Origin of the sequence: Prauserella rugosa (assembly GCF_000719975.1) — a bacterium.
GTDB lineage: Bacteria > Actinomycetota > Actinomycetes > Mycobacteriales > Pseudonocardiaceae > Prauserella > Prauserella rugosa.
The window spans coordinates 1-57,671 of record NZ_JOIJ01000011.1 but is presented as its reverse complement, the minus strand read 5'-3'; the positions used below and the strand labels follow the sequence as shown (position 1 = coordinate 57,671).

General features: G+C 68.1%; 44 protein-coding genes (1 of these 44 running past the window's edge). 24 read left to right on the top strand and 20 right to left on the bottom strand.

Annotated elements, in window-relative coordinates; translation table 11 throughout:
• A protein-coding gene (locus IF64_RS0116350) for an FAD-dependent oxidoreductase (RefSeq protein ID WP_030532992.1) crosses the window boundary here: on the top strand, positions 1 to 1,350 show its 3' portion. Its footprint begins 153 nt before the window's first position; 1,350 of the gene's 1,503 nt are visible here — the last part of the coding sequence; its start codon lies off the left edge, out of view; its stop codon occupies positions 1,348 to 1,350.
• Between the two features lie 129 nt (positions 1,351 to 1,479).
• The gene (locus tag IF64_RS0116345) at positions 1,480 to 2,415 is read left to right on the top strand and encodes a mechanosensitive ion channel family protein (RefSeq protein ID WP_036876886.1); all 936 of its coding nucleotides are present in this window, start codon (positions 1,480 to 1,482) and stop codon (positions 2,413 to 2,415) included.
• Positions 2,416 to 2,650: 235 nt separating this feature from the next.
• Here the strand turns inward: IF64_RS0116345 and IF64_RS0116340 are convergent, their stop codons facing one another.
• The 3 genes from IF64_RS0116340 to IF64_RS0116330 all read right to left on the bottom strand — a co-directional run bounded on the left by IF64_RS0116340 (position 2,651) and on the right by IF64_RS0116330 (position 6,049).
• Entirely contained in the window at positions 2,651 to 3,838 is a 1,188-nt protein-coding gene (locus IF64_RS0116340; protein WP_030532990.1) for a hypothetical protein, read from the bottom strand.
• Between the two features lie 6 nt (positions 3,839 to 3,844).
• The gene (locus IF64_RS0116335; RefSeq protein WP_030532989.1) at positions 3,845 to 4,732 is read right to left on the bottom strand and encodes a nitrilase family protein; all 888 of its coding nucleotides are present in this window, start codon (positions 4,730 to 4,732) and stop codon (positions 3,845 to 3,847) included.
• Positions 4,733 to 4,804: 72 nt separating this feature from the next.
• Complete coding sequence (locus tag IF64_RS0116330; RefSeq protein WP_051757915.1) at positions 4,805 to 6,049, bottom strand: amidase; 1,245 nt, start codon at positions 6,047 to 6,049, stop codon at positions 4,805 to 4,807.
• A gap of 152 nt (positions 6,050 to 6,201) precedes the next feature.
• Between IF64_RS0116330 and IF64_RS0116325 the strand changes: the two genes are divergently transcribed.
• Complete coding sequence (locus IF64_RS0116325) at positions 6,202 to 7,215, top strand: LacI family DNA-binding transcriptional regulator (RefSeq protein WP_030532987.1); 1,014 nt, start codon at positions 6,202 to 6,204, stop codon at positions 7,213 to 7,215.
• A gap of 24 nt (positions 7,216 to 7,239) precedes the next feature.
• On the opposite strand, the gene IF64_RS26665 is transcribed toward IF64_RS0116325, so the two are convergent.
• Complete coding sequence (locus IF64_RS26665) at positions 7,240 to 8,463, bottom strand: helix-turn-helix domain-containing protein (protein WP_084705906.1); 1,224 nt, start codon at positions 8,461 to 8,463, stop codon at positions 7,240 to 7,242.
• A gap of 39 nt (positions 8,464 to 8,502) precedes the next feature.
• Complete coding sequence (locus IF64_RS0116315) at positions 8,503 to 8,991, bottom strand: NUDIX domain-containing protein (protein WP_030532985.1); 489 nt, start codon at positions 8,989 to 8,991, stop codon at positions 8,503 to 8,505.
• 749 nt (positions 8,992 to 9,740) lie between these two features.
• Between IF64_RS0116315 and IF64_RS27535 the strand changes: the two genes are divergently transcribed.
• The 8 genes from IF64_RS27535 to IF64_RS0116270 all read left to right on the top strand — a co-directional run bounded on the left by IF64_RS27535 (position 9,741) and on the right by IF64_RS0116270 (position 21,601).
• Entirely contained in the window at positions 9,741 to 10,001 is a 261-nt protein-coding gene (locus IF64_RS27535; RefSeq protein WP_030532983.1) for a hypothetical protein, read from the top strand.
• Between the two features lie 214 nt (positions 10,002 to 10,215).
• Positions 10,216 to 10,503 (top strand): DddA-like double-stranded DNA deaminase toxin, encoded by a 288-nt coding sequence (locus tag IF64_RS27530; RefSeq protein WP_169741953.1) that lies wholly within the window; start codon positions 10,216 to 10,218, stop codon positions 10,501 to 10,503.
• Positions 10,500 to 10,907: an Imm1 family immunity protein gene (locus tag IF64_RS0116295; protein ID WP_030532981.1), complete on the top strand. Its 408-nt coding sequence runs from the start codon at positions 10,500 to 10,502 to the stop codon at positions 10,905 to 10,907. The genes IF64_RS27530 and IF64_RS0116295 overlap by 4 nt, the downstream gene beginning before the upstream one ends.
• Before the next feature lie 382 nt (positions 10,908 to 11,289).
• Positions 11,290 to 13,374, top strand: coding sequence for an N-6 DNA methylase (locus tag IF64_RS0116290; RefSeq protein WP_030532980.1), 2,085 nt, complete (start codon positions 11,290 to 11,292; stop codon positions 13,372 to 13,374).
• Between the two features lie 72 nt (positions 13,375 to 13,446).
• Positions 13,447 to 15,429, top strand: a complete 1,983-nt coding sequence (locus IF64_RS0116285; RefSeq protein WP_030532979.1) for a type I restriction-modification system subunit M — start codon at positions 13,447 to 13,449, stop codon at positions 15,427 to 15,429.
• Positions 15,426 to 16,697, top strand: a complete 1,272-nt coding sequence (locus IF64_RS0116280; RefSeq protein ID WP_030532978.1) for a restriction endonuclease subunit S — start codon at positions 15,426 to 15,428, stop codon at positions 16,695 to 16,697. Before IF64_RS0116285 ends, IF64_RS0116280 begins: the two co-directional genes overlap by 4 nt.
• A gap of 3 nt (positions 16,698 to 16,700) precedes the next feature.
• Positions 16,701 to 19,901, top strand: coding sequence for a type I restriction endonuclease subunit R (locus IF64_RS0116275; protein ID WP_030532977.1), 3,201 nt, complete (start codon positions 16,701 to 16,703; stop codon positions 19,899 to 19,901).
• A gap of 125 nt (positions 19,902 to 20,026) precedes the next feature.
• The gene (locus IF64_RS0116270) at positions 20,027 to 21,601 is read left to right on the top strand and encodes a serine/threonine-protein kinase (protein ID WP_030532976.1); all 1,575 of its coding nucleotides are present in this window, start codon (positions 20,027 to 20,029) and stop codon (positions 21,599 to 21,601) included.
• Between the two features lie 45 nt (positions 21,602 to 21,646).
• Here the strand turns inward: IF64_RS0116270 and IF64_RS0116265 are convergent, their stop codons facing one another.
• Entirely contained in the window at positions 21,647 to 23,245 is a 1,599-nt protein-coding gene (locus IF64_RS0116265; RefSeq protein ID WP_030532975.1) for a restriction system modified-DNA reader domain-containing protein, read from the bottom strand.
• Positions 23,246 to 23,491: 246 nt separating this feature from the next.
• Positions 23,492 to 25,393, bottom strand: coding sequence for an N-6 DNA methylase (locus IF64_RS0116260; protein WP_030532974.1), 1,902 nt, complete (start codon positions 25,391 to 25,393; stop codon positions 23,492 to 23,494).
• A 138-nt stretch (positions 25,394 to 25,531) separates the two neighbouring features.
• Here IF64_RS0116260 and shbA point away from each other — a divergent pair, with 138 nt between their 5' ends.
• The 3 genes from shbA to IF64_RS0116240 all read left to right on the top strand — a co-directional run bounded on the left by shbA (position 25,532) and on the right by IF64_RS0116240 (position 27,801).
• On the top strand, positions 25,532 to 26,104 hold the full coding sequence (gene shbA / locus IF64_RS0116255; protein WP_030532973.1) for an RNA polymerase sigma factor ShbA: 573 nt from the start codon (positions 25,532 to 25,534) through the stop codon (positions 26,102 to 26,104).
• A gap of 62 nt (positions 26,105 to 26,166) precedes the next feature.
• Complete coding sequence (locus IF64_RS26140) at positions 26,167 to 27,018, top strand: hypothetical protein (RefSeq protein WP_051757914.1); 852 nt, start codon at positions 26,167 to 26,169, stop codon at positions 27,016 to 27,018.
• A gap of 165 nt (positions 27,019 to 27,183) precedes the next feature.
• On the top strand, positions 27,184 to 27,801 hold the full coding sequence (locus IF64_RS0116240; RefSeq protein WP_036876881.1) for an MmpS family transport accessory protein: 618 nt from the start codon (positions 27,184 to 27,186) through the stop codon (positions 27,799 to 27,801).
• Positions 27,802 to 27,962: 161 nt separating this feature from the next.
• Here the strand turns inward: IF64_RS0116240 and IF64_RS0116235 are convergent, their stop codons facing one another.
• The 3 genes from IF64_RS0116235 to IF64_RS0116225 all read right to left on the bottom strand — a co-directional run bounded on the left by IF64_RS0116235 (position 27,963) and on the right by IF64_RS0116225 (position 33,040).
• Entirely contained in the window at positions 27,963 to 30,212 is a 2,250-nt protein-coding gene (locus tag IF64_RS0116235; RefSeq protein WP_030532970.1) for a DEAD/DEAH box helicase, read from the bottom strand.
• 151 nt (positions 30,213 to 30,363) lie between these two features.
• Entirely contained in the window at positions 30,364 to 31,536 is a 1,173-nt protein-coding gene (locus tag IF64_RS0116230) for an AAA family ATPase (protein WP_030532969.1), read from the bottom strand.
• A gap of 247 nt (positions 31,537 to 31,783) precedes the next feature.
• Positions 31,784 to 33,040, bottom strand: a complete 1,257-nt coding sequence (locus IF64_RS0116225; protein ID WP_030532968.1) for a helix-turn-helix transcriptional regulator — start codon at positions 33,038 to 33,040, stop codon at positions 31,784 to 31,786.
• Positions 33,041 to 33,185: 145 nt separating this feature from the next.
• Here IF64_RS0116225 and IF64_RS0116220 point away from each other — a divergent pair, with 145 nt between their 5' ends.
• From IF64_RS0116220 to IF64_RS0116200, 5 genes are all read left to right on the top strand, one after another.
• A complete protein-coding gene (locus tag IF64_RS0116220) occupies positions 33,186 to 34,271 on the top strand; it encodes an S-(hydroxymethyl)mycothiol dehydrogenase (RefSeq protein WP_030532967.1) in 1,086 nt (361 codons plus the stop codon).
• Complete coding sequence (locus IF64_RS0116215) at positions 34,268 to 34,894, top strand: MBL fold metallo-hydrolase (RefSeq protein WP_030532966.1); 627 nt, start codon at positions 34,268 to 34,270, stop codon at positions 34,892 to 34,894. The genes IF64_RS0116220 and IF64_RS0116215 overlap by 4 nt, the downstream gene beginning before the upstream one ends.
• A 260-nt stretch (positions 34,895 to 35,154) precedes the next feature.
• Complete coding sequence (locus tag IF64_RS0116210; protein ID WP_030532965.1) at positions 35,155 to 37,623, top strand: molybdopterin oxidoreductase family protein; 2,469 nt, start codon at positions 35,155 to 35,157, stop codon at positions 37,621 to 37,623.
• Positions 37,620 to 38,102: a hypothetical protein gene (locus IF64_RS0116205; protein WP_030532964.1), complete on the top strand. Its 483-nt coding sequence runs from the start codon at positions 37,620 to 37,622 to the stop codon at positions 38,100 to 38,102. Before IF64_RS0116210 ends, IF64_RS0116205 begins: the two co-directional genes overlap by 4 nt.
• Before the next feature lie 156 nt (positions 38,103 to 38,258).
• Entirely contained in the window at positions 38,259 to 38,486 is a 228-nt protein-coding gene (locus IF64_RS0116200) for a DUF6480 family protein (protein WP_030532963.1), read from the top strand.
• A gap of 6 nt (positions 38,487 to 38,492) precedes the next feature.
• Here the strand turns inward: IF64_RS0116200 and IF64_RS0116195 are convergent, their stop codons facing one another.
• A complete protein-coding gene (locus IF64_RS0116195) occupies positions 38,493 to 38,888 on the bottom strand; it encodes a DUF5997 family protein (protein WP_030532962.1) in 396 nt (131 codons plus the stop codon).
• A gap of 57 nt (positions 38,889 to 38,945) precedes the next feature.
• On the opposite strand from IF64_RS0116195, the gene IF64_RS0116190 reads away from it, so the two are divergent.
• Positions 38,946 to 39,743: a LysR family substrate-binding domain-containing protein gene (locus tag IF64_RS0116190; protein WP_030532961.1), complete on the top strand. Its 798-nt coding sequence runs from the start codon at positions 38,946 to 38,948 to the stop codon at positions 39,741 to 39,743.
• Between the two features lie 16 nt (positions 39,744 to 39,759).
• Here the strand turns inward: IF64_RS0116190 and IF64_RS0116185 are convergent, their stop codons facing one another.
• From IF64_RS0116185 to IF64_RS0116150, 8 genes are all read right to left on the bottom strand, one after another.
• Positions 39,760 to 40,440, bottom strand: a complete 681-nt coding sequence (locus tag IF64_RS0116185; RefSeq protein WP_211252597.1) for a CPBP family intramembrane glutamic endopeptidase — start codon at positions 40,438 to 40,440, stop codon at positions 39,760 to 39,762.
• A 48-nt stretch (positions 40,441 to 40,488) separates the two neighbouring features.
• A complete protein-coding gene (eda, locus tag IF64_RS0116180; protein WP_030532959.1) occupies positions 40,489 to 41,115 on the bottom strand; it encodes a bifunctional 4-hydroxy-2-oxoglutarate aldolase/2-dehydro-3-deoxy-phosphogluconate aldolase in 627 nt (208 codons plus the stop codon).
• A complete protein-coding gene (gene edd / locus IF64_RS0116175) occupies positions 41,112 to 43,016 on the bottom strand; it encodes a phosphogluconate dehydratase (RefSeq protein WP_036876878.1) in 1,905 nt (634 codons plus the stop codon). Before edd ends, eda begins: the two co-directional genes overlap by 4 nt.
• Before the next feature lie 146 nt (positions 43,017 to 43,162).
• Positions 43,163 to 44,083 (bottom strand): SMP-30/gluconolactonase/LRE family protein, encoded by a 921-nt coding sequence (locus IF64_RS0116170; RefSeq protein ID WP_030532957.1) that lies wholly within the window; start codon positions 44,081 to 44,083, stop codon positions 43,163 to 43,165.
• Positions 44,080 to 44,703, bottom strand: a complete 624-nt coding sequence (locus tag IF64_RS25510) for a bifunctional 4-hydroxy-2-oxoglutarate aldolase/2-dehydro-3-deoxy-phosphogluconate aldolase (RefSeq protein ID WP_036876877.1) — start codon at positions 44,701 to 44,703, stop codon at positions 44,080 to 44,082. Before IF64_RS25510 ends, IF64_RS0116170 begins: the two co-directional genes overlap by 4 nt.
• Positions 44,700 to 45,506, bottom strand: a complete 807-nt coding sequence (locus IF64_RS0116160; protein WP_051757913.1) for an SDR family NAD(P)-dependent oxidoreductase — start codon at positions 45,504 to 45,506, stop codon at positions 44,700 to 44,702. Before IF64_RS0116160 ends, IF64_RS25510 begins: the two co-directional genes overlap by 4 nt.
• Before the next feature lie 88 nt (positions 45,507 to 45,594).
• Positions 45,595 to 47,361: an IlvD/Edd family dehydratase gene (locus IF64_RS0116155; protein ID WP_051757912.1), complete on the bottom strand. Its 1,767-nt coding sequence runs from the start codon at positions 47,359 to 47,361 to the stop codon at positions 45,595 to 45,597.
• Positions 47,358 to 49,694: a glycoside hydrolase family 31 protein gene (locus IF64_RS0116150; protein WP_051757911.1), complete on the bottom strand. Its 2,337-nt coding sequence runs from the start codon at positions 49,692 to 49,694 to the stop codon at positions 47,358 to 47,360. The genes IF64_RS0116155 and IF64_RS0116150 overlap by 4 nt, the downstream gene beginning before the upstream one ends.
• A 109-nt stretch (positions 49,695 to 49,803) precedes the next feature.
• Here IF64_RS0116150 and IF64_RS0116145 point away from each other — a divergent pair, with 109 nt between their 5' ends.
• Both IF64_RS0116145 and IF64_RS0116140 read left to right on the top strand, forming a co-directional pair.
• A complete protein-coding gene (locus IF64_RS0116145) occupies positions 49,804 to 51,330 on the top strand; it encodes an MFS transporter (protein WP_030532952.1) in 1,527 nt (508 codons plus the stop codon).
• Positions 51,331 to 51,441: 111 nt separating this feature from the next.
• Positions 51,442 to 52,197 (top strand): IclR family transcriptional regulator domain-containing protein, encoded by a 756-nt coding sequence (locus IF64_RS0116140; protein ID WP_030532951.1) that lies wholly within the window; start codon positions 51,442 to 51,444, stop codon positions 52,195 to 52,197.
• A gap of 25 nt (positions 52,198 to 52,222) precedes the next feature.
• Here the strand turns inward: IF64_RS0116140 and IF64_RS0116135 are convergent, their stop codons facing one another.
• On the bottom strand, positions 52,223 to 53,074 hold the full coding sequence (locus IF64_RS0116135) for a glycine/sarcosine N-methyltransferase (protein WP_030532950.1): 852 nt from the start codon (positions 53,072 to 53,074) through the stop codon (positions 52,223 to 52,225).
• Between the two features lie 559 nt (positions 53,075 to 53,633).
• Here IF64_RS0116135 and scpC point away from each other — a divergent pair.
• Together scpC and IF64_RS26655 are read left to right on the top strand one after the other, a co-directional pair.
• Entirely contained in the window at positions 53,634 to 55,145 is a 1,512-nt protein-coding gene (scpC, locus tag IF64_RS0116130; protein ID WP_030532949.1) for a succinyl-CoA:acetate CoA-transferase ScpC, read from the top strand.
• A 722-nt stretch (positions 55,146 to 55,867) separates the two neighbouring features.
• Positions 55,868 to 56,368, top strand: coding sequence for a DUF4383 domain-containing protein (locus tag IF64_RS26655; protein ID WP_048807256.1), 501 nt, complete (start codon positions 55,868 to 55,870; stop codon positions 56,366 to 56,368).
• Positions 56,369 to 57,671: the final 1,303 nt, after the last annotated feature.

The following is a 57,671-nucleotide window of genomic DNA, read 5'->3' as shown; positions in this document are numbered from 1 at the left end:
TGTGCCGATGCGTGCCCGGTGGACGCGATCTTCCCGGTGGACCGGCTGAGCGAGTCGCTCAAGCCGTACGCCGAGGTGAACGCGCGGTTCTACGAGGAGCGGCCCGTGTCCGGCGATGTGCTGGGCTCGTCGCCGAACTTCCACAACTGGGGCCCGCCGACGTTCGACCGGACCATCTCGAGCGACTTCCCCGCGCTGGACGTCGCCGTCGTGGGCAGCGGGCCGGCCGGGATGTACGCGGTGGAGGACCTGTTGCTGCACACGAGTGCGCGGGTCACGTTGATCGACAGGTTGGACGTCGCGGGCGGGCTGATCCGCTTCGGCGTGGCGCCCGACCACCCGTCGACCAAGCGGATCGACGAGACGTTCGCGCGCTACCGCGAGCACCCGCGGCTCACGCTGCGGCTGGGCGTCGAGGTCGGCAGGGACGTCACGGTGGAGGAGCTGGCGGCGCGGCACGACGCGGTGATCTACGCGGTGGGTGCCTCGTCGGCGCGTTCGCTGGGCATCGCGGGGGAGCGGCTGCCGGGCAGTCTGGCCGCCACGGACGTCGTGGCCTGGTACAACGGCCACCCGGACGCGACGCTGACGCCGGAGCTGTCGGCGCAGCGTGCGGTGCTGGTCGGCACCGGCAACGTCGCGCTGGACGTGGCGCGCATCCTGTCGAGCGAGCCGTCCGGGCTGGAGAGCACGTCGATCTCGCGGGAGGCGCTGACGCGGCTGCGGTCCAGTTCGGTGCGGGAGGTCGTGCTGCTGGCTCGCCGGGGACCCGAGCACGCGGCCTACACCGAGCCCGAGTTGCTGGCGTTGACGCGTCATCCGGATTTCGACGTGGTGGTCGACGCCCACGACGAACGGGTCGGCAAGGCGATCGACGCGGCCGAGCCGGGCGACAAGGCGCATCTGCTGCGTGGTGTGCGGCAGGAGCGGATCGACTGGTCGGCACCGCCGCAGGGCACGCGCAGGCGCATCGTGTTGCGTTTCCACTCCTCGCCGTTGGAGATCCTCGGCGAGCAGCGGGTGTCCGGGTTGCGCACGAGCGGCGTGGAGTCCGATGTGGACATCGCGGCCGGCATGGTCGTGCGCGCCGTGGGGTACCGGGGTGCTCCCGTGCGTGGCCTGCCGTTCGACGAGGACACCGGCACGATCCCGAACGTGGCGGGCCGGGTGCAGGGCCGCGCGGGCACGTACGTCGTGGGCTGGATCAAGCGAGGCCCGTCGGGCGGAATCGGTGCGAACAAGACGTGCGCGCAGGAAACGGTCGCCGCGCTGCTGGACGACGTCCGCGGTGGTGCGGTCCGCGTCCGTGGAGGTGGCCGCAAGCGAGCAGGCCTGCTCCGCCGGTCCTGAACCCTGGTCAGGGGTGATGTCGCCGACCGGTGACGCACCCGCGTGCACGGTGTGGGTCGGCGCGTTCTTACCCTGCCAGGCGACGCCCAGTAGTGCCGGCCGCCGGCGGAAGAGGGGAGAGGTGTGCCCATGCCTCGTGTCCAGGCGAATGCGTTCGTCGACTGGTTCAACGAGAACTCGACGGAGTTCGTGTCCGGTCTGATCAACATCGTGATCATCGTGGTGATCGCGTTGGTGTTGCGTGCGGTCGTCGGGCGGGTGATCGACCAGCTGACGAAGCGGATGGTCAACTCGCGCGAGAAGATCGACAAGGCGAAGGCCAAGGCCGCGGCACGGATCATCAAGCAGAGCGAGGAGAGCCGCGGCGAGCGGCAGCGGCAGCGGGCGAACACGATCGCGTCGGTGCTCAAGAGCGTGGCGTCGTTCGTGATCTTCGGGATCGCGTTCGTGACGATCCTCGGCCAGGTCGGCATCAACATCGGCCCGATCATCGCGAGCGCGGGTGTGATCGGTCTGGCGATCGGTTTCGGTGCGCAGAGCCTGGTGCAGGACTTCCTGTCGGGCATCTTCATGATGGTCGAGGACCAGTACGGCGTGGGTGACGTCGTCGACGTGGGCGACGCGGTCGGCACCGTCGAGGCCGTGACGTTGCGCGTGACCAAGATCCGCGACCTCAACGGCGGCCTGTGGCACGTGCGCAACGGCGAGATCATGCGCGTCTGCAACATGAACCAGGACTGGGCGAACGCCGTCGTCGAACTGCCCCTCGACTACTCCGTCGACCTGGAGGACGCGAAGCCGGTCATCCAGCGCAGCATCGACGAGTTCGCCGACAACCCCGAGTTCGCGCCGAAGATCATCGAGCGGCCGAGCATCAACGGTGTGGTCGGCATCGGCAACGGTGCCGTCACGGTGCGGGTCATCGTCACCACGCAGCCGGGCGACCAGTGGGCCATGGGCCGCGAACTCCGCGCCCACCTCAAGCGCGGCCTCGACGAGGCAGGCGTGAAGGTCGCCTACCCGGTCCTGCCCGCCGCGGGCCCAGGAGCAGCCCAGTCCGGCTGACCCGTGTTGCGCCCCCAGGGGCCCGTGTTGCGGATTCCGGGCCGCGTGTTGCGCCCAGCGGGACGCGTGTCGCGTCCCCAGGGAGCGAGCGTGCGGCCCCGAGGACCCTGCGATCCGCAGAAGGTGCATTCCGTACGTCGAGCCGCTCGCCGGTACGAATCCGGCGAGCGGCTCGACACACGTGTGGGACGGCCGGCGGCGGTATCGCGGGCCCGCCGGTGTCAGTCGTGTGAGCTCAGCCGAAGCCCGGCAGCAGTCCGAGCACCGGGACGGCCACGAGCGTGCCCACCGCCATGGACACGACGTTGCCGATGAACGGGTGGAAGTCCGACGGCAGCCGCTCGGAGATCCACGCCGCGACGGGTGGGCCGATGAGGGCTCCGACGACGGCACCCGCGACGACGGTGTGCACGCCCGCTCCGTAGGTGAGCACCGTCGCGGGCGCCACCGACACGACGGGCACGAACGTCGGGTACCAGCCGCGGGCGATCCACCGGGAGCGATAGAGCAGCACTCCGAGGGTGGAGGTCGCCACCTGGGCGGTGAGCATGGCGGGCAGGACGCCGTCGCCGTACACCGGGTTGGCCGGGTTGAGCAGGAAGGCCAGCACCGTCCCGAGCAGCAGGCCGATCGAGGCGATCTCGTTGCCGTAGAAGGGCGCCTCGGTGAAGTCGGCCAGTACGCGCCGCACCATCCACACCGGACCGTGCCGTTCGGGTGCCGGTTGCGGACCGTCGGCAGGCGGGTCTGCGGGTGCGGGCCGCCGCAGCCATGGAAGCCTGCGGCACAGCAGGAACGCCAGCAGCGCGCCACCCCACATGCCGGTGACGTTGCCGATCACGGTCGGCAGGTCGAGCGGCAGGCAGAAGTAGTTGACGACGACGAGCGCCACGGGCGTGTTCAACACGGCGCCGAGTACCGCGCCGGTGACGGCGACCCGCCAGCCCGCGCCGTACACCAGCACCACGGCGGCCGGTACCGCGACGAACGCCACGAACGTGGGCTGCCACCCGCCCGATGCGGGCACGGTCCAGCCCCACAACAGGTTCGACAGCACCAGTCCGAGTGCCGCGGCCGCGAACATCGACGGGAACAGTCCGGTGCCCGCGGCGAGGGGGAAGCCGAGTCGCCGACCGCGTCGCCACGCCAGGTGCGCGATCCACGCACCGGCGATCATCCCGATTCCGCCGAGCGCGCTCTTGAAGAACACGGCCTCGGTGGTGTCGCCGAGGACCCAACGGAGGAAGCCGATCACGTCGGCGAACGCGTGGCCCTGGACCTCGGTGTAGTCCGGCAGCAGACGGCCGACTCGAGGTGCGGCGGCGTCCAGTCCGGCGGCGAACGCGGCGGTGACGGCGACGATCGCCGCTCCGGTCACCCAGTGCGTGACCCGCGACCGTGCGGGTGCGCTAGTGGTGGTCACGGCAGGTCACCGTGGCCACGCGGAGCCGCCGCGGTAGCCGAGCAGCTCGTCGTAGAGGTCGGTGCGGCGGTCGCGCGGCAGGTCGTTGTGCTGGTTCCACACGAGCGCGGACCGGGAGGCGACGGCGTCCAGGTCGGCGTAGACGATCGTCTCCTCCTCGGCGCCTGCGATGTCGCCGACTGGCCAGCCGTTGGTGCCCGTGATCAGTGAGCAGCCGAGGTACTTGCCACCGCGTTCCTCGCCGATTCGGTTGCTGGCGACGATGGGCACGTTGTTGACGTGCGAGGCGGCCATCGTCAGGTAGGCCGCCATGCACTTGCCCGACTCGTCGAACAGCGGCGGCGGGGTCCACACCCACGCGTTGGTGCTGCAGATGACGTCTGCGCCCTGCACGGCGAGCAACCGCGGGACCTCGGGGAACCAGATGTCCCAGCACACCAGCAGGCCGATCCGGCCGATGCGGGTCTCGAACACCGGGAACCCCGTGTCGCCGGGGGTGAACAGGAGTTTCTCGCGGTCCCACAGGTGTGCCTTGCGGTACTTGCCGATGTAGCCCTCGGGTCCGATGAGGACGGCGGTGTCGTAGAGGCGGACGCCGTCGACCTCGGTGATCCCGGCGACGATGTAGACACCCCGCTTGCGGGCGAGGGCGGTCCAGGCCTGAGTGGACGGTCCGGTCTCGATCTCCTCGGCGTGCGCGTAGGCCTCCTCGCGGGTGCGGAAGGCGTAGCCGGTGTTGGCGAGCTCGGGAAGAACGATCAGGTTGGCGCCGCGGTCGGCGGCCTGTGCGATCAACTCGAGTGTGCGTGCGAGGTTGGCGTCCTTGTTGTCCACTCCGACCTGCGGGTCGAACTGGACCGCGGCCGCGGTGATCGGGCTGGTGGATTCGGACATGGGGACCTCCTTTGGTCACGGGGAAGGGAGAAGCCGGTGGGATACGGCCGTCCGGCAGGCGAGTCCGCTGGGCTAGGGGCCGCCGAGTTCGTTGGTGGCGGTGAGCCGTTCGGCGAGAGTGAACAGCAGGTCGTCGGAGCCGGGTTTGCCGACGAGCTGGAGTCCGACGGGCAGGCCGTCGACGGTCCCCGCGGGCACGCTCAGTGCGGGGAATCCGGAGACCGACCACGGCGAGGTGTACGACAGCAGCGCGTCGCGAACGTCGACGGTGGCACCTCCGATGTGGACGGTGCGGACGTCGATCTCCGGGGCGACGATCGGCACGGTGGGCAGGGCGAGGACGTCCCAGTCGTCGAACAGTGTGCGTACGGAGGCGGTGGTGGTGCGACGGGATTCGAGGGCGCGCTCGTAGTCGGCCTCGGTGACCCGTTGTGCGGCGCGCAGACGCGTGAGCACCTCGTCGCCGTACAGCTCGGGTTCGGCATCGAGTCGTCGCGAGTGGACGGTGGAGATCTCCCGGCCCTGCAGGATCGGGTAGAGGCGACGCAGTTCGGCCATCTCGGGGATGTCGATCTCGCCGGCGACGTCGGAACGGCTGCGCAGGGTGCGGAACGCGTCGTGGGCGGTCTGCCGTACCGCGTCGTCGACGGGGGCTCCGGAGTCCGGATGGACCCAGGCGATGCGGTACGTGTCGGGTGCGGCCGCCGGGCTCGTGCCGGCCAGAACGTGCCACAGCAGGCGGCATTCCCGCACCGTGCGAGCCATGGGGCCGACCGTGTCGAGCGTGGGTGCGACGCTGAACACGCCGTCGGCAGGCAGGCTGCCGAGTGTGGGGCGCAGTCCGACGATGCCGCAGCATGCGGCGGGGATGCGCACCGAGCCGCCGGTGTCCGTGCCGAGGGCGTAGCGCGTGATGCCGGCGGCGACGGCGACGGCCGAGCCCGCGCTGGAACCGCCCGACATTCTGCTCGGATGGTGTGGGTTTCTCGCCGGTCCGTTGGCCGATCGGTCGCCGGTGGGGCCGTAGGCGTACTCGTGCGTGGTCGTCTTGCCGATGACGATGCCGCCCGCGTCGCGGACCGCGCGGACCGCGGCGGCGTCGTGGTCGGGGACGTGGTCGGCGAAGTGGCGGGACCCCATCGTGGTCCGCAGGCCTGCGGTGTCGATGACGTCCTTGACCGCGACCGGAGCGCCTGCCAGGGGGCCTTCGGGAGGGGCGGCCGCGCGGGCTCCGTCGGTGTCGATCGTGACGAACGCGTTGAGCTCGGCGTTCCGGCGCGTAGCCGCGGCCAGCGCGCGCTCCAGATCCTCGGTCACCGCTCACTCCTACCCATACGAACCCAAACGATTGGCCCTAACGTTTGGGTAGAGTGAACGCGGTGCCGGGGCGTGGTGTCAAGGGTGTTGCCGCCGGTTCGCGGGTGCGCGGGCCATACTCGGATGCAGTCGAGAAGGAGGTGGGCGCACGCATGGCCGCACGGGGTCGCGCGACGCTGCGGAGTGTCGCGGAGCGGGCGGGCGTGGACGTGTCCACGGTGTCGCGGGTGTTGAACGGGTCGCCGGAGGAGGCCCAGCGTGCGGCGTCGACGGCGAGGGCCGAGCACATCCGGCGGGTGGCGGCGGAGTTGAACTATCGGCCGAATCCGCATGCGACGAGCCTGCGGACGCAGCGGAGCAATCTGGTCGGTGTGCTCGTGCCGCAGCTGTCCGATCTGGTGTTGGCGACGATCTACGAGGGCATCGAGGCGGCCGCCGCGGAGCACGGGCTCGCGACGTTCGTGATGAACAGCCACGACGACCCGGACCAGCAGCGTGCGCGCACGGATCTGGCGTTGTCGCGGCACGTCGACGGGTTGATCTTCGGGGACGCCCGCGCGGACGGTGACGTGTTGGCGACCGTCGCCGATCGGGAGGTGCCGTTCGTGTTGGTGAGCAGGCGGGTGGGCGACTATCCGTCGGTGACGTGCGACGACTACGCGGGTGGGCGGCTCGTCGCGGAGCATTTCCTGGAATCGGGGCATAATCGGGTCGGTGTGATCGCGGGGGAGTCGTTCGCGAGCACGGGTTCGGACCGCACGGCGGGTTTCGTCGACCACTGCCGGAAGCGCGGCCTCGAACTGCCGGAGTCACACGTGGTGCACTCGCCGTTCGACGTGGACGGTGGGCGGCAGGCGGCGGATCGGCTGCTGAACCTCGACCCCCGGCCGACGGCGATCTTCGCGGTCAACGACTTCGCGGCGATCGGCGCGATGGGTGCGGTGCGGGATCACGGCCTGACGCCGGGCGTCGACGTCGCCGTGGCGGGCTTCAACGACACCCCGTTGGCGAGGGAACTGCCGATCCCCCTGACGAGCGTCCGCTCCCCGATGCACGAAATGGGTGTCGGCGCCCTCGAACTGCTCGTGACATTGCTGAACGGCCAACCAGGCGAATCCCGCGCCCTGGCCCCAAAACTGCAGATCCGGGAGTCATCGAAGGGTTAGTCGGCTCGGACGACTACCCGGCAGTTACGGTGTGAGCTCGTCGCCGACGCCGTAATGGACAGCGAGATCTGCGAACACGGGTCCCCGGCGTCGTGTAGTGCGCTCGGTCAGCTCGCGCATGGTGGCGTGGCCGAGTGGTTGCCTGCGGGCCCAGTCGGATGCCATCTCGCGCGCGTTTGCGAGATGGGCGAGCGCTTGACTGTCGTTCCGCAATCTGGCGTGGGTTGATGCCATCCGTAGGTGATATCCAGCTTCCCAGAATGCAGGCACGACGCCGTGTGGTCGGGGCACAGTGGCTGCCAGATGTAGTGCGAACTCGGGGTCGTCGGCGCGAGCTGTGTGGTCGATGAGCTGGAACGCAGCAACTCGCGGGCCGAACACGGCTGCTTCGGTTGCAGTATCACGGCGTGAGCGTGCGGCTGCTGCTTGAGCCTCGGCGAGGAGGTCGTCGGCTCGACGCACGTGACCTCTGTTGAGTGCTGCGGTCGCAGCGTTGAAGAGCAGGTTCCCGAAGATCCCTGCGCGGGCTGGGTCGCGGTCAAGCATCATGGGCTGGATCTGTTCAGCAGCCCGAGTAGCGACGTTCTCTGCCTGAGCGAAACGTTCCTGACGCACGAGCACCCAGGTCAGGTAACGGAGCGAAATTGCCGTCTCGATGCGTGAGTTGTCGGACGCGTGGGCAGCGTGGAGGGCACGTTCGGCAGCGGACCATGCCAGATCAGTGAGACCGAGCCGGCCGCATACGCCGGCGCCCAATCGATACGCCGTGGAAAGTACGCGGTGGGCGGCTGCTTGTTCGTCATCGCTAGTCGCGTGTATGAGGCGACGGGCGTCGACGAATACGGCTGGGAGCGCGGTGATCAGCTCAGCGTGTTGGCCGTTGACGTACGCGCGCCAGGCAAGGTGCGCACTATGGTGCAGGTCGTCGAGTGTGGGCAGCTCGTCCGGTTCGACAAAGTCTGCGAGCCCAGGTATCTCGCTGCTGGTTGTGATTGCGCGGCGGAGGTCGTGTATATCGAGATCGGACGAGGCTGTGGGTCTGCGGGCGCTGACCAATGCGTCAACTGTGACGGATAGGGCGGCAGCAAGTTTGCGGAGTGTCGCGGGTCTACTGATGGTCCGGCGGCCTTGTTCGATCCGCGCAACGGTGTCGACGCCGACGCCTGCGGCGTGTGCGAGTTGCTCCTGCGAGAGGTCGCGTGTTTTCCGAATTCGTGCGAGGTTCTCGGTGAGGTATTCGTTCGCCACTCCAGCCCCCTCTGCGCTGCGGCGCGTCCACTTGCGAGATTAGCCGTTGATGCTCTTGCCGTCTTCGCACAACGTCAGTTCTCCGGTTTGGCTGGCGTGGAGGGCGGCGTCGATTCGTGCGGCCAGGGACGGTGTCACTTTGCCGATCGTTTGCTGCATCGTGTGCAGCCCGACGGACGTGATCTCCGGGTCGGTGAGGGTGAGAGCCGCGACGTCTGCATCGGTGATCAGACCCCCGTCCCACACGAAGGCCAGCCCTTCGGGCATGCGTCCGTCATCGGAGATGTTGTCGATCACCAGCAGTTGCCCGAGCCGCCGGTCCAGGCCGATTTCTTCGCGCACTTCGCGCCGGGCTGTGGTCCACGGTGCCTCGCCCGCATCGACTACGCCGCCCGGTATATCCCAGTGCTGCTTGTAACTCGGCTCGACCAGCAGGACCCGGCCGGAGCTGTCATGAAACAGCACGCCAGCGGCCATGCGGCGGCGAGGCAGTGAGCGCACGTACTCGTCGAACGGCAGCAGATCCACGTTTCGGAGGCTACCCGGTGCAGAAGTGGTGCTTACTTCTAGGCGCGGGAGGCATAGACCGGGTGGGAGGCACGGTGAACTGAGGGATTGGGGCGCTGTTTATGCAGGTCCAACACCTGCATCGTCGAGCTATGCCTCATCCACTTGCTTTGCCACAGCGGCGGCCCGCCTGGGCTCAGCGGGGCCGCGGGTCTGTGTCACCACCCGCAGCGCAGCCAAGGATCTACACCACGTGGTTCCGGTGCGCGGCCGATTGCCGCGATCACGCGGTGGAGGACGAAGCGTTCGCGATAGGGCGTGCCAACGGTGGGAGGTGCGTGGCGGTCTGTGGGCACGTGGTCGAGATGTCGGCGGCGATCGTGCCGAACGGACCCGTGTGCCGTGCGTGTGCGGCGGTGTTGGCGCCTGTTGTTCCGGCACCGCGTCGTGCGCACGGTGTGCGGCGCGGTGTCGTGCGCCGACTGGTGGGCCGCCGAGACGGGGAGGCCAGCGCGTGAGCGATGGGATGTTGTTGGCCAGGCCGCTGCCGGGAGTGGTGGGCCTGCGGCAGCGGGTGAGCCATGTGTTCCGGCTGCCGGACACGACGGTGCCGCCAGAGCGGGTCACGGCCTTGTGCGGTGCGTCGTTCGCGCCGGCGCAGTTGCAGCGGGTGGACAACCCGACGGGAATGCCCTGCGAGCTGTGCCTGGCGCGCACGCCGCGACAGACCGGCCCGCTAGTCGCTGATCAGCGTCGGGCGAGGGGAAGCGATGGCCTCGCATGAGGAAACGTTGGCGGCGTTGCACATGGCGTCGGGGCGGTGTCACGAGATCCAGGGCGGCATCCTCGCGCAGGCGCACGAGGTGGACAGCATCATGCAGCAGCTGGTGGCGGCGCTCGGCAACACCGAGGTGGGCAGCATGCTGCACGGGCAGGCATCCCAAGCCACGGACGCGCTGGGCACCGCGGTGGCAGCGATGGCGCAGCTCAAGGAGGGCGTCGACACCACGCTGCAGCGATTTCAAGGCTGAACGTGCCCGCCCACCGGCAGCGCCGCAGGCACGGCAGGAGCCGCGCGAGGTCCGTAACGAGCACGGCGACCGGTATCCGGCCGATGCCGCCCCGACGCCGGATCGTCTGCCGCCGCGTCCGCGTCGAGGCGAACGTGCGCCGCGGGTGGTTGCGTATCCCGAGATCGGAGGTCGGAAGCTCGGTCACATCACGCCGAACCGCGACGACCCGTGGGTGGCGGAGGCGAAAACCGAGATGCTCAAGCGCGGCATCCCAAGTGCCGCGGCACGCCGTCTGGCGAACCATGTGGAGATCAAGACAGCGACGATGATGATCAGACGCGGGGAGCGCGAGGGCAGGCTCGTCCTGAACCACGCGCCGTGTGGCTCCGAGCCGGGCGCGACGGGCGGATGCCACGACTATCTGCCGGATATGCTCCCCGCGGGGTTCACGCTGACGGTGCTCGGCACCGACATCCACGGCAACGCATTCCGACACACCTACAGGGGGACCGCATCGTGACCGACCTGCTGGACTTGATCGGTTTCCATGTCGACGACGTCCCCGACGTCGCCGAGTTCCTGGCTGGTGTTCGTGACTTTGCGGGCCAGGGAGTCAACGTGCCGCATTTCTGGGTCGTCGCCGCCGGTCCGAAGGACATCCGACACAGTGACCACGTCGAGTTGGAGTTCGGTGTCAGCACCACGCCGGGCGTCGGAGCGCTGGCGTTCGGGCACGGCGACGGCCATTACGTTCCCGCGCACGGCACGAACAATGAGGACGTCGAGTACTGGCAGGCCGGTCTCCATCCGTCGTATCTCCCGCCCAGGGCCGAGGTTCCTCTGGAGGACGTGCTTGCGGGGGTAGGCGAGTTCATCCGAACGGGACGACGGCCGACCGGGATCCAGTGGGCCGAAGCCGACTGAACCCGTCGGCACCATCGCCACGGTGACCCATCGCCGACCAGGCAGCGGCAGTCCTGACCGTCGCCGGCCCTCGGTGCCGTCGCCCGTAGCCACCGGCCTTGGACCCTCATGGCAGCTCTCACCGCGCATATCGCCCCGATGCCGAGATCGGTAACGCTCGAGTATCACCTCGGTGCCTCCGGTAACGACCACCTGTCTTCCTGACGACGGTCCCGACGACAAGGGAGACAGGTGCCGACGTATGGCACCTGAGGTAACAACGACACATCGGCGAGCGGCTGAAAACTCTGTCAAAACGGAATCGGCGTGTGAACTTGTGTCACACACGTGCGCGGTCTACGGTGTGTTTATCCAGCCGGGACGTTGACGATAGGACGCCGTGATGACCGATTCGATCACGCAGATCACCGCAGCCGAGATCTCTCGGCTGGCCGGGGTCACGCGCGCGACGGTGAGCAACTGGCGACGTCGTCACTCGGACTTCCCGGCGGCCGTCGGGGGCACGGACACGAGCCCGACCTACGACCTCGACACGGTTCGCGCGTGGCTCGCGGAGCGTGGGCAGCTGCCGGAGTCGACCCCTGAGGCGGAACTGCGACTCGCGCTACAAGGAGCGAACGACAGTCGGGTAATGGCACGGCAGTTGCTGCCACTGGTGCCGCCGCTGGCGCAGCTTCCCCCGGACAGGCTCGGGAAACTGGCGGACCTGCCGGAGGCCGGGTTCGCCGCGGAACTGGCCACGGCAGTGGGCGAGCACCACGCATCCGACTCGGCGGCGCGTGCGCTGGTTCGGTGCTGCGCAGCACGCGGCCACGAGGCAGAGGGCTCAGGAGAAGGCGCCGCTGACACGGCGTTGCAGATCCTCGCGGAACTCCTGACGGACACGACTGCCACAGGGACGTATTCGACCCCGCAGGGCCTGGCCGCCCTCATGGTCGCCTTGCCCGGCCGCCTCGACCGGACGCTGGACCCGGCCTGCGGTGGCGGCGGCTTCCTCTCCGCCGCGGCGCGAGCCGGTGCCGCGGAGGTGCTCGGTCAGGAGATCGTGAACGATCAGGCGGCGTTGGCGCGGGTGCGCGCCGAGCTTGCCGCGCCGGACGCTCGGGTGTGTCACGGCAACAGCCTCGTTGCGGACGCCTTTCCCGACGAGCGGGTCGACGCGGTGGTGTGCAATCCGCCGTTCGGCCTGCGCGACTGGGGACACGACGACCTCGCCTACGACCCGCGCTGGGTGTACGGACTCCCGCCGCGTTCGGAGTCCGAACTGGCCTGGGTGCAGCACTGCCTCGCGCACCTGAGCGAGCACGGCACGGCCGTGGTCCTCATGCCACCCGGCGCGGCGGAACGCTCCGGCGGCCGCCGCATCCGCGCCGAACTCGTCCGCACGGGTGCGTTGCGGGCGGTCATCGCGCTGCCGCAGGGTGCCGCGCCGCCGCTGCACGTCAGTCTGCAGCTGTGGGTACTGACGCCCCCGTCGAACAGCGAGCCGAAGCCGGTGCTGTTCGTTGATGCGGCGGACCAGCCGGGACGCTCGGAGCAGCCAGGGCGCAGCCGAGACATCGACTGGGACGCCGTGTCGGAGCGGGTACTGCCGGTGTGGCGGGCGTTCCGCGAAGACCCCGAGAACGTCGAGCCGGAACCGGGACGGAGCGGCACGCGCTCGGTAGTGGATCTGCTCGACGACACGGTCGACCTCACCCCTCAACGGCACGTGTGGGCCGAGGACGTCGTCGAACCGGAGCGGCACGATGCTGTGGCCCACGAGTTGCGTGAGCGGTTGCGGCGGGCGGGCGACGCTCTGACCGAGCTCGGCGATGGCCGGTTGTGGCAGCAGGCCGGTCCGGAACCGGCCGAGTGGCGGACCGCCACCGTCGCCGACCTGCTGCGCGGCGGCGCGCTCATGCTGTACCGCGTCGCACCTGCGCGGAAGACGGCAGCCGACGTCGGCGAACGCGCGGTGCTGACGCGCCAGGACGTCCGCACCGGGGAACCGCCGTCCGGTTCTCCGGAGGACACGCCGGTCGACACGCTGCTGCCGGTCGAGCCGGGAGACGTGGTGCTGCCGGAGACGTTGCACCACACCGGGCCGGTCACGGCGCGCGTTGCCGGCGAGTACGACGCGGGAAGCGTGCTCGGTCCGCACCTGTTCCTGCTGCGCCCGGACCCGGACCGGTTCGATTCCGAGTTCCTGGCGGGGTTTCTGGCGGCCGAGCACAACGTCCACGGCGCGGTCACAGGCACGTCGGTGCGGCGCCTCGACGTCAAACGCTTGCGGGTGCCGCTGATGCCCCTGGACCGGCAACGCCACTACGGGCACACGTTCCGCCGGGTGCGTGCCCTGAGTTCGGCGGCGGACCTCGCCGCGGCGATCGCGCGCGAGCTGGCCGACCAGTGGGCGCGCGGCCTGACCAGTGGGGCGCTGCTACCCCCGGACGACGAGCCACTGGCACCGGCGGCCGAGCCCTGACGCCTGCCGCTGCCGGTCCGGCACAGAAGCGAGATCATTGCTCATCACCAAGGAAAATCGAGGGGAACGTCGTTGAACACCAACAAGCACACTGAGCTGGCGAATCACGCGTGGTCCGTCGCGGACCTGCTGCGCGGTGACTACAAGCAGTCCGATTACGGCAAGGTGATCCTGCCGTTCACGGTGTTGCGCCGGCTCGAGTGTGTGCTGGAGCCGACGCGGGAGAAGGTCGCAGAGACGGTCGACAAGTACCGCGACCGCGACATCGACATCGACCGGTTCCTCCGCAAAGCGTCCGGACACCGCTTCTACAACACGACGCAGCTCCGGCTGAAGTCGATCACGGCGGACTCCTCGCACGTCGCGCGTAACCTCACGGAGTACATCGGCGGGTTCTCCCCGAACGCCTACGAGGTGCTGGAGCGTTACGACTTCGCGCAGCAGATCAAGAAGCTCGACGGCGCCAACCTGCTGTACCAGGTGACCAGCACGTTCGCCGATCTGGATCTGCGGCCCGAGGTGGTCGACAACCACCAGATGGGCTACATCTTCGAGGAGCTGATCCGGCGGTTCGCCGAGCAGTCGAACGAGACGGCGGGTGAGCACTTCACCCCGCGCGAGGTCATTGAGCTGATGGTGAACCTGCTCATCGCGCCGGACGACGATGCGCTGAGCAAGCCGGGCGTGGTGCGCAAGGTGCTGGACCCGGCGTGTGGCACGGGTGGCATGTTGAGTTCGGCGTACGAGCACATCACGCGAATGAACCCGGGCGCGACGGTCGACGTGTACGGGCAGGAGCTCAACCCCGAGTCGTGGGCGATCTGCCGGTCCGACCTGATGATCAAGGACCAGGACCCGGACAACATCAAGTTCGGCAACTCGTTCAGTGATGACGGCCACCGGAACGCGACGTTCGACTACCTGCTGGCGAATCCGCCGTTCGGCGTCGAGTGGAAGAAGGTCAAGGAGGACGTCGAGGACGATCTGGAGCGGTTGGGCGAGAACAGCCGGTTCTGGCCTGCGCTGCCGCGGATCAACGACGGGTCGCTGCTGTTCCTGCAGCACATGTTGTCGAAGATGAAGCCCGCTGAGCAGGGTGGCGGCCGCGTGGCGATCGTCTTCAACGGTTCGCCGCTGTTCACCGGGGCCGCCGGGTCGGGGGAATCGCAGATCCGCCAGCACATCCTGGAGAACGACTGGCTCGAAGGCATCGTGGCGTTGCCGGACCAGCTGTTCTACAACACCGGCATCTCGACGTACTTCTGGATTCTGACCAACCGCAAGAGCCCGGATTACCGGGGCAAGGTGGTGCTGCTGGACGCGCGGGAGCAGTGGCAGAAGATGCGCAAGTCCCTCGGGGACAAGCGCAAGTACATCGACAAGGACCAGATCGCCGACATCACACGGCTCTACGCCGAGGCGCTGCACGCGGCGAAGGACGAAAGCCACCCGCAGCACGCCAAGGTGAAGGTCTTCAACAACGAGGACTTCGGTTACCGCCGCATCACCGTGGAGCGGCCGTTGAAGCTGAAGTTCGAGATCAGCGAAGACACCCTGGCCGCGTTGGGCGAGGCGAAGCCGGTGCAGAAGCTTGACGCTCCGGAGGAGTTCGTCGCCGCGCTGCGCCCGTTGCTGGGCACGACGTGGTGGGCGAAGGACGAGGCTGTCACGGCGATGCGGGAGGCTGTCAAGAATACGGGCTTGAGCTGGCCGACCGGCGCGCCGTTCGCCAAGGCCCTGCGCGACGCTGTCGGGGTGCGCGACCCGGAGGGCGAGGTCCAGACCGTCAAGGGCAAGCCCGAACCCGACGCCGAGCTGCGCGACTTCGAGAACGTCCCGCTCGACGAGGACGTCGAGGAGTACCTGAAGCGCGAGGTTCTGCCCCACGTCCCCGACGCGTGGATCGACCACACCAAGACGAAGATCGGCTACGAGATCCCGGTGACACGCCACTTCTACGCTTACGAACCCCCGAGGCCACTGTCGGAGATCGACGCCGAGCTGAAGGCCCTCGAGGCGGAGATCCAGAACCTGCTTGGTGAGGTGACGGAATGACGAGCACCGTTCGGCTCCGACACATCGCACAGGTGAATCCTTCGACGCCTGCTTTCGACCGTCTCTCTGACGACGACGTGCTGACGTTTATCCCAATGGAGTCCGTGTGGCCGGGCGATCGCCTCGACTTGTCGGCTCGTCGCACGAAGGCGTCGGTGGCAACTGGCTTCACTCGCTTCCAGGACGGAGACGTCCTCGTTCCCAAGATCACGCCAACGTTCGAGGCCGCTCGGTCGGTCCTGATCAGTGGGCTACTGGGTGGTGTCGGCGCGGGAACCACGGAGCTGCATGTCGTCCGTCCGGGACCTACGACAGAACCGCGCTTTCTGCTGTACCTCGTACACACTTACGGCTTCCTGAAGCTAGGCAAGGCCGCGATGTACGGTGTGGCAGGTCAGCAGAGAGTTCCGGACGACTTCCTGCGTGATCTCGCTGTGCGTCTTCCTTCGCTGGAGGAGCAGCGCCGCATCGCCGACTTCCTCGACGCCGAGACCGCCCGCATCGACAAGCTCCGGAACGCATCGCAGCAGCAGATTGAGTTGCTCGACGAGAGTTTGATTTCGGAGTTTAGAGTACTGACCACTGGCACGGATAAGGAAGTAAGAACGACCGGTGTTCCATGGATGCCCCGCATGCGGAACGAATGGCGATTGTTAAAGGTCGGCCGGGAGTTTGTCACTGGCAGTGGTACGACGCCGCGTTCGTCGGAGCAGCGGTACTTCGGTGGCGATTACTACTGGGTAAATACAGGCGATCTTCGCGATGAGTTCGCGGTCAAGCCGGAAAAGACTTTGACGGAGGAGGCGCTGAACGATTACTCGGCGTTGAAGCTGCATCCTCCGGGGAGTCTCGTCGTCGCCATGTATGGGGCTACGACTGGGCGCGTAGGTATTTTGGGCGTTGATTCATGTGTGAATCAGGCGTGTTGTGTTCTTAACGAAGTAGGTGCAGGATCCCTTTCTTCTGCTTATGTGTTCTATTGGTTCCGTGCGCATAGAAGTAAGATCCTGGAACTCGCCTCGGGTGGGGGGCAGCCGAATATCAGCCAGGATCTTGTTCGTTCGCTTCGGGTTCCTGCCCCGACGCGAACAGAGCAGGACGTTCTTGTGGACAAGGCAACGCGAGTTGAGAGTTCTATCCGTGATCGCCAGGAAAAGATTGGCGAGCGTGTCGACCTCCTGAAGGAACGCCGCCAAGCTCTGATCACAGCTGCTGTGACTGGGGAGTTCGATGTGTCCGCTGCGAGTGGGAGAGGGATCGAGGAGTAGCCGATGCCGATTCATCATGAGGCCGTGTTCGGCACGGCGATCGTCGACGCAATGTTGGAGCATGGCTGGGAGCTGGGCAACGCCACCGACTACGACCCTGCGCTCGGCCTGGACACCGGGCAGATGTTCACGTTCATCGGGGCCACCCAGCAGGCCGAATGGGACGAGCTTCTCACCTTCTACGGCGGCGACGCCAACGCGGCCCAGCGGGGATTCGCGCAGCGCGTCGCCAAGGCCATCGACACCGACGGTGTCCTCGACGTGCTCCGCAAAGGAGTCAAGGACCGCGGCGTGCGCATCCGCCTCGCGTACTTCAAGCCGTCGCTCGTCACCTCCGACTCCGCCCTCGACGACTACCGCGCCAATCGGCTCACGGTTGTCCGCGAACTTGCCTACGCCACCAAACAGGCTGACCGGGACAACCGACTCGACCTGGCACTGTTCGTCAACGGCATCCCCGTCGCCACCGCCGAACTGAAGAACCCGCTCACCGGCCAGGGCGTCGAGCACGCGAAGAATCAGTACCGGTATGAACGCGACCACAGCGAACTCATCTTCGCCAAACGGTCCGTCGCGAACTTCGCCGTCGACCCCGACCTCGTGTTCGTCGCCACCGAACTGCGCGGCGAACGCACCCGCTTCCTGCCCTTCAACACCGGCTCCAACGGCCCCGGCAATCCCGGCGGTGCCGGAAACCCGCCCTCACCCGCAGCAACCAAGTACCGTACGTCCTACCTGTGGGAACAGGTATGGCAACGCGACAACTGGCTCGACATCCTCGAACGGTTCGTCCATGAGCACCGCGACAAGGGCCTCAACGGGCGGCCCAAGAAGTCGCTGATCTTCCCGCGCTATCACCAGTGGGACGCCGTCAAAAAGATCACCGCCCACGCCGCTCGCCACGGCAGCGGCAACGACTACCTCGTCATGGCCTCGGCCGGCTCCGGCAAATCCAACACCATCGCCTGGCTCGCCTACCGGCTCTCGTCGCTCCACACGCCCACCAACCCAGCCGAACTCGACCCCGAAGCACGCGAGAAGGGCCTCATGCCGGGCACCCCGGTGTTCGACAAGGTCCTCATCATCACCGACCGCCGCAACCTCGACTCCCAGCTGAGTGCCACCGTCGGTAGCTTCGAACAGACCGCGGGCACCGTCGTAGCGATTGACGAGAAGCAGGGTTCGAAATCCGAACAGCTCGCGAAACGCCTGTCCAGCGAACAGGGCAAGATCATCACCGTCACGCTGCAGACGTTCCCGGCGCTGCTGGACTACCTGCGGAGGAACCCCACCGAGATCAAAGGCGCCAAGTTCGCGATCATCGTGGACGAGGCGCACTCGTCGCAGTCCGGCGATGCGGCGGGTGATGTGCGCAAGGCCCTCCGCGGCCTGGCCCTCGACGCAGACGACGACTCCGGTGACGCCGGTGCCGTCGAAGCCACCGGGGATAGCGATGACGTCGAAGCCAAGCTGAAACAGCGCGTCGCCGAACGTGCGAAGAACCCCAACCTCTCGTACTTCGCCTTCACAGCCACCCCGAAGGCCAAAACTCTCGAGTACTTCGGGGTTCTCGACGAGCGCGACGGCAAGCCCGCGTTCGTGCCATTCCACACCTACTCGATGCGCCAAGCGATCGAAGAGGGCTTCATCCTTGACCCGCTGCGGAACTACGTCACCTACGACACGTACTGGAAGCTGGTCAGCGAGAACCCGGACGACCGCGAAGTGGATCCGGCCAAGGCGAATCAGGAACTGGCCCGGACCGCGGTCATGCACCCCTCCACCGTGTCGCAGCATGCGCGGGTGATTGTCGAACACTTCCGTGCTCACACGGCAGGGCGGCTCGGCGGGCGCGCCAAGGCGATGGTCGTTACGGGTTCCCGACAGAGTGCGGTGCAGATGTCGCGAGCCATCAAGAAGTACCTCGCCGACCTGCGTGAGCAAGGCAAGCTTCGGGACGAGATTGGCGTGCTCGTCGCCTTCTCCGGCTCCCTGACCTACGAGGGCGAAGAAGTCACCGAATCACAGGAGAACGGCGGACTGCCCGAGGGTGCGCTCCCGAAGGCGTTCGCCTACACCCGCGCCGACGACGTCACCACGCGAAACGGTGGGGCAGGCCAGGCTGAATACCGCATCCTCGTTGTCGCAGAGAAATACCAAACCGGATTTGACCAGCCGCTGCTAACAACGATGTACGTCAACAAGAAACTCGGCGGCATCTCGGCAGTGCAGACGCTGTCGCGGCTCAACCGCACTGCCGACCGCAAGACGCAGGCCGATCTGGCGGTACTCGACTTCGTCAACGATGCCGACGCCATCCAAGATGCGTTCCGGCCGTACTTCGAGGACGCCGCGACGCTGCCGTCCGACCCCAACCTGCTCTACAACGCACAGAGCCGTGTGTTGTCGGCGCAGATCCTCGTCGACGCGGAGATGACCGAGTTCGCTCGAGCGTTCCTGGCGGCTGAACAGGTTGCGGGCGGCAACGAGGCCAAGTGGGCCAAGCTGCACGCCGAGCTGTATCGGCACATCGAACCGGCCGTTGCCCGATACGAGACCCTGCTGGCCGACGAGCACCTGTCGGAGGTCGCCGAGCAGTTCCGGTCGGACCTCGGCGATTTCATCCGGAAGTACGGGTTCCTGTCGCAGATCGTGCCGTACAAGGACGGCGAGCTGGAACGGCTGTACCTGTTCGGGCGGCACATGCTCAACCGGCTGCCCGTCGGCAAGGACGGCGGCGTCGACATCGGTGAGGTCGACCTCAGCCACCTGCGGGTGGAGAAGACCGGCGAACACGACCTCGGCCTCACCCCGGAGGGCACGGCGGAACTGCCCGGCTTCGGCGACGGCACCGGCGCCGGTAAGGACCAGGACAGGTCGCTGCTGTCGGAACTCATCGAACGGTTCAACGACCGGCACGGGACCGAGTTCACCGAGGAAGACGTGGCGCGGCCGTTCAACGAAGCCGTTGCGGACGAGAAGGTCCGGCTGGCCGCGGTCAACAACACTGAGGAGAACTTCGGCGCCGTCTTCGACGACGTTTTCGAGGACAAGATGGCCGACCACATCGACACCATCACCGGCCTCGGAGACCAGTACTTCAGCAGCCGCGACCGAACCTTCAAGGAGTCGCTGAACCGCAGTGCCCGCAGCGCGGCGTGGCGCCTGATCCGCAAGCAGGAAGGCGTCAACGACGTGGCATAACAGCACGCTCTCGGCTCGCGTCGGACCGGTAGACCTGCGGCGGCCCGGGAGGGATCATGACCCGGCGAGCACCGCGGGCTCAGTTAGTCGGCAGAGCAGTTGGGCGGTAAAGAGGGAGAGGCCACGTGGGGGATACGGTCGCCGATCGCTACGAGTTGCGCGACGAGATCGGTTCCGGCGGCATGGGAACGGTCTGGCGAGCGTTCGACGTCGTGCTCGACCGTGAGGTGGCGGTCAAGCGGATCAACCCGCGCGCAATCGGCGGCGGTGACGCGGTCGCGGAGCTCGTGCAACGGTTCCAGCGCGAAGCGCGCGTCACCGCCCGAATCCTCCACCACGGTGTCCCGCAGGTCTACGACGCCGGACTCGACACCGGGGTTGCGGAGCTGTACCTGGTGATGGAACTGGTGCACGGCGTGCCGCTGCGTGCGTTCATCGACCGGCGCGAACCACTGCCCGCCGCGTGGGCTGCCGCGTTCGGCGCGCAGATTGCGACGGTGCTGTCCCACGCGCACGCTGTTCCCGTCGTGCACCGGGACCTCAAGCCCGACAACGTGCTGGTGACCGACGGCGGTGCCGTGAAGGTGCTCGACTTCGGCATCGCGGCGGTGCTGCGGCCCGACGCGGCCCGGCTCACAGCGACGGGTACGCCCATGGGTACAAGCCTGTACATGTCGCCGGAGCAGATCCATGGCAGGCAGGTCACCCCGCACAGCGATCTCTATGCTCTTGGCTGCGTGCTGTACGAGCTGCTATCGGGATATCCCGTGTTCGGCGGCGACACCGACATCGATCGGTGGAACAGGCACCTCGACGAGACCCCGGTGCCGCTCGTGGACCTCGGTGTCGACGTGCCCGCCGAACTCGACCGGCTCGTGCTGGATCTCCTCGCGAAGGCGCCGACCGGCCGTCCCGCTGACGCCGCGGAGGTCTATGAGCGGTTGCTGCCGCTGCTGCCCACGCTCGGTGCGGCGCCGGATGCTGCTGGTGCCGCACAGGACGGAATGCCGGACCCCACGTTGGTGTTCCGGCGCCCCAACGCCCCGGGGACAAGGTCTGAGTCGAGGCCTGTGCTGGAGCCCGCCACCGCGGAGGAGTCCGCCGCGTCGGCGTCCCGCGTGCCACGCACGGCGATGCGCGAGTCCATGGACGACGCGGTCGAGCGTGCGGACGCCCTGCTGGGCGAGTACCGGTTCATGCAGGCCGCCGAGGTGCTCGACGCGGTGATCCAGCCGGCCGGCAACGTCCTTGGCGCCGAGAACCCGCACGTGCTTCAGCTCCGGCTGCGGCGAGCGGCGATCCTCGTCATTGCCGGCGAGTACCGGCTCGCGCGCCCCGAGTTCGACGCACTCGCGGACGCGTTCGCCCGAACTCAGGGGCCGAACAGCGACGACGCCGTCGAATCTCTCCGGCAGGCCGCGTACTGCCGCGCCGAACTCGGCGACGTCGACGAGGCGCTCGCCCAGTTCCACGACGTGCTGGCCAGGCTCAGGAGCGAACGCGGCGACGGTACCGAGACGGCATTCGAGGTGCGCCGCAACATTGGCGAACTGCAAGCGGCGCGCAACGACCTCGACGACGCCGAACAGACGCTGCGCACGTTGTACGAGGACCTTGCTCTCGTCAACGGCGTAGACGACGAGGAGACCCTCTACGTTGGCAAACTCCTGGAACGTCTCCGCGAAGCCCAGCCCGGATGAGCAGACCGCGGTGACGCACTCGCTCCGCCGGTTGGATGCCGCTTGTCATGGGATGGTCAGTTGGCGTGCCGTGTCGAGCTTGCCCGAAGCGAGAGCTTGAGCGCGAACGTCGGCGAGCGTGGTCGAAGCGTCATCGGCCAGCTTCCAGAATGTCCATCCGTTGCATGACTGCCGGTTGACCGCGTACATGGCTGCCCGCGAAGGACTGGGGAAAAGTTCGCCGGTGCTGACCTCGACCTTTCCATCATTGTGGACGACGGCGTGGTGGGTCGTACCCTTGTGTCGGCCGATGATCTTGTGATCTGAGCGCAGAAACCCAGCGGTGATGAGGTCGCCGAGCGAAACATCATAGTTCGCGCGAGTCCGTCGCGCTTGCCTACGCTGCCGACTCATCGACTTGGGGATCGAAAAGCCGAGTTTCTCGGGGTCCCAGACGATCTCACACAGGCGGATGTAGAGTTGCTGACGCTCTTTTATGGAGCTCGCAGTGAACTCGTCGTAGTGCCCCATCAACTTCTCGAGCTGATGGCGTTTGCGGAACTTGTTGTAACTCGGAAACCTTTTATAGCTGTCCTTGTTTAAGGACTTTGCCAACATGTTCTGGCGGAAGTAGTGGGGGAGCTTCTCCGGGTACGTGTCGGCGTTGAAGCTGGCATTATCAGACTTCGGGAGGAGGATCAGGCCACCAAGCCGGTTCCGGATGGAACGAAATTCGCTCTCTGTTTTGACCTCCGACTGGTGGCGTTCGAACTTATTGGCCCAGATGTGCTCGATCTCGAACGGTTTCTCCCCAGCGACGTATCGCAGGAACTCCTCGAGTTCAGTTCTCTGCTGCTCACAGTCGGTCTCAACGAAGGCTGTGATCCTGGCGAGCAAGTACCGTACTTGACTCCGGTTGTCGGTCTGGAGTCCGAAGTTCGTCATCCCCTGGAACTCGTCAGGTATCTCCGCGAGGCGTCGTGACAGCACGTCAGCCAGCGAGTCCGAGGTATCAACGGACCTGAGCTCTTGGGTCAGTTCGTACACGTAGTCGTCGAGTTCGCCCGGCCGGCTGATCGTCCCGTTGACGAGTTGGCGGATATAGATGAGATCGAGGAAGGACGAGATCAGTTGCGTCTTCCTCCGGAACTCGCCCTCCTGGTCATTCGGGTTTGTAGCGGCGAGGATGAGCATGTACTGCTGGTCGAGGTTGTTCGTTGCGTTGTAACGAACATGCGCGAACTCCGGATCCGAACGGGTCGCGGCGGCTCGGAGCGTGCGATATCGACCGGCGAGCTGGGTTACGGTTACGGTCAGGAAACGCCGGTAGTCGTCCGAGGTGCGTAGCCCCATCTGGTCCGGGTTGGTGCGGACCCACTCATGGCTGGCTTGCAAGACTCTGGTCCGATCCTCGGGTTCGTCGACCTTCGCGTATTTCGCCAGTAAGAGCGTCTCGATGAAGTCAGCGGGTGCCCGGGGGTCGAGGGCCGAGAGTTCGGTCAGCATCTCTCGCCACCTGGTATTCAGGTCTGTTCTGTCCCGAGCGGCCTTCTCGATCAGGTGGCCCTTGAGTAGATCGATCGGAGAGAGTCTCGCTCCGCGGTCGTTCATCGTGACGAAGATTTCCCACCCATGCTCGTTGCTGTGGGCCTTGATGCCCACCATGCATACGCGAGTCAGGAGCCAGTCGGTGAAGTGAAGTAGCGCCTCGCCTGTCAGCTCGTCAGGAAAGTCATCGACCAGGTCCAGAGCACGTTCATACAGATTGCGGACCGACGGGCTGGGCGAGTCGGTTAGTTCCCGGGGATCAACTGGGAGATCCTGCGGAGCCGTGTTGACGAGTGACTCGAGGACTGGCGTGCGCTCGGGAGCGTGGACGGTGAAGGTCTTCTTATCGGACGAACCGAGCGCTTACTCCGCCGGTTCGATGGTGCCGTCGGCGAGGGCTGTGGTGAGGCGGGTCGCGATGTGACGGCCCGTGTCACCTGCCCGGCGTAGGCGGGTTTCGAAGAGGGCCAGTCTGCGGAACGCCTCGCCCAGTTCGCGTTGTCGTGCGAGCGGTAGGACCGGCACCTCGGCACGGCGGATGTCCAGGCGGTGCACGCCCGACGCCGTGGTGCTCAGCGCGCGGGCTCGGCTGTTGGCGCGCAACTGTCCCGCGAGGAAGTGCACATCCAGTTTGTCGCCGTCCACGCGCAGCAGCGACAGGTTCGGACCCAACACCAGATCGTCGACCTCGACCACCATCGTCGTCGGCGTCCCGTCGCCGGCCGCCACCAGCGGCACCACGAGGTCACCCGGCTGCAACGAGATCAGCTCGTCCGGATCCGCCCCTGCGTAGCGCAGCGCCGGTTCCCGACCTGTCGCCACGTCGCGGCCTGTCAACACCCGCGGCCCGTTGCCATCCTCTGCTGCATCCAGCGGCCCCGTCCGCTGCCGAAGCGTCAGCGCGCCGACCCGGGACAACTCGCTGATCGTCGAGTACGCACCCGCGACTGCCGTCGCCTTCCGGACCGTGGGCAGCAGGTCGTCCAGCTCCGCCAGGGTTCGCGCCAACTCGCCGCGCTCACGCTCCAGAGCCTCAAGATCGACTTCCGCAAGCGGTTGCGGAAGATGTCGCGACGGTGTGACGTCGACGTCCTCGTCCAACAGGTCGATCGGCTCGACCGTCCGATGTCGGCCCGCCGCCTCCTCGACCGTGCCCTGCGCGCAGAACTCTTCCCAGGCCGCAAGCACATCCCGGTTGATCGCCGACCAATCGACCTGTCCACGTCGGGCCGGGCGATGACGACTCGTGTCGACGAGCAGCACCGGTCCAGGGCCGTGCTCGGTCGGGTTGCGCAACACCCACAGGTGCAAGGCGATGCCTGTGGACATGAGAACGCCCGCGGGCAGCGCAATCACCGCACGCAACGCGCCACGGCGGAGGAGTGCCTGTCGGATCACTCGACCTGACCGGCGTCCTGCCGCGCTCGCCGGCAGTGCCACCACCACGGCACCGTCGGGCGAAGCGTGTGCGAGACAGTGCTGAACCCACGCGAGCTCCGGCTCTCCTTTCACCGGCAGTCCGTACTCCCACCGCGCGTCCAAACCGAGCTCTTCGTGTCCCCAGTCGCGGTATCCGAACGGTGGATCGCACACGACGGCATCACAGCGTCGCCCCGCGAACGCGTCGTCGCGCAGCGCGTCCCCGGCGACGACCTCGACGTCGCCGTCGTCTGCGAGTCGTGCGCGCGCGAGGCGGGCAGTCGCGATGTCGATCTCTTGGCCGAGGAGGGTCTTCGCGCCGGATTCCGCGGCGGCACGAAGGATGTTGCCCGCGCCGCATGCCGGGTCGAACACGGACTCCGTGTCCCCGGCCAGCTCCACCATCAGTTCCGCCAGCGGCGGGGGAGTGACGAGATGTTGTCGCTGCTGCTTGTCGAAGGTCCGCGTACACAGCGACTCGATCACTTCACCAGGCGACACGTCGCCCACCTCGGCCAGAGCCGTACGGACTGACTCCGGAAGCGTGACGTCTCTGTCGCCGGTCAGATGCGCGGCCACGTCGGCGGCCAGCTCGACGGTCGCGGTGTCACCGCGGCCCGCGTCCAGGGCCTGCCACACCACGTCGCCCGGGGACAGTCCAGCTGGTTTCCCATGGGCACGTAGCCATCGCTGCACTTCGTCGAGTCGGAACGTCGGTGTGCCCCGCGCGCCCACGACCGGTTCGGGAAAGTCTGGGTGCCGCTTGCGCCAGTTGCTCACGGCTGCCCGTCCCACGCCTGCCAGTCGCGCGATCTCCGCGGCTGTCACCAAGGTCCCGTCTGACATGTCACCTCCTGGTTATCACCCCTGTGAGCATACCAGCTTCGAAAACGACTGTTGACTGTGAACATGTCCATGTGTTGGACTGTGGATGTCAACAGCGCGTGCACGTTGGTGGCCGCACTTCACGTCAGGGGGTCGGAGATGGAATCCGGGGAAGATTTCGACGAGCTTGCGCTCGCTGCTCGCGGTGGCGATCGGGTTGCGGTGTCGGCACTGCTGCGTGCGATTCAGCCGCGCGTCGCCCGGTACTGCAGGGCGCGGGTAGGTGTTCGGCTGGGTACGTGCGTCTCCGCGGATGACGTCACGCAGGAGGTGCTGATCGCGGTCATGCAGGCTTTGCCGTCGTACCGGCCGGACAGCTCGGCCTTCATCTCGTTCGTGTTCGGTATCGCCTCGCACAAGGTCGCCGACTTCTATCGCAAGCGGCAGCGCGAACCAGTTACGCCCGTGGGGGAGATTCCGACCACTGTGGACCGTGGTCCGCAGCCGGAAACCGTGGTGCTTCAGCACGACGAGCGACAGCAGGTCGGCAAGCTTCTCGAGAGATTGACCGAGACCCAGCGGAATATCCTGGTGCTCCGCCTGCTTGTGGGGCTGTCGGCCGACGAGGTGGCGCGAGTCGTCGGTTCGACATCCAGTGCGGTTCGCGTCAACCAATACCGCGCGCTCGACAAGCTGCGACGCATTCTCTCCGAACAGCGTTGTGCCGCCTGAGAGTCAATTCCGGAATCGCGCGAGTTTTCACCAACCGTTTCAAACCATTGAAGGGGACACCCATGTCCGCGTATCCACATCCGCAGCCGCATCCGTCCGCCGTTGCGGAGCGAAGACCGCCCAAGTTCGTTGCGCTGGCCTGGGCCGGCCTGATTCTCGGCATCGTCGGCGTGGTTGGCTCGCCGGTGATCATCGTCAATAACATCACGGCGATCGCCGCGGCCGTGGGTTTCGTCCTCGGGCTGATCGGATTTTTCGGAACGAGGAAGATCGTGGCGGGAATCGGTGTGGTTCTGTGCGCCGCGGCCGTGGTGATCACGGTCCTGGTTCAGAAGAACGTGGTCGACGAGCTGGACCGGATCTCCCGGGACGTGGGAGCGTCGTTCGATGCCGCGCCGACCGACGTCGGATCGGCCCCCTCGCTGCCTGCGCCATCGCCGGTGGACGAGATCGCCCAGCCCGAGACGAACGAGCGGAACTACTTGCCGATGAACGTGGGCGACGAGGCGTGGACGGGTCCGGTCGGGGACGAAGGTGGCGGTTCCGGAACGTCGTTCACGGTTGACCGGATCGAGCTCGACCCCGGGTGTGATGCGTACGGCCTTCCGCCGGAATCCGGCCACACTCTCGTCCTTCATGTGCGCGTGGCGACCGGCGACGACCAGATGAGCGCCATGGATGCTGCGGGAGTGCTCAACCCGTACAACTTCGTGGAGATCGACTCGTCCGGAGTTTCACACCGGGCGGAGTTCGGTACCTGTACGGCGCCGGAAAAGGCACTGCCCATGAACTTCGGGGTGAATCAGAAGTACAGCGGAACGATCGAACTGGTCGTGCCGGAAGCAAGCGGAACCCTCGCGCTCGACCCCGGAACGCTGATCAACGGCCCCGCCGGATGGGAATGGACGTACTGACCGTGGTCGGCGGTGTCGCATTTCTGCCGATTCTTGCTCGTTAATTGCCAACGTCACCGATTCGGCTCGCGCCGGTAACGAGTCGGTGTCATGCGTTAACTCGACGAACACCGGTGGCGACGAACGACAGGCGTACTAATTTGCGTGAAAGGAAGTGTCACCCAAATGGCATCATCGCAGCCTTATCCTGCGGGATCTGTCGAACAGCCTGCGCGCCAGCCTCGCAACGGGCTCGGTACCGCCGGCTTCGTTCTCGGCCTGCTCGGCTTGATTTTCTCGCCGCTCCCGCTGGTCGGGATTGTGGCATGGCCCTTGGTGATCCTCGGGTTGATTCTGTCGTTGCTCGGATTCTTCCGAGCCAAACGCGGTGAGGCGACCAACAAGGGGCTGGCCCTGGCCGGCGTCGTGTGTTCGGTCATCGGTCTCGTGATCTGCATCTTGTGGGCGGCAGCCTTCGGTAAGGCCGTCAACGACGTCAATGAGGAGGCAGGCCGGGAGGTGACCGTTCGGTACGAGGTGACGGGCGACGCGCCCAACGCGTCGATCAGCTACACCACGTTCGGCGACGGAAACATGTCGACGAACGAAGAGAACGTGAGCGAGCTGCCCTGGTCGAAGGAACTCACGACAAAGGGCCTGATGAAGGGCGGCAGCCTGACCGTGATGACCGGTGCCGAGGGTGGCAGCGTGACCTGCACGGTGACGGTGGACGGTAAGGACGCCAAATCCAGCACCGCCCAGGGGGAGTTCGCTACGGCTTCCTGCGACGGATTCGGCAGCTGATCTTCGGGCCCGCAGGGTGGTAGTGGACCTACTGACGCAGGCTGGGCGGTGTCCACGTCCGGTATTCGGTGGCGAAATACGGGCTACGGTGCAGCGGTTCGACCTTGCTGCACCGTAGCCGTGCGGGTCGGTGAACCGTAGCGGCCATAACGTTCGCCCGTTCAATCGATGCCGAGCCGGTGCCGTTCGGCGGCGATGATGCGATGTTCAACCGGGACAGCCGTGTCGTCGAGTACCTGAGGACGGTGTTCGCCGGGGTCCACGGCTGCCGCATGCGCCTCCTTCGCGTCGCTCTTGCGGGCGAACTCGGAGAACAACAGGCTCTTGTGTTCTTGGATCTCACGCAAACGTTCGTCGACGCTGCCCTTGGCAAGTAGGCGGCGCACCTGGACCTTGCGTATCTGGCCCATACGGTATGCACGGGCGACGGCCTGCTCCTCAATGCTGGGCTTCCACTGCGGTTCCGCGATCACGACCACCGACGCCGCCTGTACGTTCAGTCCGACCCCGCCCGCCTCGATCTGACTCAGCAGCACCGAGTGCCCGGTACGTCGCGTGAACGTGTCGACGAGATGCTGCCGCTGGACGGGAGCAACCGATCCTGTCAGAGTCCCCACCACAGCCTCGCCGAGCCGGCGCTGAATCTTCTCCAGAACTCCGAGGAAATAGGAGAAGACGAGGACTTTGAGGTCACCTTGGCGCGCTTCCTCGACGATCTCCACCAACATGTCCATCTTGGCCGAGTCGTCAGCGTGAAAAGCGGCCTGCCGCATCGCCATCAGGTTTCGCGCAGACACGGCCCGGGCATAGGCGTCCTCATCCGCGGGAGTGAGGTGGACCCAGTCCTCGACCTCGATCTTGTCCGGTAGCTCGGTCAGTACATCTTCCTGGTTGCGCCGAAGATAGACCGGCGCAACCGCACGGCGGAAGTGTCGCGCACCGCTCAGCGCGTCCGCCGCATCAAGGCGCCGTGCGATACCAGGCTGCAGGTAGTCGATGAGGTTGCGGAACTCCTCCACCCGGTTCTCCATCGGAGTTCCGGTCAGCAGCAAGGCGCGCTGCGCCTGGGTCAGAACAGCTGCGACAGCCTGTGAACGTTGGGTCTCGGGATTCTTGATGGCGTGTGCCTCGTCGACGATGACCATGGCGATACCTTCATCGGCCACCTGGTCGAGCTTTCCCAACGTGCCGAACGTCGTCACCGCGACACCGCCCTCCCTCAACCAGAGTCGGGTGGCGGCGTCGCGCCCAGCGCCGTGCAGACTGTGGGCGTCCAGTACCGTGTGCTTCTCTATCTCGTTGATCCAGTTCATCTGGACGCTCGCCGGGCAGACCACCAGAAAGCGCGTTTGACCCTTCGCAGCCATGTGCGCGACTGCAGCAAGAGCCTGGACCGTCTTACCGAGGCCCATCTCGTCACCGAGAATCGTGTGTTCCTGATGGAGCGCATACTGTGCGCCGAAGACCTGATAGTTCCGCAGGGTGGCGGTGAGTAGTGTGGTGTCGAGCGGTACTGCCCTGATCGTCTGCCTGAGTTCGCTGGGGAGGAATCCCTGCGCGCTCTCCGACGTGTCCGGATCTTCTCCATGTCCGCCCAGCGTGGACAGGAGGGCGTTGAAGCCGGCGGCGTCGCTGGCGTAGTCCGGCCACAGCCGGTCTGCGGTATAGGCCTCGGGTACGATGGCGCGTTCGTACCAGTCCAGAGATTGGACAAGGTGTGCCGTCTCTGGTGCTCTGAGAAGTGCGTCGAGTTGAGCCAAAGCGGCGAGGGCCGGTTGCTTCTTCGCGCGCCGCTTGAACCGCATTGCCGAGCGGTCCGTGGTGGGCTGGGCCCACGCAGAGAGCCGTGACGCATGGCTCGCGAACTGGTGAACCGGTCCGTGAAGAGTGGCGCGTGCGTGATCGGCGTGGCGGATCGCCGTCAATGTCGCCAACAGCTGAGTGTGCGGGCCTGTTTGGTTCTCGACGTCGAAGCGGACCCGGACGCCGGACCGCACTTCGTCGGCCAACTGGCGAGCTGCCGCCGACACCTCCTCCGCACTGCGCCCACCGACTCCTGGCGCAGAACGGAGCTCGTAAGGGGTGGCATCGAGGACGTCGGCCACCGTGCCGTATCCGGACTCGGCCAGCGCGTTCAGGCGGGTGCCTCTGCCGACCAGGTCGCGGAGGTCGGTGACGGGTCGTGCGGCGAGCGCTTCGTACGTCTGTTGATTGGCAAGCCACGTGATCTGCCGCCGTGCACGGTCGCGAAGGCCGTCGGCAACACCGAGTATCGAAGTCGCCCGCGTGACCAACGTGCGCGCGTAGTCGAGTGCGAACTTGGCGGGCTCACCGAGCTTCCCCTTCGCCGCCCGGATCGCTGCGGCATCTGCGGTAGGTGGGTGGTTGGGGGAAAGTGCCGGGATGGTCACCGGTGCCCCCTCGGCGCACTCACGCGCCGAAGGCCTGTCGCAAGCCGTTCGGTGCCGACGTGATTCATGCCGCTATCGTCGTTCCGGCGACCGCGAACGTTTCGGTCTGCGTAGCGAACGGGTGAAAGTCGACGAGCTGAGCTGGTGCCGTCTACCTCTTCGGCCAGTGCCAGGGTGGGCGGTCGAGGATGCCTGGGGCGTCGGCGAGGACGGTTGCTCCGAGCTCCTTCTCCAGCTCCAGCAGGCTCGCGTCGTCCGTGGAGGCCTCGACGGCGCGGACCAAGTCGCGGGCGTGGGTGACCACGACGACCTGGGTGCGTTCCGCCGCCGTCGCGATGAGCGTCGCCAGGGCCGGCAGGAGACTCGGGTGCAGGCTCGTTTCCGGCTCGTTCAACACCAACAACTGCGGCGGGCGCGGGCTCAACAACGCCGCCACCCACAGCAGATACCGCAACGTTCCGTCCGACAATTCTGCCGCCGACAACGGGCGCAACAACCCGTGCTGGTGGAACTCGAGCTCGAACCGGCCGTCGTCGCCCGACCGCACCGACAGGCGCGAACCCGGGAACGCGTTGTCGATCGCCGTGTGCAACGCGTCCGCGTCGCCGATCTCCTCGATCGTCCGCAACGCCGCCGGCAGGTCGGCACCGTCATGGTCCAGCACCGGCGTCCGCGTCCCCACCCGCACTTGCCGCGCCGGCGCCTCGGCGTCCGTGCGGAAATGGTCGTAGAACCGCCACGACCGGATCTGCTCCCGCACCACCAGCACCTCCGGCGACACGCGCGGATCCGCGAACGACGTCAACATGCTGTCCGTCGGCGCGATCCGATACGCCTCCGCGCCCCACGCCCCGCTCTGCTCCCGCGTCCGCACCACCGGGCCCGCACGGTCCGCCAACAACGCCTTGTCCCGCAACACCGAGCCGCTCCACACGCACTCGCGTTTGAACTCCGGGTCGCGGTTGAACGCCGACTCCCCAGGCGTCGGCATTCCCAAATCCAGCGCGTAGCCGAAGTCGTCACCCGTGAAGCCGAGCCGCAACCCGACGGGCTTGTTGCGCGTCGTGCCCTGCGGCGGCGTCCGGCCGTCCCGCACCGCGCGGCCGACCTTCTCCGGCCCGGCCCACAGCGTCGACGGCAACCCACCCTCGCGCGCCAGCGCCGCCACCGCACCACTGCGTGACGTGTCCGCCAACAACCGCAACGCCCGGTACAGATTCGACTTGCCGCTGCCGTTCGCCCCTGTCACCACGGTCAGCCGCGACAACGGCAACACCAGGTCCCGCAACGAACGGTAGTTCTCCACAGCCAGCGTCGTCAGCACGCTGTCGACGCTAACCGCCGGCACCGACAGCCTGGGAGCTCAACCTCGCGGATCGAGTCGGCACGCCAGCCGGTGGACGGTCCGCGCGCCTGTGCCGAGCAAGGAGATCGACGTCTGAGTCCGTGGTCGCCACGACGGGAAGGCGCAACACGGCAACGGGAAGGTGCAACACGGCAACGGGAGGGCGCAACACGGCGTCCGGAAGGCGCAACACGGCGTCGGGAGGGCGCAACACGGCGTTCTGGGGTTACGTGGTCGTCGCTGTCAGGGCCAACGCTGCCGCCTCGCCGCGGGTGCTGACGTCGAGTTTGTGCAGCACCCGGGTGACGTGGAACTTGACCGTGCTCTCCGTGACCCCCAGGTCGGCGGCGATGGCCTTGTTGCGCTTGCCCTGCGCCAACAGGTCGAGCACCTCACGTTCGCGCCGGTTGAGGTTCGTCAGCCTCGTCTCGACACCGGTGTCCGCGGGCGGATCCAGCGGCAGGCGGATCGTCACCCGGCTGCCCCAACCCGGCGTGGCGTCGACGTCGACCGTGGCGCCGAGCGTGCGGGCCCGGCCCTGCAACTGCCGGAGCAACGACGACGTGTCGAGCGCTCCGGTGCTCTGATCACGCACGTCGACCGTGAGCGTCGTGTCGTCGTGCGTCCACGCGATCCGCAGCCGCGTCAACTCCGGATCGGCGGTCAGCGCCAGCACCGCCGTGCGCGTCATCGCCCGTGCGGCGTGCGCGATGTCGCCGGGCAACGCCCGTCCCGCACCGGTCGGCGCCGCGAACTCGATCGGCGCCTCGTGGTGCCGCAACATCTGCCGGATCTCGCTGCGCAGCACGCCGAACGCGGCGGCGGCCGCCTCGTGCGACAACGCCTGCTCCGCCTGCTGGGCCGTGCGCAGCGCCACCAGCGCCGACGACGCCGCATCACGCGCCGCGGTCCGTGCCCGCGTGTCGTCCAGCTCGGCTGACCGCAACGTCGTCAAAAGTCCCACCAGCGTCGACTCGTGTGCCGTGGCCAGCTCCGCGATCGTGCGCTCCCGTTCGAGCGCGGCCGCGCGCGACTCAGCCAGGTAGTCCGGACTGGCCTGGGCCACCTGCTGGCGGATCGACGTCGCCACGATGCCGAACAACGCCGCCAGCAGCCTCGGTTCGGGCAGCGGCCGCCCCGGCGAGCGGGGCACCAGCAGGAGCAGCATGTCCGACGGATCGCGCACCACCCACGCCGTACGCTCCTCGCCCGCGACGGCGAACCTCGCGCACACCGGCGTCCCCGGATCGACGGATGTCTTCACCTGTTCGAGCTCACTGATCGTGACCTTGTTGAGCATCTCGACGTCGCCGGTCACCTTGCGGGGGCGGCCTGCGCACTCCCGGGTGAAGATGATCAGCGCCGTGTGTGGCCAGCGTGATGCCGTGAGCTGCGACAGGCGGCGCGCGATGTCGTGCAACGGCCCGTCGAGCACCTCGCGCAGGCCGATCAGGGCGGTGGCAGGGTCCGGCTCGTCCGACATTCCGCCACTCTAACTGGTCGGAGGTCGAGGTATTGCTGTCCCTTCGGCCAGGTCAGGTGAGTGGCGTGGCGCACTAGTCTCACGTGCACATGCGCGGATGCGCATGCCTTTCTGTCTTTCCCGCCGACGCGAAGGAACACCCCAGATGCCACAACAGGTCCGCGGCGTCATCGCCCGCTCCGAGGGAGCTCCCGTCGAGCTCACCGACATCGTCATCCCCGACCCCGGACCCGGTGAGGTCGTGGTCGCGGTCGCCGCGTGCGGCGTGTGCCACACCGACCTGACCTACCGTGACGGCGGGATCAACGACGAGTTCCCGTTCCTGCTCGGTCACGAAGCCGCGGGCACGGTCGAGAGCGTCGGCGAGGGTGTGGACTCGGTGCAGCCGGGCGACTTCGTCGTGCTGAACTGGCGCGCCGTGTGCGGCCAGTGCCGTGCTTGCAAGCGCGGCCGCCCGCAGTACTGCTTCGACACGTTCAACGCGACGCAGAAGATGACCCTCACCGACGGCACCGAGCTCAGCCCGGCGCTGGGCATCGGCGCGTTCGCCGACAAGACCCTGGTACACGCCGGGCAGTGCACGAAGGTCGACCCGTCGACCGATCCCGCAGTGGCCGGCCTGCTGGGCTGCGGCGTCATGGCGGGCATCGGTGCGGCCGTGAACACCGGCGGCGTGACGCGCGGCGACTCGGTGGCCGTCATCGGCTGCGGCGGTGTCGGTGACGCCGCGATCGCGGGTGCCCGCCTGGCCGGCGCATCCCCGATCATCGCCGTGGACCGGGACCCGAAGAAGCTCGACTGGGCCGTCGACCTCGGCGCCACGCACACGATCAATGCCGCGGAGACCGACGCTGTCGAAGCGATCCAGGAGCTCACCGGCGGGTTCGGTGCCGACGTCGTGATCGACGCCGTGGGCAGGCCCGAGACGTGGAAGCAGGCCTTCTACGCCCGTGACCTGGCCGGCAAGGTCGTCCTGGTGGGCGTGCCGACGCCGGACATGCGTCTGGAGATGCCCATGCTCGACTTCTTCTCCCACGGCGGTGCGCTCAAGTCGTCGTGGTACGGCGACTGCCTGCCCGAACGTGACTTCCCGATGCTCGTCGACCTGTACGAGCAGGGCAGGCTGCCGCTCGACAAGTTCGTCACCGAGCGCATCACGCTCGAGGACGTCGAGAAGGCCTTCCACACCATGCACGCCGGCGAGGTGCTGCGTTCGGTGGTGATCGTGTGAGCGCGCGGATCGACAACGTCGTCACCAGCGGTGTCTTCGAACTCGACGGCGGAAGCTGGGAGGTCGACAACAACGTCTGGCTCATCGGCGACGACAACGACGTGGTGATCGTCGACGCCGCGCACGACGCCGACAAGATCACCGAGGCGGTCGCGGGCCGCAACGTCGTCGCGGTGGTGTGCACCCACGGGCACAACGACCACGTCACCCACGCCCCGCAGCTCGGCGAGAAGTTCGACGCGCCCGTGCTGCTGCATCCGGCGGATCGGCCGCTGTGGGAGATGACGCATCCGGGCGCGGCGTTCACCGAGCTCGAGGACGGCGCGCGGCTGCAGGTGGCCGGCACCGACATCGAGCTGCTCCACACGCCGGGGCACTCGCCGGGATCGATGTGCCTGTACCTGCCCGAGGCCAAGGCGCTGTTCTCCGGGGACACGCTGTTCTCCGGCGGCCCCGGTGCGACGGGGCGGTCGTTCTCCGACTTCCCGACGATCATCGGCTCGATCCGGGACCGGCTCTTCAGCCTGCCCGCCGACACGCGTGTCCACACCGGACACGGCGACGGCACCACGATCGGCACCGAGGCGCCGCACCTGGAGGAGTGGATCGCGCGCGGCTACTGAGCCGCGCTTCTGAACTGCAGCTTCTGTGACGGGGGGGGGGGGGGGCGGGGGGGGGCGGCCCCCCCGCCCCTTTTCTCTCGCCCCCCTGTTTTTGTCGTGCGGTTGGGGGGGGGGGGGGCGGGCCCCCGGCCCCCCCCCCCCGCCGGTTCTTTTCCAGGGCACAGCGTTTCGTGGTTACCGGGCCCGGCCCCTGGGTACGCCCGATGCGCCCGCGGCAGCAGACACCGAGCTGTCACCTGAAGGCGCACCGGAGGAGGTACATGGGCCGCCGAGACCGCATCGCCGAACCGTGGGGACGTCGCACTCCGTACGGCCGCGGCGCGAGCTGGCCCGTGCGCGTCGACGCCGCGCTCGAGGACGGCATACGCGGCGAGGACGTCGAACGGTGGGTGCCGTCGGCCTCGATCCTGCACTCCAACGGTGACGCCCTCGACATCGCCGTCGCCGGCGGGCGCATCGTCGGTGTCCGGGGCCGCCGCGACGACCGCGTCAACCACGGCCGGATCGACCCCAAGGATCTGTTCGCGTGGCGGGCGAACGCCTCGCCGGACCGGCTGCGCGCACCGCTGGTCCGCCGCGAAGGCCGGCTGGTCGAGACCGACTGGGACACCGCGATGGACGAGATCGTCCGGACCAGTCGGCAGGTGCTCGACCGGCACGGACCCGGCGGAATGGGCTTCTACACCAGCGGACAGCTGTTCCTGGAGGAGTACTACACGCAGGCCGTCATCGGACGCGGTGCCATCGGCACCAACCACGTCGACGGCAACACCCGGCTGTGCACCGCCACCGCCGCGCAGGCGCTCAAGGAATCGTTCGGCTCCGACGGACAGCCCGGATCGTACGGCGACATCGACCATGCCGACGTCATCGCGCTGTACGGGCACAACATGGCGGAGACGCAGACGGTCCTGTGGAGCCGGATCCTCGACCGGCTGGCCGGGCCCGAGCCGCCCCGGATCCTCTGCGTGGACCCGCGCCGCACACCGGTGTCGGAGGCGGCGACGGTGCACCTCGCGCCCCTGCCGGGCACGAATCTGGCGCTGATGAACGGAATCCTGCACGAGCTCATCACGCGCGACCTGGTCGACCGCGACTACGTCGACGCCCACACCGTCGGATTCGCCGAACTGGCCGACCGGGTGCGCGACTATCCGCCCGAGGAGGCGGGCCGCATCAGCGGCGTCGACCCCGGCGACATCCGCGCGGCCGCGCAACTCGTGGCCTCGGCCGATCGGCTGTTGTCCACCGTGCTGGAGGGCTTCTACCAGTCGAACCAGGCCACCGCCGCGGCCGTGCAGGTCAACAACGTGCACCTGGTACTCGGCATGCTCGGTCGACCGGGCGCCGGCGTCCTGCAGATGAACGGCCAGCCCACCGCGCAGAACACCCGTGAGTGCGGCGCGAACGGCGACCTGCCCGGCTTCCGCAACTGGAGCAACGAGGCCCACGTGGCCGAGCTGGCCGAGCTGTGGAACGTCGACGTCATGCACATCCCGCACTACGCACCGCCCACGCACGCCATGCAGATGATCCGCTACGCCGAGCAGGGTTCGCTGCGTTTTCTATGGGTGACGGCGACGAATCCGGCCGTGTCGCTTCCGGAGCTGCGGCGCATCCGCTCCGTGCTCGGCGACGACCGGCTGTTCCTGGTGGTGCAGGATCTGTTCCGGACGGAGACGGCCGAACTCGCCGACGTCGTGCTGCCCGCGGCGACCTGGGGTGAGAAGACCGGCACGTTCACGAACTCCGACCGCACCGTGCACCTGTCCGCGAAGGCCGTCGACCCACCGGGAGCGGCTCGGTCCGATCTGGACATCTTCCTCGACTACGCGCGGCGGATGGACTTCCGGGACGCCGACGGCAATCCGCTGCCGAACTGGCACGATCCCGAGTCGGCGTTCGAGGCATGGAAACGGTGCAGCGCGGGCAGACCGTGCGACTACACGGGCATCACCTACGAACGTCTGCGCACCGAGGGCGGCATCCAGTGGCCGTGCACATCGGACAGTCCGGAGGGCACCGAGCGGCTGTACACCGAGGGCGGTTTCTGGGCCGCCCCCGACGTCTGCGAGGACTACGGCAAGGATCTGCTCACCGGTGCGCCGCTCGAACCGACCGAGTACCGCACGATGAACCCGTCGGGCAAGGCGGTGCTGAAGGCCGCGGGCTATGTCCCGCCCCACGAGTCGGCGACGGCCGAGCTGCCGTTCGTGCTCATCACGGGCAGGACGCTGTACCAGTTCCACACCCGCACCAAGACCGGTCGGGCCGCGCAGCTCAACGACGCCGCTCCCGAGGTGTGGGCCGAACTCTCCCGCGGTGACGCGGAACGGCTCGGCGCGGCGGAGGGTGATCTGCTCGAACTGGCCAACCCGCGAGGACGGTTGCGCGCGCGGCTGCGGATCACCGGAATCCGGGACGGCACGGTGTTCCTTCCGTTCCACTACGGATACTGGGATCAGGACGCCGACGAGGGCCGCGCGGCCAACGAGCTCACCGTCACCGACTGGGATCCGGCGTCCAAGCAGCCGATCTTCAAGACCGCGGCCGTCGCCGTGCGGCGCGTCGTCGCGGGCGAGGGCACACCGGCACCCGCGCCGACGACCACGGCATCGGCGCCGGTGACCGGCGGCGTCCCACCGACGCGTGGAGGACCTGCTGCCGAGGTCGACGAGTCACCGGATCCGGTCGAAGGCGCCGGACACCACAGGGGGAATCGGGCATGAAACTCGCGTTGGCGTTACGGGAGTTGCACCGTTCCGAGCGGAATCTGGCTGTGTGCCTGCTGCACGTCGCACAGCGCCACCGCGCCGACGCGGGCGTGAGTCACCTGGCGGGTGATCTCGCGCGCTGGTCGCGCCAGCACGTGGCGGAACTTGCCACGGTCGGCGGTCGGTACGGGCTGCGCATGCGCGCCGAGCCGACCTACGGCTCGCAGCAGGTCGCCCGTTTCTGGCGTGCGACGGGGGACCGGTTCGGCAACCGGCCCGAGATGGGTCTTCTGCTGCTGGCTGATCTGCGCAAGGTGCACCGGAAGGCGGCCGGGGTGTCGGTGGACTGGGAGCTGTTGGCACAGGGCGCGCAGGCCGCCGAGGACGGCGAACTCCTCGACCTGGCGCGGCGTTGTCACCCGCAGAGCCTGCGGCAGATGCGCTGGGCGAACGCGCGGCTCAAGGAGCTGTCCCCGCAGATCCTGGTGAGCTGACCGAGACCGGGGCCGGGTTCTCGCCGTGATGCCGGGCTCGGTGGCTCTCGTTTCGCCCGCGCCGGGCTCGGGTACGCGTCGGCGAGACCGGGCATCGAAGGTGCCGGTGAGATCGGGCATGGAAGGTGCCGAAGTATCGAAGGGTGAGGAACGTCGATGACGGCACAACCGCCGGACCCGTCGCCGGACGAGACCCCGGGTCTGGAGCCGGGCGGCAGCGTCCGGCCCGGCGACACGCCGCCGGAGTCGGGGCAGACGTCGGGCCTGTCCCACCGGGAACCGGAACCACCGCGCGTGCTTCCGGCCGCGACGATCGCCCTGTCGGCTCTGGCCGTTCTCCTCGTGGTGGGGATCTTCGTGGTGATGATCGTCCAGATCTGGTGACCGGGGTCAGGAACGGCCGGTCTTCTTCTCCGTGGCGGCGGCTTGCTTCTTGGCGGCCTCTTCGCGCTTCACCTCGGCGTAGGTGGCGCGTTCGCGCTGGAGCCAGTCCGGGTTCTCGTCCTTGATCGCGTTGATCTGCTCGGTGGTGAGCGGCTCCGTGAGCCCGGCGCGGGCGAGTCCGCTGATCGAGACGCCGAGCTTCGCGGCGACCACGGGGCGCGGGTGGGGGCCGTTGCGGCGCAGGTCGCGCAGCCACTCGGGCGGCGAGGTCTGCAACTCGTCGAGTTCGTCGCGGGATACCACGCCCTCCTGAAACTCGGCGGGCGTGGCTTCGAGGTAGACCCCCAGCTTCTTCGCCGCGGTGGCGGGCTTCATCGTCTGGGAGGTCTTGCGCGACGTCATGGCTCCAGGGTATCCGCACGGTACGTGCCCGCCGACCACGCCCGGTAATCTGGCCGGGTGAGCACCCCTGACGAGAGCGACGAGCCGCCGGTGTTCCGGCTCGCCCATGTCCCCGGGGTCATCCCGGACAAGTGGGTGCGGAAATGGGGCGAACGCGTCCCCGACGTCCCGTTGCAGCTCGTCACGGTGCCGGCCGCTGAGGCCGCCGACCGGGTGCGCGACGGCAGCGTCGACGCGGTGCTGCTGCGCCTGCCGACCGACCGCACCGGGCTGCACGCCATTCCGCTCTACACCGAGACGACCGTGGTCGTCGTCGAGAAGGAGCACGTGCTCACCGTCGCCGACGAGCTGTCGGTCGAGGACCTCGACGACGACGTCGTGCTGCACCCCCACGACGACACGTTGGCGTGGGACGAGCTTCCCGGCAAGCCTGCGATCGCCCGTCCCGACACCACGGCCGGCGCCATCGAGCTGGTCGCCGCCGGCGTGGGGGTGCTGATCGTGCCGCAGTCGCTGGCGCGGCTGCACCATCGCAAGAGCCTCACGTACCGGCCGTTGGTCGGCACCGAGCAGCGTCCGGTACCGCAGTCACAGGTCGCGTTGTCCTGGCCCGAGGGCGAGACGTCGGAGCTGATGGAGGAGTTCATCGGCATCGTCCGCGGCCGCACCGTCAACTCCACCCGCGGTCGCGGTCCCACACCGAAACAGCCGAAGCAGGGCAAGCAGCAGGCGCCGAAGCAGGATCGGCGCAGCTCCCACGCGCCGAAGCGCGGAGGCGGGCGCAGGGGAGGCCCGGGTAAACCGGGACGGCCCGGCTCGGGTGGCAGGGGCGGCAGGCCGCGGCGCAGGTGGTGAGTGCCTTTACGCCAGGTCAGGCCGCTCCGTGGTAGACGAATCGGCCGAGGCCGACGGTGAACAGCAGGAACCCGTAGAGACCGTGCTCGATCGACACGGCCAGCAGTGACCTGCTGCGGGCGTATCGCCAGGCGAACAGCGCGCCGCCCGCCGTGGTGGCGAGTACGGCGAAGAGGTTGCCGAAGATGATGTGGGCGAAGCCGAACGCGGCCGCGCTCGCGACGATCATCCCGGTGCCCGTGCCGAACACCGGTGCGTACCGCCGGAACAGGAACGAACGGAAGATCAGTTCCTGCGGATACACGCTCAGTACCGGATAGCCGACAGCGACGATCGCCCAGACGAGCGGCTCCTCGCGTGGCATGGCGAACAGGTCCGCAGGCAGGAACACCGCCACGCCGGCCACCGCGACGGCGCACGCGACGGCCCACAGCCCGAGGATCGACCGGAGCTGCCCGCGTACCGCGGAGGCCCGCCACAGGTCGCGCCGGTCGAAATCGCCGACCCGCAGCAGGTACACCACGCTGGCCACGCCGAGTACGACCAGGAACGGAATGGGGCTGACGCCGTCGGCGAACACGGAGAACACCGCGATGACGCCGAAGAACAACGCCAGGAACTCCGCAGCGAGGCCGACCCGCCTTGCCGTGGACGGCAGCTCCCGCGGCGTCGCCGGTGTGAGGTCGTCGGTCAACACTGCACCGAGACTACGTGGAGCGCGCCCGGCGCGCCCCGGCAACGTTGCTCAACCGCCGAGGGCGGCGGCTTCCTTCGCCAGGCTTTCGATCCTCGCGAAGTCGCCCTCCGCGACGGCGTCCTTCGGCGTCAGCCAGCTTCCCCCGACACAGCCCACAGTGGACAGCGCGAGGTAGTCCGCGGCGTTGGAGACGCTGACGCCGCCGGTGGGGCAGAACCTCAGGTGCGGCAGGGGACCGGCGAACGCCTTCAGTGCCGCCGGGCCGCCGCTGGCCTCGGCGGGGAAGAACTTCAGCGTGTCGAGACCGCGCTCGGCCAACCGCATCGCCTCCGACACCGTCGCGGCGCCGGGCAGGAACGGCAGGCCGGTTGCGGTCACGGCGTCGAGCAGGGAATCCGTGGTGCCCGGCGTGACCAGGAACGCTGCGCCCGCCTCAGCCGCTTGCCTGGCTTGCTCGGGCGTGGTCACCGTGCCCGCGCCGACGACGATGTCGGGCACCTGCGCGGCGACCTTCTCGATGGCCTCCAACGCGGCGGGGGTACGCAGCGTCAGTTCGATCGCACCGATCCCGCCCGCCAGCAATGCGCGTGCGACGTCGGGTGCGGTGTCGGCGTCGTCGAGCACCACGACCGGCATGACCGGCGACAGATCGAGCAGTTCCGAGCTGGTTGTCACGACGTTCCTCCCACGTGGGCCTCGGGTTTCGTGGTGGTGACGCCGAAGTGGGCGGGCGTCACCGGGCCGAACACGCTCGCCCCTGCGTCGGCGGGACCGACGCTGCGGCGCAACGCCGCGAACAGTTCGCGACCCGTGCCGACCCATTGCGTCTCGTCCGGCGCACCGTCGGTGGGCTTCCTGGCGTCGAGTTCGGCCGCGTCGAGGTGGACGTCCAGCGTTCCCGCGTCGCTGTCCAGCCGAACCACGTCGCCGTCGGCGATGCGCGCGAGCGGTCCACCGGCGGCGGCCTCGGGGGTGAGGTGAATGGCCGCGGGGATCTTGCCCGACGCCCCGGACATCCGGCCGTCGGTGAGCAACGCGACGCGGTGGCCGCGGTCCATGAGCACCCCGAGCGCAGGCGTGAGGCCGTGCAGTTCGGGCATGCCGTTGGCGTGCGGACCCTGGTTGCGCAGGACCACCACGACGTCGCGGTCCAACTCACCCGCGCGGAACGCGGCGTCGAACTCGGCCTGCGTGCCGAACACCCGCGCGGGCGCCTCGACGACCCGGTTCTCCGGCGCCACCGCGGACACCTTGATCACCGCGCGGCCGAGGTTGCCCTGCACCATGCGCAGTCCGCCGTTGTCGGCCATGGGCCGCGACACGGGGCGCAGCACCGATTCGTCGAGGCTGCGGTCGGTCGCCTCCCGCCACGTGAGCCGGTCGCCGTCGAGGATCGGCTCCCTGCGGTAGTGGTCGAGTCCGCGGCCCGCGACGGTGCGTACGTCGCGGTGCAGCAGGCCCGCGTCCAGCAGGGTGCCGACGAGGAACTGCACGCCGCCCGCCGCGTGGAAGTGGTTGATGTCGGCGCTGCCGTTGGGATAGACGCTGGCCAGCAGCGGGACGACGGCGGAGAGGTCGGAGAAGTCGTCCCACGTCAGCTGGATCCCCGCGGCCGCCGCGATGGCGACGAGATGCAGCGTGTGGTTGGTCGAACCGCCCGTCGCGAGCAGCGCGACCAGGCCGTTGACGACCGAACGCTCGTCGACGACCTCGCCGAGCGGCGTGTACTCCTCGCCGCGGGAGATCTCGACGATGCGCCTGCCCGCCTCCTCGGTCAGGGCCTTGCGCAGCGGCGTACCGGGGTGCACGAAGCTGGCTCCCGGCAGGTGCAGCCCCATCACCTCGACGACGAGCTGGTTGGAGTTGGCCGTGCCGTAGAACGTGCAGGTGCCCGGCGAGTGGTAGGAGGCGGCCTCGGCCTCGAGGAGGTCCTCCCGCGTCGCCTTGCCCTCGGCGTACAGCTGGCGGATGCGCGCCTTCTCCTTGTTGGGCAGGCCGGACGTCATGGGGCCCGCAGGCACGAGCATCGCGGGCAGGTGGCCGAACGACAGTGCTCCGATGAGCAGTCCGGGCACGATCTTGTCGCACACGCCGAGCAGCAGCGTGCCGTCGAACATGTCGTGCGACAGCGCGACGCCGGTGGCCATGGCGATGACGTCGCGGCTGAACAGGGACAGCTCCATGCCCGCGCGGCCCTGCGTGATGCCGTCGCACATCGCGGGGACGCCGCCGGCGAACTGGGCGACGCCGCCGGCCTCGCGCGCCGCGGCCTTGATCCACTCCGGGAACTCGTGCAGCGGCTGGTGTGCCGACAGCAGGTCGTTGTAGGCCGACACGATGGCGATCCCCGGTTTCCGCAGGCCGCTCATGGCGAGGCGGTCCTCGCCAGCGCAGGCCGCGAAACCGTGGGCGAGGTTGCTGCAGCCCATGGCTGCCCTGGCGGGAGCGGACTGCGCGGCGGATCCGGCTGCGGAGATGCGGGCCAGGTAGGCGGCCCTGGTCTCGCGGCTGCGTTCCGCGATGCGGGCGGTGACTTCGTCGACGACGGGGTGGACGTGCTCTGGCGCGTGATTCACGAGCGGCTCCGGTCGGTGTGGGCGCGTGTCCTCCGTGGAGCTGACACGATACAGAAGCGCCGACCTGGAATCAAAATCGATTCAGTAACGGACGTGAAGTGCCAGGTGGTCGCCGTGCGAGACGTCGGCGGGCCGCTCGGGTGCGGTCAGTCCAGCGCGAGCGGCGGCGAGGGCAGTCCGCGCACGCCGGGATCGAGGCGCAGCAACCGACCGGCCAGCGGCTGCGCCGCACGCTCGGCCTCCGACAGCGGTTCCCATCCCGTGGTGACGAACAGCTGCGTGAGGTCGGGGCCGCCGAAGGCGACGCTCGTCGGATGCGACACCGGCAGCGCGATCACCCGGTCGAGTGCGCCGTCCGGGGTGTATCGGCGGATCTCGCCGCCGAGGATCATCGCCACCCAGATGCATCCCTCGGCGTCCACGGTCAGACCGTCGGGCCTACCGCCGGAATCCGAGACGTCCGCCAGCACCCTCCGCCCGGTGGGCACACCGGTGCCGGGGTCGTAGTCGAAGACGTCGACGCGCAGGGTCGGACTGTCGGCGTAGTACAACCGCGTGCCGTCCGGGCTCCAGCCGAGCCCGTTCGACACCGTCGCGCCCGTGGCGACGGGCACCAGGTCCTCGTCGAGGCGGTACAGCGCCGCGGTGCCCGGTTCCTTGTCGAGGTGCATCGTGCCGATCAGCAACCGGCCGCGCGGGTCGCAGCCGCCGTCGTTGAACCGCATCCTCGGCTGCGGCGTCAGTCCGGCCAGCTCGCCCACGACCTCACCGCCGGAGATCTCGAGCAGCGTGTTGTCCCGCGCGACGGCGACCGTGCCGCGGTCGGTCGGGAACGCCGCGGCGACCTCCCCGCCGAGGACCGTGCGGGCCGTCTCTCCGTTCGCCGTCTCTCCGTTCGCTGTCTCTCCGTTCGCTGTGGTGCCGTTCGCTGTGGTGCGGTGCAGCGCGCCGCCTGCGATGTCCACCCACAGCAGGGTTTCCGTGGCCGGATCCCAGCACGGCCCCTCGCCGAAGCGGGCGCGCACGTCACCGACCGGCTCGACGTCCTCGACGTTCCGGGCGCTCATGCCGTCTCCTCGCAGGCGCGCAGGAACTCGCCGGTGCGCTCGTGCACCCGCGCCGGGTCGAACGCGCCGTCGGGCTGCGCGCCGAGCAGGTGATGGCCGACCGCGAGATGGCGAACGCCGGCCTCGCCCAGTTCGCGGGCGAGCTCGGGGGTCACCCCGCCGCTGGCCATGACCCGAAGGTCGGGCATCGGACCGCGCAGCTGGCGGACGTAGTCGGCGCCGACGGCGTTGATGGGGAAGACCTTCACGACGTCGGCACCGGCACGTCGGGCCGCCATGATCTCGGTGGGGGTGAACGCACCGGGCACCGACACGAGGCCCTCGCCGCGGGTGCGGGCGACGACGTCGGTGTCGAGGTGCGGCGACACGACGAACCGCGCGCCCGCCGCCGCCGACGCGGCGACCTCCTCGGCCGTGGTGACCGTGCCCGCACCGACGAGCGCATCCGCCGGGAGTTCGGCTCCCAGCAGTGCGACCGTCTCCATCGGACGGTCGCCGGTCATCGTGACCTCGAACCCGCGTACGCCGCAGTCGTACAGCGCCGTGCTGAGTTCGAGTGTGGCCGCCGGGCTCATGCTCCGGAACACCACGGTGATCGTGGGCAGACTCGTTTCCGTCATCGGTCCCTCCCTGCGGTGACGTCGCGCTCGCCGAGCGGGTCGGGCCTGCGGCTCAGCTGCCGGCCACCGTCGACGGGGATGATCGCACCCGTGATGAACGCCGAGGCGTCGGAGGCGAGGAACGCCACGACATCGGCGACCTCGTCCGGGGTACCCGCACGGCCGAGCAGGGTCGGCGGCGCGCCGTCGTCGCCCCAGCTCCTGCCACCCAGCGTGGCCAAAGTGGACGACGTGTTGACGACGCCGGGCGCGACGGCGTTGACCCGAACGCCCCACGGCCCGAGTTCGACCGCGAGCGCCCTGGTGGCCGCGCGGATCCCGCCCTTGGTGGTCACGTACGGACCGTAGCCGGGGACGGGCAGGTCCTCCTGCAGGCTGCAGAAGTTGACGATGCAACCCTGCTCGCGGCCCGCTGCGTGCAGCCCGCGGGCCACGGCCGTGCTGAGGTAGCCCGTCGCGACGACGTTCACCGCCAGCACCCGTGTCCAGTCGTCCAGTGAGGTGTCGAGGAAGCCGCCCTGCGGTGAGTAGGCCGCTGCGCAGTTGACGAGGACGTCGAACCCGGGCGCCTGTTCGGCGCGACGGGCCAGGTCCTCGAGCTGCTGTCGGTCGGCGAGGTCGACCACCTCGCCGGTCAGCGTCCCGGCCGATCCGTCGTGGTCGCCGCCGAGGCCGGTCACCGCCTCGTCGCGATCCACGCCCAGCACGCTCATGCCGCGGCGCGCGAGATCGTGGGCGACCACCTCGCCGATGCCGGTCGCCGCACCCGTGACGAGCGCCCTGCGCCCGCTCAGCCCTGTCATCGTCGTCCTCTCCGTGTCGGTGCTGCTTTCATCGTGCGTAGGCGGTGTTCACAGGCCCCGTTCACCGGCCCCGTTCGCCAGACGCCGTTCACAGGTGGCGCCTGGGGATCGCGTGCCCGCGCCGTCCGCGCAGGAAGTCGAGATCGGCACCGGTGTCGGCCTGCCCGACGTGCCGCCGGTACAGCTCGGCCCAGCCGCCGGTGGGCGCATCGGCGTCGCCGGCCGGCGGTGCCTGCTCGGCGCGCCTGGCCAGCTCCTCGTCGTCGACGAGCATGTCGATCCTGCGCTTGGCGACGTCGAGATGGACGCGGTCACCGCTGCGCAGCAACGACAGCGGGCCGCCCGCGGCCGACTCGGGGGCGACGTGCAGCACGATCGTGCCGTACGAGGTGCCGCTCATCCGGCCGTCGGTGATGCGCACGATGTCGCGGACGCCGGCGTCGAGCAGTTTCTTGGGGATCGACAGGTTGCCGATCTCCGGCATCCCCGGATAGCCGCGCGGGCCCGCGCCGCGCACCACGAGCACGGTCGAGGCCTCGACGGGCAGGTCAGGATCGTCACAGCGTTCGTAGTACTCCTCGACGGTGTCGAAGACCAGTGCGGTGCCCACGTGGTCGGTCAGCTCGGGCGAGGCGGCCGACAGCTTGATCACCGCACCGTCCGGAGCGAGGTTGCCGTGCAGCACGGCGGTCGCCGAACCGGCGGGCTGCACGGGCTCGGCCAGTGGGTGGACCACCTCGGTGTTCCAGTTCCGCGCGCCCGCGTAGTTCTCCGCGACGGTCCGGCCGGTCACCGTGCGCGCGTCGCCGTGCAGCCGGTCGCCGAGTTCGGCGACGACGGCCGGCACGCCACCCGCGTAGCTGAACTCCTCCATGAGGAACCGGCCCGAGGGCAGCAGGTCGACCAGCAGCGGGATGTCGCGGGCCTGCCGGTCGAACTCGTCGACGGGGAATTCCACCTCGGCCCTGCCCGCGAGTGCGCTCAGGTGCACCAGTGCATTGGTGGAGCCGCCGATCGCGGCGTTGAACCGCGCGGCGTTCTCGAACGAGCGCCGGTCGAGGATCGACGACGGGCGCAGGTCCTCGGTGACGAGCTCCACGATGCGGCCGCCCGACTGCTCGGCCAGGCGTGCCCGCTCGGCGTCGACCGCGGGTACCGCCGCGCTCCCGGGCAGTGCGAGTCCCATCATCTCCACCAGACAGGCCATCGTGGACGCGGTGCCCATCGTGGTGCAGTGGCCCGCGCTGCGCGACAGGCACGCCTCGGCCTGTCCGAACTCCTCTCGGCTCATCCGGCCCGCGCGTACCTCCTCGGCGAACTGCCAGACGTGCGTGCCCGATCCGGCGTCCTGGCCGCGGAACTTGCCGTTCAGCATCGGTCCGCCGGTGAGCATGATGGCCGGCAGGTCGGCGCTGAGCGCACCCATGAGCTGCGCGGGCACCGTCTTGTCGCACCCGGCCAGCAGCACTACGCCGTCGAGCGGGTAGGAGCGGAGGTTCTCCTCCACCTCCATCGCCATCAGGTTGCGGTACAGCATCGCCGACGGGCGCATGAGCGTCTCGCCGAGCGACATCGTCGGGAACTCCAGCGGGAATCCGCCCGCCAGCAACACGCCGCGCTTGACCGCCTCGGCGATGTCGCGCAGGTGGCGGTTGCACGGCGTCAGCTCCGACCAGCTGTTGCAGATGCCGATCACGGGCCTGCCGTCGAACATCGCGGGCGACCGGCCCGAGTTGTACAGCTTGGACCGGTGCACGAAACCCATCTTGCCGTCGGCACCGAACCACGACGTGCTGCGACGGGCCGGTTCGGACGGAGCGTTCGGCGGTTCCGGGGTGGGGGACGTGGCTGTCATGACCGTGTTTCTCCCAGATCGTGGCGGATGATGGTCACCGGGATCGGCGAGTCGCCGCCGGAGCTGTCCATCTCGACGGTGAACGGCTCGCCGGCGAAGTCGAGCAGCTCCACGGTGGCGGGCGCGGGGCCGTAGACGTGCAGTTGCCACGGCGCGTCGACCAGATCGTCGGTACCGCGGACCTCCTGGCCGACCTCGACCCGCGGCAGTACCGCCCCGTCGCGCACCAGCACCGGCATCCGGTCCAGGGGCACCGTGTCGGTGTGCAGTGCCGGGCCGGTGTAGCGGGCTCCGGTGATCAGGTCGGTCCAGCCGCCCTCGGGCACGTAGAACCGCCTGCGGACGGGCTCTCCTCCGTCGTCGAAGATCGGCACCGCCAGCAGGTCCGAGCCGAGCAGGAACGCGTCGTCGCGCGTGGTGGCCAGCGCGTCGCGGGGGAACTCGAGCGTCAACGGGCGCAGCATCGGCCAGCCATTGCGGGCCGATTCGTGGGCGACCTGCCACAGGTACGGCAGCAGGGAGTAGCGCAACCGGATCCAGTCGCGGGCGATCGTCAGTGCCTGTTCACCGAAGGCCCACGGTTCGCGCGGCCGCAACCCGTGCGCGCGCATGAGTGGTGACAACGCCCCGAACTGGGTCCAGCGCACGTACAGCTCGGGCGTCAGCTCGGGGCCGAAGAAGCCGCCGATGTCGTGGCCCCACAGCCCCGGCATGCTCATCGCGTGGGACAGACCGCCGCGCAACGTGGCGCGCATCCCCGAGACGGTGGACTCGGCATCGCCGCCCCACTGCGCCGGGTAGCGGTGCGAGCCCGCCCAGCCCGAGCGGCCCCACACCAGCGGCGGACGTCCGGTGTGCTCGGCGATCGCGTCGCTCACGGCGCCGTTGTACTGCAGCGGATACAGGTTGTGGGCGTGCTCGGCGGCGGTGCCGTCGGCGAGCCGCACGTCGTCGGGCAGGCCCTCGCCGAAGTCGGTCTTGAACACGGCGACGCCGTCGTCGAGGAACGGGCCGTGCAGCTGTTGCCACCAGCGGCGTGCGTCGGGGTTGGTGAAGTCCAGCAGCGCTCGCGGGCGGTCGTCGGGGACCGGGGTGCCCGCGATGCCCGCGACCGCACCTTCGGCGTCGGTGACGAGGTACCCGCGTTCGGCGGCCTCGGCATAGCGGGGTGAGGCGGGGTCGAGATACGGCAGCTCCCACACCGACAGGCGCAGCCCGAGCCGTTCCAGCTCCTTGACGAACTCGGCGCGGTCGCCGAACCGTTCGGTGTTCCAGATGAAGTCGCAGTTGAGCCGGTCGACGACGAGCCAGTCGGGATCGGCGTGCAGGATGTCGGCCGGCACCTCGTGCTCCCGCAGCATCCGGCCGACCTCGACCATCTCCGCCGAGGAGTGGTAGCGGCACCGCCCGAGCCAGTAGCCCAGCGCCCACAGCGGCGGAGCGCAGCCGCGCCCGGTGAGTTCGGCGTAGCCGGTGAGCGCGCGTTTCGGTTCCGGTGCGGCGACGACGTAGAGGTCCAGTTCACCGCACTCGGCCTCGATGCCGAGCACTCCGTTACGGGAGTGGCCGACGTCGGCCTCGACGGTCGCGCCGGTGTTGACCAGCGCCAGGTAGCCCGCGGTCGACCACCAGACGGGAGCGGGCTTGTAGGACAGGCCGGTGCCCGTACCGAGGGCGTCCTCGACCCGCAGGCGAAGGCGTTGTCCGTTCTTGACGAACCGCCCGAACTGCTCGCCGAAGCCCAGGATCTCCTCATCCGGGCCGAGTTCGAGGTTCAGGCGCGTGGAATCGCCGAGCAGTACCGCGGGCGCGATCGGCAGACCGGCGACCTGACGAAGCTTGCCCGCCGTGTCGAGCAGCAGCGCGCCGGTTTCGGTGTCCTCAATGGACAGCGCGAACGGCCTGCGTTCCATGACCACCCGCATGCGGCCGCCGGTGACCACGACCGCCTCGTCGCGGTCCTCGACGGTGACTCCGGCATCTCCTCCGGCGAGAGCCTGGCCGTTCGCGCGCACGATGCCGTGTTCGGTCCCCGCCGGGGCCGAGAGCGGCCGGTCCGCCGGGGTGACGGTGAGCCGTAGCGTGTCGCGCCCGATCCACTCGATGCCGACGGTGACGTCGAGGGTGTCCAGCGGGGGAGTGTCGAGCTCGGGCAGGTTCGGCATCGTCGTCTCGATGCCTTGCTCGGCCAGGGATTCCCCGGTGAGGTAGCCGATTCCGTCGGATCCGCGCCGGCAGGAGACGGCGCGAACCCGGGCGGTCACGCCGCCGCCCGCGGTGCCCGTCCGGCGGGTCACCTCCTCGACCTCGCGCAGTAGATGGTGCTCCGTCAACGCCGACTCCTCTCCCTCGGATTTGATCTTGACGCGATCGCGGCCGCAAGCCTACTGTCCGGCAAGAGGTCTTACCAATCCCGACATACCCATCGCAAAGGAACACTTCATGGCCGGCAACGACGCCGTCGTACTGCGGAAACCGGACGATGTCCTGCGCCTGATCGACTCGGGCAGAATCCGTCCGCGCCATCCCGGTCTGGTCAAGATCGTCGCGCTCGGCAGCATCTTCGTCGACGGCTGGGACCTGAGCAGCTTCGGGCTCGGCACGGTGCAGATGACCTCGGAGTTCGACCTGGCCAACTCGGGGATCAGCCTGCACTCGCTGCCGTTCATCTCGGCCGTCGTGCTCATCGGTGCCATGATCGGCGGCCTGTTCGGTGGCTTCCTCACCGATCGCGTCGGCCGCACGAAGATGCTGTTGATCACACTGTTCCTGCTCGTCGGTGCGACGGCACTGGCCGCGGTGGCGCCGAATCCCGAGCTGTTCTGCCTGTGGCGGTTCTTGATGGGGGTGGGTGTCGGCCTCGACGTGCCCGTGGCGCTGGCGTTCGTGGCCGAGTACAGCGCCATCTCGAACAAGGGGCGCAACGTCACGATGGCGCAGGTGATGTCGACCGCGGCCGCGGCCGTGGCGTTCTTCTCCATCATCCCCTTCCACTTCATCGGCGTCGGCGAGAGCCTGTGGCGGTGGGCGATCGGACTCGGCGCCGTACCCGCGCTCGTCGTGCTGATCCTCCGCTTCATCTACACCGGTGAGTCGCCGATGTGGGCGGCGAAGTACCAGGGGCTGGAGAAGGCGGCGGAGATCCTGCGCAAGAACTACGACCTCGAGGTGATCGTCGACGACGAGAGCAAGGGCGTGAAGCAGGCGAAGGAGCGGTTCAGTCCGGGCAGTCTGCTGGCCCTGTTCCGTGCCCCGTACACGGTGCGGACCGTGCTCGTGAGCATTCTCGTGGTGTGCCAGGCGGCGCAGTACTACGCGATCTCGCTCTACACGCCGAAGATCTTCGACGAGCTGTTCCCCGACGACATCGTGCTCGTGCTCGTCCTGTCGGGTCTGGCCAACGTGATCGGGGTCGTCGGCGCGCTGTTCTGCGTGTTCGGTGTGCAACGGCTGGGGTTGCGCCTGCTGGGGTTGATCGGCTTCTCGATCACGGCGAGCTGCCTGGCGATCATCAGCGGTGCGTTCACGCTGTTGATCGCACCGATCTCGGTGGTGCTCATCGCGGTGTTCTACTGGGCCCACAACTTCGGTGCCGGCTATGTCGGGACCGCGATGGGCACGCTGTCCTACCCGACGGCGATCCGCGGCATCGGCGGCGGCTACACCCAGGCGATCACGCGGGTCGGCGGCATCGTGGGCGCCGCGGCGTTCCCCATCCTGCTCGACGCGCAAGGCATGCAGTTCACCATCGGCGCGATCGTCCTCGCGCCACTGATCGCCATCATCTCGCTGATCGTCATCCGCTGGGATCCGGTCGGCAAGGACGTCGAAGAGCACGAGGAGTCCGAGGAGTCCGGGGGGTTGGAGCCCGGCGACGTGTCGGCCGTCGAAGCCGGTGGTGAATCCGGTGGTGAAGCGGGTCGTGATCCCGGGTTCGATTCCGATCCCGTGCCGAGCGAAACCCGCTGAGCCCCCCGGCGCTTCGAGTCCCGCCCATCGGCGGCCGAGCGGATCGAGGAGTGTGCCGAGCGGTCGATGGACTAAACTGCCTGGTCACGCGAATCGAAGCGGGGGTGTTGCGTGCGTTCGGTGGAACGGACGATGGCCGTGCTGCGGGTGTTCTCGGCCGAGCAGCCCGAGCTCACACTGACCGAGGTCGCCAGGGCCAGTGGTCTGGACCGAGCGGGGGCGCGGCGCATCCTGCTGGCACTGGTCGAGCTCGGGTACGTGCGCCAGGATCAGCGCCGGTTCGCACTGACCTCGCAGGTCCTGGAGTTCGGCCACGCCTATCTGTCGAGCCGGTCGCTGCCGCAGATCGCCGAGCCGCACCTGCGGCGGCTCACGGCCGAGGTGCGCGAGATGACCGCGTTGGCCGTGCTCGAGGACACCGAGATCCGCTACGTCGCGCAGGTGCCCAGCCCGAAACTGCTGGGCGTGGAGATCCCCGTGGGCACCCGGTTGCCCGCGCACGCCACGTCGATGGGCAAGGTGCTGTTGGCCGCGATCGCACCCGAACGACTGGAGGCGGGGTTGCGCTCGGCCGAACTGCCCGCGCTCACCCGGCACACCGTCCGAAGCCGCACGGAACTGCTGGCCGAGCTCGCCGAGATCCGCAGGCAGGGCTACGTGATCGCCGACGACGAGCTCGAGGAGGGGCTGCGCGGCGTCGCTGTCCCGGTGCACGACGCCGACGGCCGTGTGTGCGCGGCGGCGAACGTCTCGCTCGACGTGCGCTCCTCCACCGAGGAAGGCGTGCGCCGCGAGATCGTGCCGTTGCTGGCGCAGACCGCGGCGCGCATCGAGGCCGATTTGAAATTGAAGCCGCGGCGCCGGTGAACTCCCCGGCGCCGCGGCGGTCACGTCAGTCGGCGAGCTCGGCGAGGTAGCTCTTCTCGGCGACGTGGATGTAGAAGTCGGGTTCGCGGTCCCCGGCGGTCTCCTGGAAATCGCCGAATGTCTCGATCCGCTGGAATCCGACGTCGCGCAGCAGCCCGCGCAGGTAGTCCCGGCGCAGCGGGTACATGTTCAGGAAGTACTCGCCGCCGTCGTCGAAGGTGTACTTGTAGCGGGCCAGGCCCTCGTCGACGTGGTCGGGAACGGCGTTGACCTCCTCGCCGCAGTAGTAATAGGTGCTCTTGCCGGTGGTCTTGCCGTCGAGCAGCGCGTCGTAGTTGCGCTGGTCGATGATCAGCACGCCGTCGTGCTTGAGTACCGAGTAGAACTCGGCGAGTGCCTTGCGCCGATCGTGTTCGGAGAACAGGTGCGTGAACGAGTTGCCGAGGCAGATCACCGCGTCGAATTCGCCGTGCACGTCGCGTTTGAGGCTGCGCCAGTCGGCGTGGACGAGCCGCAGCAGATGGCCGCCGTGTTCGAGGCCGTTCCGGAACGCCTTGGCCAACATCTGCGGGCTGCCGTCGGCGCTGATGGTGTCGAATCCGGCCTCGGCCAGCTGGACGGAGTGAAAACCCGTGCCGGTCGCGGCGTCGAGCACGCGGGTGACTCCGCGGGAGGTGAGCTGGTCGACGAAGAAACGCCCCTCGCCCTCGGCGCGGCGCTGCCAGTCGATCAGGTCGTCCCACTTGTCGACGATGCCGCCCACGTATTCCTGGGCGTAGTGGTCGCTCTCCCGGACCGCGATGGGGTCGTCACCGAATTCCTGTTCGTGCAGCCGGAAGAATTCACTCGTGCTGTCGACCTGAACGTCTTCAGACATGGTCCCTTTCCTTGAATCGTCTGCGAGAACGACTGCGCGCGTCGGCGAATATGCCGAGCCGGAATTCCGACGTCGCCGCCGACACTAATCGCGAGCGAGATCGGGACAAGGCCGCTGAGCGTGCTGTGGCGCTCGTCCTGCGTTGCCGGGCGTCGTCCGGCCGAACGCGGCGCAGCGCGCTCTACCAGCGGGTCCACACCTCCGGCGAGCTGCCGGCGTAGGTGCCGGAAATCCGATTCGGGGCGCGTTCGCCCCGCGCACCCGGGCGGTCGCCGAGCGAACAACGGCGGTTCGGGCACGTGTGTTCGCTGGGCGACAACGACGTTCGCCGAGCGAACGCACGTCGCGGGAATCCGGCCGGCCGGGTCGCCCGGGCCAGCCTTCGGTGACCAGCGGGTTTCGAGTGGGCAGCCGGCGGATGACCATGTTCGGTGGTGCACGTCACAGAGAGCGGCGGCTGTGGCTGCGCTTACGCTCCCGACCGATCCGGTGCGCCCGCACCGCGGCGGCCGGGTCGACCTCACTTCGGTTCGACCTCACTGTGGCGGAAGGACGGCTGATGACCGGGCGCATTCGGAATCGCGAGCTGGCGGCCAAGGTGATGGACGCGGACGCGGCGGCGTCCCTGATCAGCAGCGGCGACAACGTCGGGATGAGCGGCTTCACGGGCGCGGGGTACCCCAAGGAGGTGCCGGGGGCGCTCGCCAAGCGCGTCGCGATGGCCGAGGAGCGCGGCGACCCGATGAAGGTCGGGCTGTGGACCGGAGCCTCGACCGCCCCCGAACTCGACGGCGCGCTCGCCGAGGTCGAGGGCATCGAGATGCGCCTGCCCTACCAGTCCGACCCCGTCACCCGCGCCAAGATCAACGACGGCCGCATGGACTACACCGACATCCACCTCTCGCACGTCGCGCAGCGGGTGTGGCAGGGCGTGTTCGGTGAGCTGGACGTCGCGGTGGTCGAGGTCAGCGGCGTGACCGAGGAGGGCAGGTTGATCCCCTCGTCGTCGGTCGGCAACAACAAGACCTGGCTCGAGCAGGCCGACCGCGTGATCCTCGAGGTCAACGCGTGGCAGAGCGAGCACCTCGAGGGCATGCACGACGTCTACTACGGGACCGCGCTTCCGCCGCGCCGCATGCCCGTGCCGATCACCCGCCCCGAGGACCGGATCGGTGTGCCGTACCTCGAATGCCCGGCGGAGAAGATCATCGCCGTGGTGCCCACCGAGGCACCCGACCGCAACTCGGCGTTCTCCCCGGTCGACGGGACGTCGCAGCGGATCGCGGGGCACGTGTTGGACTTCTTCGACTCGGAGGTGCGGGCCGGGCGCCTTCCCGGCGAGTTGCTGCCGCTGCAGTCCGGCGTCGGCAATGTGGCCAACGCGGTGCTCGCCGGACTGCGGGACGGGCCGTTCGACGGCATGACGGCCTACACCGAGGTGATCCAGGACGGCATGCTCGACCTCATCGAGTCGGGCAAGCTGCGGATGGCCTCGGCGACCGCGTTCTCGCTCAGCTCGGCGGCGGTGGACCGGTTCAACCGGAACGCAGCGGACTTCCGCGACCGGATCATCCTGCGTCCACAGGAGATCAGCAATCATCCGGAGGTCGTGCGCAGGCTCGGCTGTCTGGCCATGAACGGCATCGTGGAGGCCGACCTCTACGGCAACATCAACTCCACGCACCTGATGGGAAGCCGGATCCAGAACGGCATCGGCGGTTCGGGCGACTTCGCCCGCAACGCGCACGTGTCGATCTTCGTGACCCCATCGGTGGCCAAGGGCGGGGCGATCTCGACGATCGTGCCGATGGTCTCCCACGTCGACCACACCGAACACGACGTGGACGTGATCGTCACCGAGCAGGGGCTCGCCGATCTGCGTGGCCTGTCCCCGCGGCGACGTGCCGAGCTGGTCATCGACCGGTGCGCGCACCCGGATTTCCGTCCTATGCTGCGGGACTACCTCGAGCGCGCGACGGAGTCGGCGTACGGCAAGCACACGCCGCACCTGCTCGGCGAGGCACTGTCCTGGCACCAGCGGTTCGTGGAGAGCGGCACGATGCGCCCGTGATGGTCGGGGCCAAGAGGCCAGCTGGGTAGTCCGGACGCCGCAGTACCGACGACTTCGTTCCGAGCGCCACCTGTCTGCCGACGCGGCATCACGGTACGCCGACAGAGCGATCCTGTGCTTGCAACACTACTCAGCCGGCTGTTGTCCCGCGTTCGCAGCTGTTCGCCGGGCGTCGATGGGCCCGGCAACTGAGCTCTATTGTCGATGACCTGTCGATCACGTAGCCGCTGCAGACGGCATGGTGGAGCGTGCTGTGCCGGTGCCTGCCCGCCTACCTGGCGGACACGGGCCGAGCGCGCATTTCGGCGTGATCGCGACCGGATGACATCAAGGCCCCCCGGCGGCAGGCGCTGAGCGAGTCGTCACGGCGCGGCGGCGCCGTGCAGCAGCGCGTGAACCGACCCGGCCCTTCGTTCAGCCCGTCCGTCCGCTTGCCATGAGCGGCTTGGTGCCGGGCCATGACGTTCCGACCAGCGGTTCTGCGTACCGTTGGCGTCCATCGAACGACGAGGTTGCTGGCATCGCTCGCACCCTGCTCCCGGATCGCACATCGAGGTGTGTCTTCAGCGGTCGACGTGGGTAGCCGCACACGGTGAAGAGCTGAACCCGACGAAGTGAAGGGCGGCCCGGGCGGGAGTAGTCCATCGCGAACAGTGTTGACCTGCAGCGCGCGTGCGTATGGGCGCGTTTCAGATGGTCACTGTCCTGTGAAGGGAGATTCGATGAGCGCGGTGAATTCCAGCAGCCAACGTGGAAAATACCCGATACAGTACGCCGCGGTCGGGGTAGGCGCGGTGTTTCTAGTCGTCGGAATTCTCGGATTTATTCCTGGTGTGACGACGGGATACGACGGAATGACCTTCGCCGGTCACGAGTCGACCGCGATGCTATTGGGAATATTTCATATTTCGATACTGCACAACATAGTACACTTGATTTTCGGTGTGGCGGGCTTGCTGCTGGGTCGTTCGCTGCCTGGGTCGCGGTACTATCTCGTCGGGGGCGGGATCGTCTATCTGGTTTTGTGGGTTTACGGCCTCGTCGTCGACCTGGAAAGTGGAGCAAACTTCGTGCCGTTGAACACTGCGGATAACTGGCTTCACCTTTTCCTTGGTATTGGGATGATTGCGCTAGGAATTGTTCTTTGGCGAATGAGTGCCGTTGACTCCGCCGGCCGTTCACGAGCGGCGGAGGATAGGCCCGGAGGTTTCGCGAATCCATAGTGTCCAACCAAATTTCGTCAGACCGCGTCATTCATCCGAAAACAACTCAACTGATGGAGGTTCTACATGTTGACGATGTTGCGTAACAAAGGGATTCGATCGGAGCATATGTTCGCTGCTGGAATGGCCTCGATCGGACTCAGCGTGTTGAGTTGGGCGGCGTCAATGAATGCGGCGGAGTCGACGGCTCGTGCCGACCGTTGGGGAATCTTCGTTGGCGAGTGGGCGCCCAGTTTCTTCGCATTGGGAGTAGCGCTACGTATCGATGAGAATGAGTCCGGCAAGGGCGGCCGAGGTCGATGACTCCGTAAGTGGAAACTCCGTCGAACAAGCCGCCACGGCGGGCAGACAAGAGGAGCCGTAACGTTGCTGGCGCCACTAGGTGGCAACAACGATCGTCTTGGCCAGCATCAAGTTGGCGCGGCGGAGCTTCCACGGTGCCCGTATGAGCAGTCTTGCGTGATAACTGTCTGGCCGTGCCGGGATGGTTATCACGCAAGATGCTGCGCTCCGAGGGCGACTCGGGAAGAACGGCCCATCGAGCCCCTGTTTTACGGCAGCGGCGTGAACACCGGTAGCGCACTTGTAACGCTGACTGGCCGCGCAGGAGTCCTTGCGCTCGGTGATGGCCCTCGATCCCGTGCTATTGGACGGCACGCTGCATTGCTGATGAGGTATGCGGGTGTCCATAGGTGGCGGTGTATGTACGTGCTATGGGACTGAAGCCGCTGGCGATGTGGTGATCGTGCTGTCGGGCTCCTGGGTACATTCACGTGGGCGGTCAGCGGGCCTCGGACTTCGGACGGACGTGCTTACCGGTTCTGTCCATGGCCGGATGGACAACGTTCTCGGGGTTTGATGGTCGTCGGACCTGTGCACGTGGATTGCACGTGGACCGCCGTATATCGCCGGGCGCAGCCGGTGCCCGCCGGGTACGACATGAATCGGCCCCTACCGCGTTTCCGCTGGTAGAGGCCGATTCATAGTGTTCAGACGGGGCGCCCTCGGCAGGATTCGAACCTGCGACACCTGCCTCCGGAGGGAACTCATCTGGCGTGTCGCCGATTCCTACCTGGGGTTTTGTTGTCGCTGGACTCGCACCACGGCCCGCTGGAGCCGCTGTTGCCGGCAGTTCGCACCACGACTCGCACCACGCCTGCACGGTGCTCGCCTGCGGCGTTCATGAGGTCAGGGTTCGAATCCCCTTAGAGCTTGTCTCAGTTGGTTTGTTGGAGTCGTTTGAAGCAGACGAGGGCGGCGGCCAGCGCGAGGAAGGCTGTGAAGGTGTCGGCGCGGCGTTCGT

Bases quoted from the DNA above. Each gene is read 5' to 3' on its own strand.
- IF64_RS0116345 (WP_036876886.1), top strand. From the start codon at position 1,480: ATGCCTCGTGTCCAGGCGAATGCGTTCGTCGACTGGTTCAACGAGAAC.
- IF64_RS0116335 (WP_030532989.1), bottom strand. From the start codon at position 4,732: ATGTCCGAATCCACCAGCCCGATCACCGCGGCCGCGGTCCAGTTCGAC.
- IF64_RS0116325 (WP_030532987.1), top strand. From the start codon at position 6,202: ATGGCCGCACGGGGTCGCGCGACGCTGCGGAGTGTCGCGGAGCGGGCG.
- IF64_RS27535 (WP_030532983.1), top strand. From the start codon at position 9,741: ATGGCCTCGCATGAGGAAACGTTGGCGGCGTTGCACATGGCGTCGGGG.
- IF64_RS0116290 (WP_030532980.1), top strand. From the start codon at position 11,290: ATGACCGATTCGATCACGCAGATCACCGCAGCCGAGATCTCTCGGCTG.
- IF64_RS0116280 (WP_030532978.1), top strand. From the start codon at position 15,426: ATGACGAGCACCGTTCGGCTCCGACACATCGCACAGGTGAATCCTTCG.
- IF64_RS0116275 (WP_030532977.1), top strand. From the start codon at position 16,701: ATGCCGATTCATCATGAGGCCGTGTTCGGCACGGCGATCGTCGACGCA.
- IF64_RS0116265 (WP_030532975.1), bottom strand. From the start codon at position 23,245: ATGGTGGGCATCAAGGCCCACAGCAACGAGCATGGGTGGGAAATCTTC.
- IF64_RS0116260 (WP_030532974.1), bottom strand. From the start codon at position 25,393: ATGTCAGACGGGACCTTGGTGACAGCCGCGGAGATCGCGCGACTGGCA.
- shbA (WP_030532973.1), top strand. From the start codon at position 25,532: ATGGAATCCGGGGAAGATTTCGACGAGCTTGCGCTCGCTGCTCGCGGT.
- IF64_RS26140 (WP_051757914.1), top strand. From the start codon at position 26,167: ATGTCCGCGTATCCACATCCGCAGCCGCATCCGTCCGCCGTTGCGGAG.
- IF64_RS0116240 (WP_036876881.1), top strand. From the start codon at position 27,184: ATGGCATCATCGCAGCCTTATCCTGCGGGATCTGTCGAACAGCCTGCG.
- IF64_RS0116225 (WP_030532968.1), bottom strand. From the start codon at position 33,040: ATGTCGGACGAGCCGGACCCTGCCACCGCCCTGATCGGCCTGCGCGAG.
- IF64_RS0116220 (WP_030532967.1), top strand. From the start codon at position 33,186: ATGCCACAACAGGTCCGCGGCGTCATCGCCCGCTCCGAGGGAGCTCCC.
- IF64_RS0116210 (WP_030532965.1), top strand. From the start codon at position 35,155: ATGGGCCGCCGAGACCGCATCGCCGAACCGTGGGGACGTCGCACTCCG.
- IF64_RS0116205 (WP_030532964.1), top strand. From the start codon at position 37,620: ATGAAACTCGCGTTGGCGTTACGGGAGTTGCACCGTTCCGAGCGGAAT.
- IF64_RS0116200 (WP_030532963.1), top strand. From the start codon at position 38,259: ATGACGGCACAACCGCCGGACCCGTCGCCGGACGAGACCCCGGGTCTG.
- IF64_RS0116195 (WP_030532962.1), bottom strand. From the start codon at position 38,888: ATGACGTCGCGCAAGACCTCCCAGACGATGAAGCCCGCCACCGCGGCG.
- IF64_RS0116170 (WP_030532957.1), bottom strand. From the start codon at position 44,083: ATGAGCGCCCGGAACGTCGAGGACGTCGAGCCGGTCGGTGACGTGCGC.
- IF64_RS25510 (WP_036876877.1), bottom strand. From the start codon at position 44,703: ATGACGGAAACGAGTCTGCCCACGATCACCGTGGTGTTCCGGAGCATG.
- IF64_RS0116160 (WP_051757913.1), bottom strand. From the start codon at position 45,506: ATGACAGGGCTGAGCGGGCGCAGGGCGCTCGTCACGGGTGCGGCGACC.
- IF64_RS0116155 (WP_051757912.1), bottom strand. From the start codon at position 47,361: ATGACAGCCACGTCCCCCACCCCGGAACCGCCGAACGCTCCGTCCGAA.
- IF64_RS0116145 (WP_030532952.1), top strand. From the start codon at position 49,804: ATGGCCGGCAACGACGCCGTCGTACTGCGGAAACCGGACGATGTCCTG.
- IF64_RS0116135 (WP_030532950.1), bottom strand. From the start codon at position 53,074: ATGTCTGAAGACGTTCAGGTCGACAGCACGAGTGAATTCTTCCGGCTG.
- scpC (WP_030532949.1), top strand. From the start codon at position 53,634: ATGACCGGGCGCATTCGGAATCGCGAGCTGGCGGCCAAGGTGATGGAC.
- IF64_RS26655 (WP_048807256.1), top strand. From the start codon at position 55,868: ATGAGCGCGGTGAATTCCAGCAGCCAACGTGGAAAATACCCGATACAG.